The sequence below is a fragment of the Aquiflexum gelatinilyticum genome, assembly GCF_024813435.1.
Taxonomy (GTDB): domain Bacteria; phylum Bacteroidota; class Bacteroidia; order Cytophagales; family Cyclobacteriaceae; genus Cognataquiflexum; species Cognataquiflexum gelatinilyticum.
The window spans coordinates 1-57,671 of the sequence record NZ_JANAEZ010000012.1 but is presented as its reverse complement, the minus strand read 5'-3'; the positions used below and the strand labels follow the sequence as shown (position 1 = coordinate 57,671).

The following is a 57,671-nucleotide window of genomic DNA, read 5'->3' as shown; positions in this document are numbered from 1 at the left end:
TTTACAGCTACTTTTTTTCTTGGCAAAAAAAGTAGCCAAAAAAGTCAAGACGGCGGAATCCTATCCGCGCACAAGGCCTTTGCCGGCCCGGTCCGCCGTCATTCCTCCCCACCTCGAACATATTAGGTTCAGTTTTAGGTAGAAAATTTGGAAATTTTTCGGGTTCGTGCAACAATGCGGATATCCATAAAAAAATAGAGTTTTAAAAATGTTATCCTGACTCCGGGTATTGTTATCCAAAAAGGTGCCTTGGTTTATGTTTTTGTTAAATCACCACATCATGCGATTTGTCAGGTCAATCCACTCAATTGCCATGCTTACTTTTGAAGATGAAAAAAATACTTTTCCTTTTCCTCTCCTCGACTTTCTTGGCATTGCATGCAGTTGGGCAGGAACTTCCCACCTACAAGCTCCACTCCCACAATGATTACCTGAGGACGGTGCCATTTTGGGATGCTTTTGGGGCCGGATGTGCATCGATCGAGGTGGATGTGATATTGAGAAATGGAAGTTTGATGGCAGCACACGAAGCAGAAAATATCCGACCTGAGCGTACTTTGAAGTCCCTTTATCTCGAGCCCATCCAAAAGGCCAAGTCACTTGGGATGATCGCGGACTTTGACTTTCATTTGCTGATTGATTGCAAAACTGAGGCTTACACTACATTAGATCAAATTGTAAAAGATGCCTCTGAATTTGAGGAATTTCTCTTTTCTCCCAAAAATCCAACAGGCCTCAAGCTCATTATATCAGGCAATCGACCCAAACCTGAAGATTACAAAAATTATCCTACCTATGTATTTTTTGACTACCAAAGTAAAGTACTCAGCCCTGACCTTCCCTGGGAAAAAATAGGAATGGTCAGCCTGAGTTTCAGGCAATTTTCAGTCTGGAATGGCAAAGGCAGGATCGTCCAATCCGAAAGGGATTCATTGGTATCCTTTATTTCCAAAGTACACTCTTTTGATAAGGCTGTCAGGTTTTGGGCCTCTCCTGACAGCAAGTCAGCATGGAAAGCTTTTGCAGATCTTGGGATAGATTACATCAACACCGACCAACCTTATGAGGCCAATCAATATCTCAAAAATCTGGAAAGCAACATCTTTGTCGGTACGCAACTCCATGAGATCTATAAGCCTGAATTTGACCATGACGGAAAAGAAAACAAAATTGAAAGGGTTATCTTGATGATTGGGGATGGAAACGGATTGGCACAGATCTCGGCAGGGATGTTTGCCAATGGCAACCAACTAAACCTCACGCAACTTAAAAATATCGGTTTTGTCAAAACCCAGGCCGCGGATGATTTTACTACCGATTCCGCTGCAGGAGCGACGGCTTATGCCACAGGACAAAAAACCAATAACCGGGCATTGGGGACGGATCCAAAAGGGAAAACATTGCAAAATATAACTGAACTGCTTGACTCTTATGATTTCAATTCAGGAATCATCACAACGGACAACCTCACCGGGGCGACTCCGGCATCCTTTTACGCCCATCATTCCGAAAGGGACGACATAGATGAAATAGCCCGATTCCTGCCACTCAGCAAACTCGATCTTTTTATTGGAGGAGGAAAAAGAGATTTCATCCAATTTGGGACTGATAGGCTGAAGGAATTGGAAGAAAACGGTTTTACCATGATGAAAAGTCTTGGAGAAATTGCAGATTCCCCTTCAGACAAAGTGGGCTATTTTGCCTCTAATAGTGGGATGCCTACCATGGCGAAAGGTCGCGAAGATTACCTGTTAAACAGTTGTCAGGAGGCTATCAGTTTTCTGAAGTCCAAAAAATCGCCCTTTTTTCTGATGGTGGAAGCAGCCATGATTGATTCGGGCGGACATGCCAATAACAGCAATACGATTGTCACCGAATTGCTGGACTTTGACAAGGCGATAGGTTGGATGATCCACTATGTGGACCAAAACCCAAATACCCTTTTGATCATCACCGCAGACCACGAAACTGCCGGCCTGAGTTTGCCTCAGGGAAAAGTGTCAGAAAATGAGGTGGAGTTGGCTTTTCACAGTGACGACCACACCGGGATCATGGTGCCGATATTTGCCTATGGGGCACACTCAGGGGAATTCAGGGGTGTGTATGAAAACACAGAAGTATTCCACAAAATCATGTCCTTGGTCAACCAATACCATCAAGCAAAATAGCTCGTAGTCAATAAGCTAGGAACGGAAATGTGATTTAAATTTTGTTTGAGAATGCTTGATGAAAACTGACTCAAGCAGAAATTGATCTATTATTTTAAAAAAACATTAGTGCCTTGCCAGCCAAGGAAAAAGATTGGGTTTTTTCGGACAGGAAATGGGTAGGGAAATCATTAAAATCGGTTCCAAAGCCAATGATACCATGATCCATGGAAATGTGGTGGTGATGAAGGATGAATTAGTGAAAAAAAATATCAAAGTCTTAATATTCTATAAAAGGCATAATGAAATTATCAACCTCATTATCTATTCACAATAATTCATTGCCACCAATCGTAGTCAGTCAAAACATTTGAATCTTTTCAAGATTAGGGTAATAATTGCAGGTTACATTTTTTCCAAAAACCTTTGAATAATCAAATCGCAGAATGGAGGTTTTCAGAGGGCAAGGGTGGTAAGGTCCCACTATCCCTTACTTTGATACGGCTTTGATACTACTCTGGCACTACTTTGATCCGGTTTTGCTAGTACTTTGGTTAGGTTAATTTGGGATTCTCCCACTGAAATTTCCCCTAGTGAAGGTCAGGGTATATAAACAGTCTTTGTGGATAATTTTGTGGAATCCTTAGAAACTCCATCAATTTTAAAAAACCAAGTAAAAATAATAGGAATTGAAATCTGTATGGGAGTTACAGCTTGCAATTCCTTTGAAGATGAGTCTTAATACTATTAGGAATAGAATAAAAGTAGCGTGTTTTCTAGTTTTTCTTTTCCTTTGCTTCCATAAACCTATTGACGAGATCAGGCATTTTTTCGATAATTGCCGAAAAACCTTTTGGATTGTTGGCAGCAATAAATTGAATTTCAGATACTTTGCTTGCCAAAAATCCAACCGGAGCGATTCCCATTCCGGCACCACCACCCGAGCCATGACCTTCTCCTTCACCTTGTTTAGGAGCAGTTCCTTTTCCTTCGCCTCCGCCTACTCCAAATCCCATTCCTATAGACATGACCGGGACACATGTAAACTCTCCTAATTGAAACTGTTGGCCGATTACGGTTTCAGTTTTCGCTTCATTTCTTAGGAATTCTGTGATTTTTGAAATTAAATTTTCTGTGCTTGGTTCCATAGTTTTTTTGGTTTTAGTTTTAACTTTTCTTTATCATCGCCCAAAGAATTTTGTATCCTTGGTTTTCAATTTCTAATGTCAACTGGTTATCCTGTGTAAAATTGATTTGGATGGTTTTTCCTGTCCATTGTTCCAACCAGTAAAAGAAGGGAAATAGCATTCCGTTCAGCAAAGGATCATTGGTATCTAATTTGAATACACATTCCTTTATTTTGAAGCTTTGGATAAGGTTTTTAATTTGAACAGTATTTAATGGAAAGGATTTTCTTTTTGAATCTTTCTTGACCTCATTCTTATTTTTCTCGGTCTTGGAAATTATTTCTATTAAATCCCATCTCCATTTAAGTCCAATAGCTTTAATCTCTAGCCAGGGGTAATATTCTTGCAGAATGATCCCACCTTCTCCAATCAAGAATAATTTTATCTTGATAGAATTTGTTTTGCTATCTATCCTGAAAGAAAAGGGACCGAAAAGCAAAAAAAGCATAATTCCTATGACAGTATAAAGGAGTATCCACCACATCATTTTTTGATTCAAATCTAAGTGATAGGTATGTAATCCGCACTGATAGAGTTCATTAGGCTAAATGATTAAGATCATTGAATTGATTTCATTTTGGGTTCATTGAATAAATATGGATTTAGTGTCCCTTCATTCTTCTAAACCTCTGCTTCAAAATGGATTTTTTCTTCTTTACAGATCAGTTGGATACAGTTCCTTCCTGTGAATGCAGCAGGGGGCATGCCTCCACCCGGCATAACCCAATGTCCTGCCATATAGAAGTATTTTAGACTTTGGAAATGCGTCGGTAATTTAATTTTTAATGCTTCAGGAGTAGGAAGCCAGCCTTCATAGCTTCCTTTATGGTTCCCGGTCCAGTTCTCATAGGTTATTGGTGTTGCGGTATCAATGAAATCTATTTGATTTGAAATGTCTGGGAATTCTAGCTCTAAGGACGCTAGCAATTCGTGGCAAATCTTGGCTCTTTCATTTCTGTAAGCATCTTCTCCTTGGGAGTACAGATTTTTCCAGAACTCATAATCTGTATCCAATATGCTTGTAATCAATGTTTTTCCTTGAGGTGCAAGGGTCGGGTCAAAATTATAAATCTGAAAACTAGCCCGGGTATGGGTGATATTCCCCACTTTCATGGGATTTTTCAATGGAATATTCATTCCGATTATCGAGGATTGGAGATCTTCGAAATTCCGTCTGACACCTGCGGAAAAATATACTATCGGTGGATATAATTGTAGTGAATTGTATGAGTCAAAGGTTTTTTCATCTACAAATTTTGGACCTAGCATCTTGTGGAGAACTGTGTGACCATCACAGGCTGAAATTATATAATCTGAATTGATCTGTTGACCGTTTTCCAATTGGATTCCTTTGGCAGTTTTGCCCTCAATTATAATCTTGGCTACTTTACTATTATATTCGATTTTTCCTCCCAAGTCAATAAACCTTTTCACCAATCTTTCGGCGAATTTACCCGAACCTCCAAGGGGGAATCCAGCTGTGCCATTAGCTGCAAAACTCAAATGCATTAAAAACCAAACCATGGACATCTCTGCGGACCAAAAATTTTCAAATGCAGTTTGGAGCACCTTTGATCTAAATTTTTTAGCAAAATCCCTAATTGATAATTGATTATATTTTCCCAAAGCCACAACCATAGGAATATTACCCATAAAAACTTTAACCCAATCCCAAGCATTTAACAGTTCAAAAGCCCTGTCCATAGGAAATTTGGCAGCAGCAAAGGTTTTAATGCCGTCAATAAAAATATCTATTGTTTCATGATCTTCAGGTGAAATTTCCTTGAGGTGCTTCCTTAGCTTTTCGGGTTCAACATAAAAATGAACATCAACCCCGTCTATATTTCTGTATTCTATGAAACTACTATGGTTATGGATAGTATTGTCCTGTAAAACCCCCAAATGATGCCACATTTGATAAAAATCTATGCCGGGAGCTGAACCAACCAACCAATTTATTGATCCATTCACGAAGTAGCCTTCTCTTTCCCAGGATGAACAAACTCCTCCCGCTTTGGGACCCATTTCGAAAATTGTCACCTCAAACCCGTTGAGCCTTGCATATATCCCTGCAGATAATCCAGCTATGCCAGCACCTATGATGTTAATTTTAATGGAATCCACCATTTGGACAAGATTTAAAATTCGGAGGTATATTTTGTACCAATCTTTTAATTTACCTATATGCTTTGATTTTATAAAAAATTGAATATTAATGTTTTATGAATTTTTAGTGGTTATTTTTTATACTCTTAGTATCATTTAATTATAGATGTAATTGGTGAAGGGGTGTCTGCTGTGCTTTTTCAAATTGGGAAAGATGTAATTGTTGTAGTGGTTCTAGTTGTCAAAATCAAAGGAAGGATTCGACTTCCTCGAAGGGGATGCCGGAGAATGCACAGAACTCCAGGACAGTGATGAAATGGTGGGGATGATAAGAAAATTTGTGTCTCACCCTCCATTGTTTCGGAATGATAAAGTTTTGATAATAAAAAAATAGGCACCGTCCTGACGGTGCCTGTTACCTATTCAGACAAAAAAGTATCCATGCATTGGATACCCAAAAGTACTGGGTGTTTCAATCAATTCTTCTTTTGAAAGATTATCAAATTATAGTCATTTAAGGGTCTGACAAACTTTTATTTTAACAATAAAATGATCCTAATGACCTGGACTTCTCAGCAGTTTGTTTTAGCAGGGCAAAAAAAAGACACTGCTTTTAGCAGTGTCTTTCAATCGTTAATTCTAAAAAATTTGTTTATGATGAGATTTCAAGCTACTGCCTATTTCTATTATGATTCCATTTCATTGATTACCAAATCACCTTCTTTTGGTAAATGATCCTATTATAATTAACAATAAAACAACCTCATCTATGTTCCAATCCCTAAAAACGATGTTGTCCAGGTTTTACAATCTTCTTGGAAATTTACTTTACTGTTGGCTAATGTCCCATTGAGTTTCTTCTTAATTGGCCAATAGCTAAAGCAGTGGAAATAAAACGGAGGACTCAAAATAGGTAACCAAGTTTAATTATTTTTAAATTCCTTCTTAATCGTACTTTCATCGTCCATTTCGGGACCTTGCATGATGGATTTCCAGTCAACCCATTTATTGTATTTTTGCATGGCCTTGTCGGCATTGAAAACTCTTGGGTCATGGGGCTCAACGGTATAAGGTGTAAAATCAGGAATTGGTGTAAAAAAGTCCTGGAGCAGGGAAGCAGTCACATCGTATTGGTTGACATAAGGTACACCAAGAATGTTGTAGATTATCTTGAGAATAGACCCAAAATTGGCATGGGTATGGCTAATATGACCTCTTTTCACATATGGTCCAGCCATCATCAAGATACTGCGGTGCGCATCAATATGATCTACTCCACCTTGAGGATCGTCTTCTGTGATGATTACCAACATCTCGTTCCAATATTTGGTGCGTGACAAGAAATGTAAAATTCTGCCAACAGCAAGGTCGTTGTCAGCCACAAAAGAAGCACTTGAGAAATAGCCGTCTTCAGGTCTTGGTGATGCTGAGTGGTCATTTGGAATTTGAACAGCAATTAAGGCCGGCATTTCCTCTTTCCCATTGATCCACATTTTGGTAAATTCTTCTTCAAATTGATTCATCCTAAATTGATCAGGAATGTTCATGTTATACCCAGCATAATTGGTGCTTGTCCTTGAATACAAGGCCTTTTGCATAGGCACCATGACACCATGGGCTGCACCGGTAAGCGTGTCTGACCAAGTCTCCCTTACATGGGCGGTTTCATTGGCTTCTCCAAAATTATAAAACTCCAATCCTTTCCGTTCGATTGCTTCCCATAGTCCGCCGATTTCTGAATAATCTTCAGGGTCCATGCTTCCGGTTGAACCGGGAAATCTTCTACCGGGTGCTGTTGAAAAAAGCTTTGCGGTCTTATCAACACTGGAATTGGCTTCTACCCATTCGTTTGGAATTACCCCTACCATCCAATGATGACCATGAATAGAGGCATCACTGTCACAATAAAAGTTGTCACTGAAGGCAAATTGGCTGGCTGCCTTTTTGTGATTGGGGGTCACTTTCATGTTTTCTATGCCTGATCTTAGGCTATCAGGAAGGGTGTACTCACAATCGACACCAAATCTGGCAAGACTTTTATCCCCATTTGCGCCTTCCATTTGTCCGAATACCTCATCAAATGTCCTGTTTTCTTTGGTGATGTAGACGATGTGTTTGATGGGACTTTCTTTTGCTCCGGGAAAGATGGGCAATGGATTTGGGTCCATCGGATCAGCCATCACTTCCCTAAAAGTATTTTCAATAGTTTGCTTGGTGTATGTTTCCAATTGGGCCATATTGGGCATAGCGATTTTTTGAAAACTTCCCAATTGGATATCTCCAACGTAAGTTCCTTGGGGCGGGGCTACGAAACCTTCCCCTCCATTTGGTCCAGCACCTAGGCCTCTGCAAGAAATGACATACATCTCTTTTCCGTCTTCAGATAATTTTACCCGGGTGGGGCCCCATCCTGTAGGAATCAAGCCCATAGTTTTTTCACTTGTAATGTCAATCACTGCCACCGCATTCATCCCCAATAGTGCTACGTACAATGTCTTCTCATCCTTACTTAAGGTGATGCCAAAAGGTAGGGAGCCTCGATAGCGATCGATTCTTGGGTCTATTTCAACAAGGATGTGTTTCACTATCTTGCCATTTTTATGGTCAATCACAGCAATATTGTCGTTGGTGGCATTGGTGACGTATATGTATTGTTTGCCGACTGCAATTGAGTTAGGACTTGCTCCACCTACGACTTCGGCGTCTTCCACCATTTCACCAATTTGATAGCCTGTTTTGAATTTGTCTATGACTGTATTGGTCGTCAGATCTATCGTAAATACACTCATGGCCTCTGGCGATAAAGGATCTCCAACACCAGGGATGGTTTTACCTTCCACGGTGGTGCCTTCTATAGACTCTTTGGAATTATCAGCGTATGGATGTCTAGAAATGAGCATCTCATCATAGTTTTCTTCTGTCAATCCTTCTATCAAAGGATAGGAGTACATACCCACATTTGCTACAAAAGCTTTTTTATGGTCGGGGCTGACAGCCAAGCCAAATGGCTGTCTTCCCACTGGAATCGATGCTGTTATTTTCTTTTGGGATAGATCATACCTTACCATCCTGAAATTGCCTCGGTCCAAAACCAGCAATTCGTTGTTTTGGTACAATAAATCTGAGGTAAAGCTGTCCTCAAAATTTTTACCATTAACCATCCCATTGAGAGAAATGGAATCAATGCGTCTCATTTGCTCGATATCGTAAACTATCACAGCTCCATTATCCCCTCCGCTGAGGTATATGGTCTTATTGTCCGGGCCAAAAGCTACTCCAAGGAAGGAACCATTTGAGAGGGGAGATACGATTGTATTGTCATAGCTCGGAACCCTGGAAGCATTCAAGTCAGCGGTATGGATCACTGTGAAAACACCGTTGTGCAGGCTTATCGCTTTTTTACCATCCGGAGAAATGGCCAAACCAAAAGGATCATGGGTAATTCTTATCAAATCACCTGCGGGAGTCAAGGTACGGCCACTTGGCAGTACAGAGGTTCCGTTTTCATCGATGATACAAATTTCAGACTTTCCAGGCACCTCCAATATGGGCTTTAACTGCTTTTGGGCAAAGCTTGCCACACATGAAAAAACAAAAATCAGTGAAAAGGATATCAATCTCATGGTGACGCAATTGGTTGTTGAAGAATAGATAAAACTATGGTTTTTATGTTTCCCATAATATTGAGGGAGGTTAGCTTAATGTTATTTTTTGAGTACAGGATGGCTTAAAAGGAAATTTTTATTCCCAAAATAGCGCTTCTCCCTACCCCATTTATACCTGAACCATGAAGCCTATAATCTGCATTTCCTAAATTTTGTAAGGCCAGATTCAGGGAAATTGATTTCCATGTATATGAACTGAAGACATTAAGGATTTGCCAAGCCGGCGTTCCATTTGGATCTATTCTATTGTCGGAAATATCTCCAGCCGCCAATCGTTTTTGAGCCCCGGCAAATTGGAGTTCAGGTCTTAAAAAAAAGTTCGATTTTGAAAACTCCATCCCAATTCTTCCAAAAGTAGGGGGTGTTCTTCTTAAGGGTTCGTTCTTGCTGAGGTTTTGTCCATAAGTGTAAGCGAGGTTCGCAAAGTATTTTAATGCGTTATTGATTTTTCCATCTATCTCAAATTCGAAGCCTTTTATGCTCGCTGATTCTACATTTTCTTTGATAAAAACGGGATAACCATCAATTTCTTCACCTTCTACTTTGACTCTTGTGATAAGGTTGGTCAGGTTACTGTGAAAAATTGAAGAGGTAAATGAGATGCGTTCTGACTGGTATTTGTATCCCAACTCAAAGTTGTCGGCATGTTCAGGTTTTAAATTATAGGCAGGTATCTCATATCGAAAATCCACAATTCCGAGGGTTCCCATGTCATCTATGTTGGGAGCTCTAAAACCTCGGTTATATCGGGTATAAACTTGCGAATTTGGATTTGGAAAATAGGAAACAGCCAAACTTGGAACCGCTGATTTAAACAGTAACTCGCTGGTACCAAGTGTTGGGTCTTTTATGTTTAAGTCAACCATATTTAATCTATATCCAGCTGAAAAGCGCCATTTATTTACCATATAAGTATGTAAGCTGTAAATAGCATAATTTGTCGCTGTAGAGCCATCCGGGTATAAGCCTCTACTTTCAATGGGAGAATCTGAGGAGTATATTATTTTATCACTGTGAACCAAATCATGGTAAATCTCAAACCCACTACTTGCATTCCATTGATTTGAAAAGTTTGATTTGATGTTCACATTGAGACCTTTGGTATCAATTAGATCATTTTCTTCAGTCAAGTTTTGTGAGTTGTTTTTTTGGGATTCCCTTTTCTCCTTCGATTTTTGCCAAGAAACCGTGGAAGTTATTTGGTCAAAGAAAGGATTGTCTGTTTTAATGGAATATTTCGCATAGCTCAAATTCCTTTTCTGAATGGCGAATTGGTTGATACGGAAATCTTCCAAAAGTATTTTATGGTAAACGGGGACATTGTTTGCTTCAAAGTACTGATGAGCAAGTGTTAATTCCCCATTTTTAAGTTTAAAAACCGATTTCAAATTCCCCATTTGTTCTCCATATCCTGAATTTTTCTGGATTCCTGTATTTTTTCCTCCGGGCAAATCCCCGAAATTTCTTTTGGTAAAATCTGCCAGGATTGCTACATTTTTTGTGCTGTAAGACAATTCGCCCCTTCCCGTTTGCTCTATATTTTGTGTGGCTATCCGGCCGGTAAAATTCCCATGAAATCCCGAATCGAATACAGGATTTTGTGTAAACACCTGAATGGTACCTCCTAGCGCGTCAGAACCATAAGCAACAGAACCTTCGTTTTTCAACACTTCAATCCGTGAAATAGAAAAAGGGTCAATGGTATTGAAATATTGATTGGGTCCATATCTGTATGTGCTGTTGTTTAATCTTATTCCGTCAATAAGCAGCAGAATTTGGTTTCCGGTAAGGCCACGGATGAAAGGGGAGCCACCCCCATGATTGGTTTTTTGGACAAAAACCCCCATTGTTCCCATCAATATTTCCGGTGTGGTGCGGGCAAGTCGAGAGTTTATGTAATCTCGATTGACAGCACTTATCGTGTAGGGAACGTTGATAATTCTACTTTCTGCACGTAGTGCCGTAATTACTACTTCATCTAGTAGGTTGGTATTTTGCTTAGAAGAGTCTGGTTCTGAGCTAAATAAACTTGCTGCTAATTGAACAATAAATAATAATTTCATACAAACTTTATGATTTTCCGGTTTTCCGCAATCCGGTAATTATTTTTTTAAGATTAAGGATCTGCACTTACTCATTGTCATCTTCGTCCTCCTCCTTTTCGCTAAATCTTAAGAATGCACTTCTTTTTGGGGCAGGCATTTCACTATCAAGTCCCCTTACTGATTGCCAAACTATCCTGTTCAATTCCAGGTCGTCGATCAAATCAGGTTTTGAGAAATCCATATTTGCAGAAATGACAGCGTTTTTGTTATACTCCACATTCATTTCATTGAGGTCAACCTGGTTAATTCTCTTTGTAAAGCCCTGACTATTATAATTTGGACTGAAACAGCGGAACATGGGGGTAGCGGCGGCATCATATTGACTCATCGGAGGTATTCCTAAAATAAGCTCAATGGTGCGTAGCATCCCTGTGGTTGTATATGCGGTATGGTCCACATAATTTCTTTTAACAAAACCTCCTGCCACATAAGCAGTGGAACGGTGTGCATCCACATGGTCTGAGCCATTTTGGGCATCATCTTCCAAAATAAAAACAACTGAGGATTTCCAGATGGGGGACTTTGAAAGGTGTTCCACAAACAACCCCACTGCCAAATCATTGTCTGCCACCATGGCTGAGGTGGTGGGCATTCCTAAGCGTGCCCCGGCAGTGTGGTCATTTCCCATCCGTACCAAATTTAATCTTGGGACTTTTTGAATTGCCAAGAGTGAATCAAAATCTGCTTTCCAAATTTCAAATCGAAGACTGTCTTTAATACTTAAATCATAATCAGGATATTTCTTACAAATATTATTTTGGAGATTGGGTAACATTTCGGGAGTACCTGTAAATATCCCATAAGACCGAACACTCAGGCCTGCCTTGATTGCGAAGTCCCATATGTATCCATTTTTGGGGTGGGCAATTTTTCTGCTACCTTCATAATCATAGGTTCCGCCTCTGCCTCCATAGCTTGATACCCAGCTTTTTTCCACATAGTCATTGGCGTAAGCGGCTGTACTCCAATTGTGACCATCGGCACTCACTTCGGCATCTACATAGAAATTATCCAGCAAAACAAATTCATTGGCAAGAGCATGGAGATTGGGGGTTACTTTTTCGGGAAATAGACAAAGGGAAGGATCCCCGTTTCCATTTTCCATATCACCCAATATTTGGTCATAGGTTCGGTTTTCCTTTATAATATAAAAAACATACTTAATGGGTGAATCCTCTCCCACTTTCATAGGGATGGGATTGCCTTGTTCCCCTTCAGGATTCAGTTCTTTTTCCTTGGTATAAGGGGTATTTTCATATACTAAATTGGTGTACTCAGCCAATAGGCGTTCATTGGGGGCATCAAACATGCTGAGGGTTCCTTTGAAAAGCCCTCCTATATATTGAGATCCGCGCACTATTTGTGGGTTTGGACCTTTATATTGAGGATCGGTAGAGCTTACCGGGTTTGGGCCATCAGGATTTGGAAAAGAGGAAAAACCTTTGCCATTGGTAAGGTATACTTTGTTTCCAATCGTTTTTACGGCTGTAGGATACCAACCTGTAGGGATAAATCCAAGCGGCCGACTTTTACCCTTCGTCTCCACATCAAATACTGCGAGGCAGTTGTTGTCAGCGTTGGCTATGTAAAGTGTTTTTTCATCTTCACTTAAAGCTACACCATTTGGCGTAGAGCCTAAAGGTGCATCCGGGAAAAGGGAGCAAGACAAAATTTCGATTCGAGTCATTGATTCCGTATTTATTAGGTATACGGTATTGTCATTTCCATGCGAGGCAAAAAGATGCTTTCCATCTTTGCTGAGCACCATGTCATTGGGATTTTTATCTGTTGCGATGGAGGACTTAAAGCTTAAATCGTCACTATTCATCACCCAAATTCGAGCACCACCCCAAATGGAAACATAGAGGGTTTTGTTATCGGGAGAAAGCAAACAGGTGTAAGGTTCGGCGGGCAAATCGATCCGCTTTTCAATGCTTTTTGATGCGATGTTTAGTTTATAAAGAGAATTATTTTCTTTGGCCACTACATATATGTATTGATCCGTCACAGTTAGTCCCGCAGGGGAGACTTTTACCGGCCATGGCTCCGCCAAAACAATTTCACCCTCAAGGATGAGTTTTTTGTCTACGATCTTATAGATGAGTATTTTATTATCATTTCCCCCTGAGGCATATAAATATTTTTCATCGGGGCTAAACGCCAATCCTAAAAATGCTTTGGCAATGGTAACCTCGTCCAGTATTTTCTCTGATTGGGCATCAATCAGGGTGATACTCTGCGTACTTTGGCCATTATTGGTTACTGCCAACAGTGATTTGCTTGGTGACACCACTAGATTCAAGGGGAGGTCTTGAAGGTTAAGGCTGTTTCCTACAGGTGTCAGTGACCAGCCATTAGGCAATTGGACACGGTTTTTTCTTAAGGCTTGGGTTTCTTTACTTTCCTGATCTTGAAGAACATTTCGCGGGTTCTGACAAGCGAAGGAAAGTAGCAAAAGGGAGATAAAGAATAAGGGTCTCATTATCTTAAAGGTTTTATTGTGGCAGTTAGATATATAAACCTACAGCCTAATTTCCCAAGATTTGCCTAATCCGTATTATCTCCCTGTTACCTTTTATTTACGGGCCGGTTAAGTGATGGAGGAGTGCTTGGGGCATATGGATTTAAAATCCCAACTCGATTCCATGCTTTGTTTGACTATTTCATCCATTTCCTGGTATTTCCCCTCCTTATTTGGAGCTACCTAAATCAGGTTTATTCAATGGATGAAATGAAAAAAAGCGAATTTGTGGTCTCTGTTTGTAAAAAATGAACTTGTTTTACTGGCAGGCCCACTTTAGGCAAATAATCTGTAAGACGGGATCAAAAGTTAATTTAAGTAAACTATTCATTCACAAAGGACGGAATTTAGAGAATGTTTTTTTATGGCAAATTCCATAAAGGCAAATCAATCATGAAATTTCTAAAACGATGCGAATCTTTCAGTTCAGAATTAAGACTTAAGATTTGTCCAAATTCGGACGTGAGTGTTTCATTATGGGCGTAGAATATTGTTAAAAGTTTGAAATTTACTCAATTTAACATGGATTGTTTGGCATATCCTTTGAAAACATAGGAATTAACCTTACTGTCATTCCCATGTTCAGCAATTACCTCATCATATCCTTTCGGAATTTTTATAAGTTTCGATTTTATACACTCATCAATGTTTTGGGTTTGACGATAGGAATTACAGCCTGTCTTGTTATTTTCCTTTATGTGAGGTTTGAACTCAGTTATGACAAATACCACAAAAATGCAGATAGTATCATGCGGGTGGATTGGGATCTTCAGATGGGTGAGGAGCAAAATTACCAGGCTTCCGTCACACCTCCTGTGGCCCAAACGCTTGTGGCTGAATATCCGGAAGTAGAAGCCGCAGCAAGGTTTCGGTATTTGGGTTCCTTTCAGTTTAAAAGGGAAATAGAGAATTTTATTGAGCGGCGTGTTATCTATGCTGACAATGATATTTTCCGCATTTTTTCCATCCCATTTGTGTCGGGTAATCCTGAAACGGCATTGATAGAGCCTTTTTCTATGGTGATTTCTGAATCTTTTGCGGAACAGCTATTTCCAAATGAGGATGCTTTGGGGAAAACCCTCATCAAAGACAACAAAACATTATACCAGATTACCGGAATTTTCAAGGACTTGCCTGATAACAGCCATTTTCACTACAAGGTATTCCTTTCTATGGAAGGTCTGGATGAATCCAAAAATGGAAATTGGATAGGGGGTCCATTTAATACTTATGTATTGCTTCACCCAGATGCTGATCCAATTGCTTTGGAGAAAAAACTTCCTGACTTGGTGGAAAATTACATTTTGCCATATGCACAGGTGGTTTTGGGAAATGCCTTTATGGATGATTTCCAGTCTTCGGCTGCCAACCACCTCACATTGAGGCTAATGCCCTTGACAAAAATCCATTTGCATTCCAACCTCCGAAATGAGCTTGAAGGAAATGGGGATATCAATTATGTATATGCTTTCAGTATTATTGCTGTTATCATTTTATTGATTGCCTGTATCAACTTTATAAACCTTGCCACCGCAAGAAGTTCTGGGAGGGCACGTGAAGTAGGCATCCGAAAAGTAATGGGATCAACCAGGACCAATCTTGCACTTCAATTTATCGGGGAATCAACCATTCTATGTATTTTTTCTTTTTTCCTTGCCCTATTGCTTACCCAATTGGTTCTTCCTTACTTCAATTCAATGACAGGAATGAATCTTCAAATCCCAATGCAGGATTATTCCTTGTTGATTTTTGTAGCAATTTCAGCACTGATTGTCGGGATTGTCTCAGGGATTTATCCAGGAATTGTCCTTTCTTCCTTCCAGCCTGTCCAGGTTTTGAAAGGGAAGGTGACAGGAAACAAACAGTCATTTACCCGAAGCAGCCTAGTCATTTTCCAATTTGCGATTTCAATTTTTCTAATTATCACTACGGTGGCTGTCCATCAACAGGTTCAATACATGAAATCCCGTAAGATGGGTTTCAATCCTGAACAGGTGCTGATGCTCAAGTGGGCAGGTAACCTGGGTGACAATTTGACTGTGCTCAAAAATAAAATGATGGAAAAGGATCTCATTACAGCAGCAACAGTTTCATCCTATTTTCCGGGCCCGGGTTATGCCAGGAGCACTCCATTGATTTGGAAATATGGATCTACCCCAAATCCTGAAACTTCTGCCACTACAGAAAAATGGATGGTGGATCATGATTATGTGACTACCATGGGAATCGAACTTGTCAGCGGCAGGAATTTCTCGCTGGACTTCCCATCAGATTCTTCAGCGGTCATATTAAATGAATCAGCAATCAGCAAACTAGCTTTGGAAGGTGATCCGATAGGCCAAAAAATCTCTTTGTTTCAACAGGATCCTGACGGGACACAGCAAGCGGATAAACTTGAAACTTGGGAAATCATTGGGATTGCTAAAGACTTCAACTTTGAATCTCTTCGCCAAACCGTCAGCCCTCTTGGCCTGTTTTTTGGGAAAAGCCAAAACGTCCTGGCGCTCAGGTACAATGCTGAAGAAACCCAAAGGGTCATCGAGGAACTGGAAAAAAACTGGAAAGAATTGGCTCCGGGAGAACCATTTGTTTATTCATTTCTGGATCAGGATTTTCAGAATATGTTTAATACAGAAACCCGGGTAGGAAAATTATTGACAGTGTTTTCGGCCTTGGCCATTATCATAGCCAGTTTGGGATTATTTGCATTGACTGCTTATACAGTAGAACAGCGGGTCAAAGAAATCGGAATCAGAAAAGTCATGGGTGCATCTATCCAAAACATCATCCTTTTGCTGACCAAAGACTTTGGGAAACTTGTGCTATGGGCATTTTTGTTCGCCGCACCTTTAGCTGCTATTGGGATCCGATGGTTTCTCCAATCCTATGCCTATAAGACTACCATAAGTTTATGGATTTATATTGGTGCAGGTTTAGCCACTTTTGCTCTTGCCCTGATAATTATGGGATATCAATCCATTACAGCTGCTTCTGCCAATCCTGTAAAATCTTTGAGGAGTGAATGACCAATTTCCTTAAAAGGGTAAAGTTAGCATTGTTTGCCAAATAATAGCAAACTGCTAAGAATTAAAAATTAATTCATAATCAACAGGAATGATAACAAGCTATTGATTTTGGAATCATATTCAGGTAGCGTTCCGAGTGTATTTTTCGGAATGATTCGAAACAATGGATTTAAACGCTATGTTCTAACTATATTCGGCAGTGCAACGATTGTTTTTTTTATTATAGGCACTTTAATTGGCCAGATTAATTTTATAAAATGGTTAAACAGCGTCCATACCCCTTTTTTTGATATTGTTTTCTCCATCTTGACCCTGCTTGGAACTGGTTATATTTTTATCCCATTTGTACTTACTGCTTTATTTCATCGTATTTCCATTGCAATTGGACTAATTGCGAATCTCTTATTACAAACCATTGTTGTACTTTTATTTAAAAGGATACTTTTTCCGAAGGCACCAAGACCAATTAACTTTCTTGACCCTGAAACCATTCTCCCAATCCAAGGTGTTGATATACATCGCTGGATGTCTTTTCCTTCTGGTCATACAGTTACCATTTTTAGCTTTTGCGTCTTTGTTTCTTTATGGACCAAAAAATATTGGTTAACATATCTGCTGCTGACTACAGCATTTTTGGTAGGTACATCCCGTATGTATTTGCTACAACATTTCCCCAATGACGTTGCCTTTGGTGCATTGTTTGGCACCATCATAGGTGTTTATTCTTATCAATTGGCAGAGAACTGGAATCAGTCTAACCGGAATAACCAAAAAATCAAGCTGCCCAATTTTAGCAGAAACTAGTTTTTAACGGATATCAAAATAGTTCTACTCGATTCAAATAAATCTTGGTGCTCCAAAATTACCGCGGATTGTTCCAATTGGAGTAATTCATCTTTATAGACCGACCTGGAAATTATCAGCACTTTTGAATCTTTCTCTTTCAGTCCATTTTTTAAAGACGCCAAATCATGAAACACCGGAATGGCTTTTTGCCTTGACCACACAAAAGCCGGATTAAACTGTTTGTAGGCTACCACTGTATCATAATCTTTCCAGATTTGTTGGCTTTTGTTTACAGGGTTTTCGGAAAATATTGTTGGTAAGACTACCGAAAATACCAAAATAACAGTTATGCCCCATCCTCCTGCAATACTGTATAAGGAGGCATTTTTTCTCTTTTTTTTCCAAAACAAAATTGCCACTAATGATCCCATTGGTATCGGAAGAAAACAGAATGCCAGGTTTGAATATTTTTGAAGGCTAACTTGGTCTTCCAAAGCAAAAAATGACGCCACAGGTATGGCAATGGAAATCAACAAAAGAAAAATTAAAATTAGATTATTTCCAATACCAGTTCCTTGTGTTTTTATTTTCTCAATTTGGTAAGCCAAAATTATAGCGAGGAATGGGATGGCGGGGCCAATGTATGATAGCAACATGGTTTTGCTAAAGGAAAAAAACAATCCGACTACCAAGACCACCACAAAAGCAAATTTAGTAAATGGAACTGCTTCCTTGTTTAACACCTTTTTTGTTGCAGGGAAAGAGAATACGGAAAAAGGTAGCAAAGCAACAAATAGCAGCAAGAAGGGTAAAAGAAAAAAACCGTTATGTCCTTCCATGGTTTCTGTATACCTTGAAAGGTTATGTTTTAGGAAAAAACCTGTAAGCCATTCACCTTGGGTTTGGATCCCCACGGCTATATACCATGGCAAACCGATAAGTAGAAAAATCAAGATGCCTTCAGGAATCCGAAGGGTCTTCAATACCGGAATCGTAAATTTTTTGGTCCATAAAAGGTAAATCAGCACTACCATCCCCGGGAAAACAACCGCTATCAATCCCTTGGTCAAAAATCCCAATGCCGCGAAAACATAGGCAAATCTCGCCCCTTTTTGCTCCTCTATGGCTAAATACAAAAAAACAAAGGTCAGGTATAGCCATACTATAAGGTAAGGATCGGGGACGGCAAGTCTGAATTGAATGTTGAATTGCAGTGAAGCGAGCAATAAAATCGATTGATACCAGGCCGTTGTTTTCCCCAAAATTCTTGCAGTAAAATAAAATGACAGTAGGACCAAGGCCAGACCAAAACAAGCTGAAAAAAATCTTGCTCCAAATGCATTCGCTCCAAAAAATAAATAGCCCAGTTGCATGAAATAGTAATGTAGGACAGGCTTATCGGTTCGCAGTTCATTGTTAAAAGTCGGGACAATCCATTCGCCTTTGTCCTTCATTTCCAAGGCGCAAGTCGCATTTTTGACTTCATCAAGGATATACAAAGGTGTTTTGTCTAGATGGAAAAAAAGTAAAACAATTCCTATGATGGACAGAATAAAATATGGTCGATACGAATTCCAATTCATGTCGAAAATTACGGTTGCAATGTCTATTGAATATTACCCCAACATGAAATATTTAATATTAATACAATTCTATATTAATAATTGGACAATACTTGATTCTGATATTTAGGAATGGATTTTTCTTTGGTGATCACAGTTTTTAATGAGGAGGATAATATACATCCCTTGCTCCAACAGATAGATTCTGCCCTTTCTGGATATATTTATGAGATCATCTTAGTGGATGACGGATCAACAGACTCCACTATCAAAAGGATTGAGGAGCTGAAAAATCCTCGGGTCAAGTTGATTGTTTTTACCAGGAACTTTGGACAGACTGCAGCCATGGCAGCAGGTATGCAAGCGGCGGTCAGTGATTATATAGTTACGATGGATGGTGATTTGCAAAATGATCCCTCCGACATCCCCCATATGCTTAGAAAATTGGAGGAAGAAGAGTGGGATATGGTGGCAGGAGTCAGAAAAAACAGGCAAGACGGAGCATTGCTCAGAAAATTCCCAAGCAAAATTGCCAACAAACTAATCAGAAATCTTACCGGAATAAATTTACAGGACTATGGATGCACCCTAAAGGTGTTTAGGGCATCTATCGCCAAAAACCTTGGGCTTTATGGTGAGCTGCACCGTTTTATCCCAATATTGGCTGTATTGGAAGGTGGCATGATTACCGAGGTGGATGTCAAGCATCATCCAAGGTTGTATGGACAATCCAAATACGGACTTGGCCGCACCATAAAAGTTATGAGCGATTTGATTTTGATGGCTTTTTTTAAAAAATACTTTAAAAGACCAATTCACTTTTTTGGACCGTTGGGTTTATTATGTTTTGCAGGAGGGTTTTTGATCAGCTTTTACCTATTGATAGTAAAATTATTGGGTCAGGATATCTGGGGCCGTCCTTTACTATTATTGGGTATTACCCTCATTTTGGCAGGTATTCAGTTTCTGACATTTGGCATAATTGCGGAATTGATGATGCGGGTGTATTACGAATCTCAGCAAAAAAAGCCTTACTCTATAAAAAAGGTAGTTACCTTCCTTCAGCCTGTTTTGGATCCATCTTTAGCTGATGGTAAACACCCCTTGCATACACCAAAAGCCCCAATGCTTGAGCTAAAATAATAACTGGATCCATCCCATATTTTGGATGCCAAAACCCATACACCAATAGCAGCAAAGAACCCAATATACTCACATACCAAAAATATATTGGGAAGACCGAATTACGGATTCTTTCTGCATAGATCCATTGGAGGATGAAACGGGCATTCATGAAAAATTGCCCTAAAAAGCCGATGATAATGATCGGATCGTTAAGATTTTTCATTACGATTTTTTCTGTGTTCACATAAAAATAGAACAACAGTAAAATAGGTATTGCCATAAAAAATACTTTCCATCCCATCGGAATTTTTGACCACTTACCATGCAAATGTACATTCCGGATATAGATGTAGTAGGTGATCAGTTGCCCTATAATTATTACAAGGTCTTGCCTTAGGATCCCATAAAGCAGAAATAATAAAGCTGCCCAAATACTGACATACCAATATAGTATTGGAGCTTCATTGGATTTTTGGTTTTCTGAATGCCAGAGTTGTATTAACATTCGAAAACCAAACAGACCTTGTGATAAAAAACCTAAAATCAAAATCATGTACTAAAGTAAAAATTGTAGACTGGCAGGAATGGATTTTGTGGAAAATTTACAATTTATTAATATGAACAGGATTTGAGGGATAATTATCCTGAACAGTGTCAGTATACCTCTGAGTCGATTTGTAGGTGTCTTTTAAAAACATTCCAAATAAAAAAAGCCCTGCTTTGGACAGGGCTTTTTGGTAATGATTGCTTTTGGTTTCTATAAATTAAGCAGGCATTATTACCTTGTTGATGACGTGAATTACGCCATTATCGGTCTTAATATCAGCACTTACAACCTCTGCATCATTTACAAATACTTTTCCGTCTGAAATATGGATCGCAACTTCTGCGCCATTTACCGTGGTAGCAACCATACCGTCAGACAAATCCCCTGACATCACTTCTCCCGCAATCACATGATAGGTAAGAATTCCTTTTAACTGAGCTTTGTTTTCAGGTAAAATCAAAGATTCTACTGTTCCTTCAGGAAGCTTCTCAAAAGCTGTGTCAAGTGGAGCGAAAACAGTGAAAGGACCTTCGCCATTTAATGTTTCTACTAATTCGGCAGCAGTCACAGCCGCTACCAGAGTTTTAAATGAGCCGTTTTCAACGGCAGTTTCTACAATGTTCATAAAAATTTGTTTAAAATGTACAAAGAGAAGACTTTGATTAACGCTTTTGTTCATGATTTTTGGAATGGTAATGATTTGTTCATGGGAGGCTGCCATCACTCTTTTGGCAGATAAGGAAAAGCTCCTTTACCGTTTTAGATAAGTTTTCCTATTACTCATTTTAACAAAAAAAGGTCAGCCCTGAGGGCTGACCTTTTCATTAAAAAATCAAACGAAATTTACTTAACCAGCAATCTCTCCACGGAAGTGGAACCGAAACTATCGACGATGTAGATCAGGTATGTACCCTTAGCAAGATTAGACACATCAAATTGAACCATGCCCCCTTCAGTGAGAATGGATTGGACTAATACTCCATTGGAAGTCCTCAATTCAATGTTTTGTAGGCCCTCTACTTTTTTGAGTTCAACAAAAACAAGTTCCGAAGCTGGGTTAGGGAATACACGTACTTTATTTGAGTTTCCTTTAGTCGGGAATGAAAACTCCTCTGAAAGAGCTACACAGCCATCTGCATCGGTGATCTGCACTTTGTAAATTCCGGCGCCCTGAATCCTTGTTTCATTAATAGAAGTGGTTGCTATCAGTGTTCCATTCTTGAACCACTCATAAGTATATGGCCCTTCGACAGTAAATAATCTGCTGCTTTGGAAGCCAATGACCGGTATAGGAAGTGTTTTGATAGCAATCTCTACTGCTTCAGTAGCAATTGGATCACAAATATCAGAATCGATTACCGCTCTTACCAAAGTTGGTCTATCAAGGTTATTAAGAATAATTTTGTCTAAACCAGAACATTGCTCTAGCAGTGTCCAGGTTGTGCCATTGTCAGTGGAAGTTTCCCATCCGATTATGCTGTCAAATCTTCCACCGATCAACTGGAATTCTACCCTGTTTGATCCTGCGCATACTTCAGTCTCAGAAGCGATGACTGTTGCCGGTTCCAGATCGCATCTTAAAATAAATCTTGTCTTGACCGCCAAGTGATCTGAGGTGGTGTTGTCATAATTTGGAATCAAATCATATGGAGCGACAATTCTCTCAGAATTTACAATCCAATTATCCCTTAAGTCATTTGAAATTATCTGGTGGTCAATGACATCTTCAAAGCTTGGGAATGTTCTCAAACCGGCGTTGCTTAAGCTGATGGTGATCGGAGTATAATTTTCAGGATCATTGATATAATTGATGAAGGAGGTCTCCGAAGTATTTACAGTTGGTGCAGTCTGGTCTGCCACTGTTTCATCCAAATCATCGTTATAGTCTCCCAATACAATCAATTGTGCTTCCCTGTAATAGACATCCAAAGAGTCTTTGAGGACATTTACATCATACCTTCTCATCGCATATCTTGGGTTTTCGGCACTTTCTCCTCCCCCATTGGATCTGGTATGCACATTGACCAAGGTAATTGGCTGTTGAACTCCATTGATTTTTGTCTTGATATCCATCAAGAAAGGTAATCTTCCGGATGCCCAGAACCTGTCAGGAGTTGATGGGTAGTTGACCAACATGCCTGGTTCAACACCTGCAAGGAGTACCTTGGTTTGGATGGTGTCAACTGTGCTTAACTTGAAAAGGTAAGTCAGTTTTTGAGCTTCTTCCGCAAATTCACCACCTGCCGATACAGCCGGAGATACTGCCATTCCGTAAGCTGGCAATCCTTCCACCAATTCTTTGAATTTAGAGAGTGAGGTTATTTCCTGGAAAGCATAAACATCAGCATCCAATGCCTCAATGAGCGTCTTTACATTTTGCAATTGCAAATCCACATCAGTTGGACCCTGTCCGGGGTCAGTCGATCCAAACCACTCTATATTCCAGTTTACCACATCGAATGTCAGGTCTTTATTGATGGTAGCACCTGTTAGGTAACCTCTGTTGACAGTGATGTTCCCACTTTCAAACCTGATCGGTGATGCAAATGCACCTTCCGAAGGTGGAGAAAATCTGACTTGAACCGATTTTTGTTCTGTCAATTCAGCCACAGAATATGTCAAGCTTGCACTGAATGCTACACCATCTTTGGAAAACTCAAATCCATCTCCGCCGGTAATACTTAGGTCAGCAACTGGATTGGAAAGGTTGAAGTTGAATGTTCTGACAATGCTTGAGGTACCTCCTACCGGGACTATTCCAAAATGCCAGTAATCTACATTTCCAATGGAATTGGTAAAGAATGGTTCGGCAGGCACATCTGAGTTGAATAAGGAGAAATCATCCAAAGTCCATCTGGCTGCACCCGTTTCTGGGGAAGAATTGTAAACAAAAGCAATCCTTACAGTTTGACCCAAGTACTGACTCAGATCAACTTGACCTGAGAAAGACCAAACATCTCCTGAAGCGAATCGGTCGCTCAGTTCAGTCCATGAGGCATTATTAGGATCGCCGCTTGTATAATCTGTTGAAATCAACAGTTTCAATCTAGGGCCTTGGAATGCTACCCTACTCCAGAATGTCATCAATGGAATATTGAATCCGGTAAGGTCATAAGGTGCGCTGATCAGCCAATCCTGGTTGGGAACGGCACCACCTGAGAAGCCATTGATTTGAAGACCAAATGGGGCGGAAGCGGTCGGGGTGGTTCCTGCTCTTCCAAATGTGGTACAGGCCCAAGTCTGAACTCCGTCTACACTGACGGCTTGCCATCCCGCCGGTAAGGCAGGGCAGGTGGTATTGAAGTTTTCAGAAATATTGAAAGGATCGAACACAGAACCCGAAACACTGACAGAAACAGGAAGTGTTCCTGCAGTCCGGTTACTGATAGCCGCTGTAAAATTTCCAACAATACTATTGTCAAATTTCACAAAAACTGTCTTCAAGGTGTTCAAATCTTCTATAGAGAACTCAATTATATTGGAGAAAACAAGCCCGTCTTTGGAAACAGTAAATGGACCAGTCGCGCTGACAGTGACATTTCCTTCTAAATTCTCCGCAGAGATTTCGTAAGAAAGAAGAGGTGAATCGGAAGTCAGACTTATCGTGCCAAAGTCCAGTGAGGCTGGTGTGACCTCAATTCGAGGTAAAATCACACCCTCGGCTTCTTTGACAATCCCGGTGAAAGTAACAGGAAGAGGTCCAGGGAAATAATTGGTCACTCTCATGGTTCCACCTGAACCAATGGCTGCCCCATTGACAGCAATGTCAGAAGTGCTTATGATTCTGAATTCAACATTTCCCGAAAGGTTTTGAAGGGAGGAGAGATCAATTATCTGGTTTACAAAACTACCTGTATGTTGCCATTCCGCCAGTCTTGATGTGAATCCATCACCGCTGTACACCAAAGCCAAATCCCTTGGCCCTGTATTGGAGGACGTTGAGCCAATCTGTAGGGAGGCCAAATCAACCAATTTATCCGGAGCCACATTGAATCCAAAAGTGAAAAATCTATTTTCCCCAGAATTCCAAGCATTGGAACTGATAGAGTTACCTGCGGCTGCCGGGTTGATTCCTTCTCCTCTCGCAAAGTTCCTTGCTTCAACGCCTGCCACGAGTGTGTTTCCGGTAGTAAATACCTGGTTGCCCGGCTGCCCGGTAAAGTCCCAATTGACAAATGGAACTGGTACTAAAATAACCGGTACAGTCACCGAAACATTGGTTAACCCTATCTGTCTGCTACTTCCAGAGGCGTTTAAACCCCTATCCGAAGTCCATGAAATGGTGATTAATTCACCTGGGAGAATGTTTAATCCAGTAAGAACCGAAGAAACTTCTGAATCAACTCCACCTGAAGTGCTGTAAGCGAGTTCGGGATAGGTTGTCCCATTGACAGTTACGGTCCATGCGGGATGTCTAGTTTCAGTTGGTCTGGCTACTTTGCCTAGGTATGAAATCTCCAAATCCGATATCGGAAAACCTGTGGTATTTTCAAGTGTGAGGGTTGCTGTAAATACTCCTGTAGATCCTGTGTGTTGGTATCCCAAAACATTTTCTCCCCTGAACCCACCTGCAGTACCGGTTCCAAAGACCCCACTGTAGTTGAGATTAGCTCCCGAAAAAGTCCATTCCCCTTCTGACCCAAAACTATTTACGGGACTGCTCAGGGTGACGAACTGGCTAAAATCCTGCATATAAGGAATGCCTGAAGCAGGAGTGACAGGGAGGTTGATGGTAAAGGAAGCAGTTACCACCTCACTGATTTCGAAGCCTTCCGCAAAAGCTATTGCTGATAAAACCGCACTTTCGCCAATCAAAATAGGAGCTGTATATAGGGTACTTCCCAAGTTAGGAGCAGTTCCATCCAATGTAAAATAAATCGCTGCTCCTACTGTGGCAGAGCTTAAAGAAATCAATTGTGCTTCTTCAAAAATACCTCCATTTGGGCTGATGACCGGAGCAGCTGCAGGCTCAAGAGGTTCTCCGAGTGCTGTACCATTGATAAATATTTCATCAATCCTGTTGGTACCGGTTCCTGCTGTTTCGGCATTATTGACAGAAATACCTGAAGTATTCAACCACCTAATAAATAGCTGCGCTTTATTGCTTGCTTCTAAAGGAAGAACAACATTATTCAACACCCCTGCCGTCAAATTATTGGCTACAGTGATCTCTGTCCCCGGGATATCTGTCCATGTGGATCCATCCAAACTGTATTGAGCTTTAAAATCTCTGGGACCTGTGCCTGAACTTTGCTGCTTGGAGGAAAGCGTCAGGTTATCAAACCCTAGTGTATTGACCTGTATAGACCAATACCTTTCAACGGCCAAGTTGGTCCAACCGTTGGATGTAATTGCTCTGCCCGGTAATCCCGACACAAACCCAGTAATAGTGGCATTGGTGAGGGTGATTTGATGGATTCCGACATTGTTTGCATTTCCCTGGTCGGCAATAGGAGACTCCGATCCTGTTACAGTCCCGAAAGTCCAACCTGCGATTACAGAGGTCTGAGCCTGCACGTTAAGTAAGGTCAGGACAAAGTAAAAAGCAGATAGGATTGCTATGCGTAATGGTTGTTTCATAATTTTGGCTTTAATGAATGAGGTACTTTCTCAAAAAGTAATTTGGTAACCATAAAAGTAAAGCCTTACCATGTAACATGAGGAAGCTTATTGTTATCAAAAGATTAAAAAATAGGTATTTAATCCTGTTTAAAAATTAATCCAACCCATACAACAACAAGGTGTTTTAGAATTTTGCGAATTCTCATTTATTTTAACTTCATTTTGATATTTGACAACTAAAAGTACCTAATGATCAGATTTTACCAATTCTTTCAAGATATGACATAAATATTGATATAGGGTTAAAAAAAAAACACCGCCAAAAGCAGTGTCTTGTTTTAAACTGTTGAAAAAATACCTATAAAGAATTTTAACAAATGTAGGCAACGTTTGAATAAACCTTTGATTTACGTGATTATCAAATTGCAGTCCTTTTGGTATTGATCCTATGTATTTTTTAACAATGAAATAATCCAAAAAATCCTTTCATCCTCTATTTTATGTCGATAAAATGAAAATATCACTTAACATTGGACTTTGGCTTATTGATTTTGGGTAAATTTGTCCAAAAGACACGTGAATTATGAAAATGAAGAATTATACCCCTTTGAAAGCAATAACAGAATCAAGGTTAAATTATGCGAAACTTTATCTAGAAGAACTAAAAAACCCTACAATTTACGGTTCTGAGATTGAGAAAGCACACCAATATTCATTTCTGTTCCATTTAAAGGGTGTCGTGGATGCTTTTTTGGTTGAAATCAACGAAATCTATGGACTGGGCCTTAAGAAAAAACATCTTACCATCGATAGCCTTAGAGTTTCTAAATCTGATTCCAAAAAACCCATCAAAGAAAGCAAAAAACTCAGTAAGCTGATGGAAAAGGACAATTGGCTTTCTGAACTGAAGACTTTTGATCCTCTCAAGGTAAATCCGGAGAAAAAATCCAAGAAATCCAAAGACAAGGATGAATCATCTACCTTGGAGGAAGAGAAAAGTGCTACCAAGGCAACATCTGCTTTGGAAAAGTTTGAGGATTGGCACGCCAAAATGGAAAAATTGATAACTGAACTTAGGGAATCAGCACTTGAAGCAAGCGGGAATTCGCCGAAAAAATAACAGCCTTAATTTGTAAGCCCCTAATTTGACTCTCAGGTTTTAAAACCTGAGAGTTTTTTTTATCCAATAATTCAGAATTTTATAAAAGAAGATTTTTTAATTTACCTCAGAGTACTGAGAGAGCACATAAGGGGAAGTTTGTCGTCTGCTGCGGATAGTCTGGTTTACAAGTTGTAATGATTGTGGTGGTCGTAATCAGTGTTGGGTTTTCAAGTTATAATGGTTATCCGGAAATCAAGTCTTGAGAGTCTTTCGCCTTTTTTGGTTATCTGCTTCGCCTTTTCGGTATGAAAAAAACCCTAAGGGGTGACATGTTTATAGAAAATGATGTCACATATGGTCGGGTTTGGTTTTGGCAAATTTAAAGTGCAAGGGGAGATTGGCTTTCCGCCAAATCAGGGATGGGGAATTTAACTACAGATGAACAGGATTTTCACAGATGGGAAAATGTGAATTTTTTACCGCATATGGTAAAAGAAAGCATAGGTTTGGATTGGTTATAATTGTGGTGGTGGTTCTAATTGTTGTTGATATCTTTTGTTGTTAAGAGTCCAAGTTTTTGATAAGCAATTACCCAGAAAAGATGATATGCTTATAGCATGAAGTTAGAATTAAACCCAACTAGGTTTTGGCTAATGTGATCTACAACTAAGAGATTGGCTTTCCGCCAAAACATCGAATACCCTTTGAATTAAAATTCCAGATCCATTACTCCCCCTTTATAATCAATCCCTTTTATGCTTTTCAAATTGGATGGCAAGGAGATAATGCCTCCGGAATTGGATAGAAATCCTGATCTATTGAAAATCTCAATTTTGTGGGTTTTGCCATTGTCCAATTCCAAAATTACGGTATGGAATCCGGTGGGGACTTTGAAGGCCTTGCCTGTATTGGCATTCACAGCAGCATGGATTTTCAAGGCGTTTCTGTTTTGAGTGGACAGGTAGGTCTTTTTACCGTCAGCCAAGGTTAGTACTGCCATGGCTTTGGCATCCCCCGGTACGACAAATCCGCTTTCCAAGCTCCTTACAGGCTCAAAACCGCCTTTTCCATCTCCTAACAAAACCAATCCGGTCATGGCATCATACCTGCCTGAGAAAACTTCATTTCCGTAATCATTGCCAACCAAAAGGACATCAAGGTTTCCATCAGCATTGACATCATCAATCGCCATACCGTTGACCGGGGCAATTTGCGCCAACAGTGGTAACTCATGGATTTTAAACTTCCCGTTGCCAAGATTTTCTAGATAGCTGCTTCTGTCATAATTGCCCTGCAGGATGGTCACACCTTCCAATTCTTCTGCTGTAAACAAATCAGCTTCTGTAATCTTGGCGTATTGTTTATACCTTTCAAATTTCCTTCTGAAAAGGGTGCTCTGACCATACAAGTCATCCCAATAATGTGCAGGAACCGGAATGTATTTATTTTCCTGGTCTTTGAAATAAGTGATAGTGATGGGATCTATACTTCTATTGCTGTCAAAGTCCTTGGCATATATTTTTACCGGACGCTCAGCAGTAGGGTGGTAGTAATTGTTGGCCCCCATATTTCCTGCCACATAATCCATATCTCCGTCTCCGTCAAAGTCAGCAGATGCTAGGCTATTCCACCAGCCAAGGTGGTTTTCCAAACCGGAATCTGATACTTTTTCAAGTTTCCCATTTTTGTTAATGAAAAGGGTAATGGCCATAAGTTCACCGGCTACCATCAAGTCCAAGTCTCCGTCACCATCCACGTCTGTCCAAAGTGCATCAGTAACCATTCCTATCCTGCGCAGTCCCGGGGCGACGATATCAGTGACATCCTCCAGCTTCCCTTGGGTGTTTTTTAGGATGAGGGATTGGTCAGGCAGTGGGTACTGGGCGATGGGAGTCCTGCCCCCAACAAATAAATCCATAAAGCCATCTCCATCAAAATCAGCTGCCCTTACTGTTGTACCACTGGTTTTTATTAAAGGGAGGATTTCTTTTTGCTCGGAAAAATTTCCTTTTCCATCATTGATGTATATTCTATCTTGATATTCGGCAGCTTCAGGCATAAATTCTGAACTGCCTGAAACGAGATAAAGGTCTAGGTCTCCATCATTATCAAGGTCAAAAAGCAACATTCCCATTTCTTCAAAGGATTTCTCCATTTCCGAAATAAACATTTCTTTGGATGAGAAAATACCGTTTTGATTTTGAAGATTGATAACCGGAGAATAACCCGAGGCGCTGCCGATAATGAAGTCTTCCAAGCCATCTCCGTTGAGGTCGCCTACAGCCAAGCTTGGGCCATATTGGGTGAGTTTATGGGGAAGGGTTCTTTGGACATTGTAATCGATTTTATCCATTTCTTGGTGAGTATACTCAATCCCTAAGTTAGCTGATACCTCTTCTAAGATCGGGGAAACAGACTTTGGTCCAAAAGGAAAATCCAACACGGCCGGTTTGGCCGAAGCATTTGCATGTTTCAGTTCAATCACCTGATTGGAGAGGAGTCCATCTGTTTTTTCGAATCGGCCATCCGGCCAAAGGATCTCCAAGGAATTGACTTCATTTATTGTATCCAAGCCAAAATGAATAATCTCTTCCACAGCTGATAAATACCCTCTTGAAAGTTGCTGTTCTTGGTATTGGAATTCATTTTCACCAAATCTGATTACAATTTTCGCCCCGATTCCAAAAGGATTAAAACTAGGTCCAGCCAATTTTATTCTGAGGTAATTGGGCTTGGTTTCTTTGGAGTTCAATGTGTTTTCAAATACAAATGCAGGATCGTTGATATTATTGACCACATAATCCAAGTCACCGTCGAGGTCAAGGTCTGCAAAAACAGCTCCGTTTGAAAAAGAAGGCTTGCTCAAACCCCAATTGTCACCGACATTTTCAAAGCTCCAATCTCCTTTGTTTTTATAAGCGTAATTCGGAATTTTGATTACCGGAATAGAATCCAATAATTGCCTGACCGAGGCCACACCTCCGACATCTGCACGGTAGTTTGCAAAGTCTTTGTCGGTGATATCCCTTGGAAAGCCATTCGTAATCAACAGGTCTTTATTTCCATCATTGTCCATGTCCACAAACAAAGGAGACCAGGACCAATCCGTCTGGTACATTCCTGCCATAAACCCAATCTCACTAAAAGGAATTTCAGGCCCATTGCCTATATGGAGCATATTACGAACATGTTGGTACTCATAGCCCCATTGCTCGTTGCTGATGTAGGTCTGATAGGAATTTTTAGAAATGGTGGTCTTCTTCCTGTAATTATTTTCCCCTAGCATGTCTAAGGTGACTATATCCGGGAATCCATCATTGTTATAATCCGAGATGTCCGAACCCATTGAGAACATGCTTTGGTGGCGTAGCTTTTCTTTGGATCTGTTAGAAAAAGTGCCATCTTGGTTATTGATATATAGGATGTCATTAGTGGTGTAATCATTGCTGATGTAGAGGTCTGACCAACCATCCCCATTGAGATCAGCTACAGCCAAGCCAAGACCAAATCCCTCAGTAGTAATGCCCGCTTCCAAAGTAACATCGGTGAAGGTTTCATTGCCATTGTTCCGGTATAGCCGGTCATTGTTAATGGCCGAACCGTCAGTTATTTTTTCTCTGTAATTGGATGGAATTGACTTACTCTGCTCGTTATTGAGTACATACAGATCTAGCAAACCATCATTGTTGTAGTCAAAAAAGGTTGCCATCATGCTGTTATCAGCTCCCGCAATCCCATATTGTGCTGCAGATTCGATAAAAGTGGGTATGCCTTCCTCGTTCAATCCCTGATTTACAAAAAGCATATTCGCCCTTTTATCAGGTGACTTGAACATCGCTCCGCAAACATAAACGTCCAAAAACCCGTCAGCATTGATATCTACCACAGTCACTCCTGTACTCCATCTTTCCTTGGCTTCGATTCCGGATATCAAACTGACATCTTTGAATTTGAATTTACCTTCATTCAAATAAAGCTTATTGGCGACCTGATTCCCTGTAAAAAACAAATCTGGCAAGCCATCATTGTTGAAGTCACCTGTGGCTACTCCTCCCCCATTAAAAATATACTCGTCTGTGAGGATATTGAATGAGTCTGTTTCCACTATGAGGTTATTGAATGCTATGCCGGTCTCATTTTGGGTGCGGAGCTGAAATAACGTATTCTCTTTTTGGGAGCAGGAATAGACAATAAGCAATAAAAATATACCTATATAATAGAAAGATTTCATGGCTTTGATTGGGTTAAATAGTGCTTTGGGTTAGGCTTTGAATTTACGGGTAATTATGTGATCCAAAAAAAGAAAAGTCAAAAATCCATCGACCAAAAAAAAAGAGGTGACCAAATGGTCACCTCTTTCTTATATGGTAATTGACTTATGGATTAAAATCCAGGATTCTGAATCAACTTATCAGGACCTACTAGGTCAATCTGGTTTTGAGGGATAGGCAACAAACGGTGTTTGATGTCATAAGAGGTGCTTCCCATTGCAGCAGGCAACAATACGCCTTCCAATGCAAAATACGCATCCAATTCAGCCTTGTCAGTTTTCCATCTTACCAAGTCATAGAATCTGTGACCTTCCATACCCAATTCAAGCTTACGCTCAAATCTTACTGCTGCACGTGCAGTGTTGGCATCTGTCCAAGCAGCATCATAAGTATTTACAACGTAGTTTGCAGCAGGAGTACCGTTAGCTCTCAACAATGGTGAATTTTTTGCTCTTGTTCTCACCTGGTTTACAAGTGCTCTTGCAGCTTCAAGGTTACCCAATTCTACTTCCACTTCAGCAGACATCAATAATACATCTGCGAATCGGATGATCATGAAATTGATACCGGTATAGCCTGGAGTCCAAGACGAGTTGTCCTGGAAAGAACCTTGCTCAGATCTTGTATACACATATTTTTTAGGAGCATAAGGGCCTGCATTTGGCTGGTTACGGATCCAAGCAGCGCCTGGATGATCTTGCCAATCCAAATAAGGAATACCTCTTCTACCTGCAGTATGGTCTACTCTAGGATCAAGTGGACCTGCATCCGGAGTGAATGGATCAGCAGAACCGATACCCATATCATTTGCTACTCTGTTTGCAGGTGCATTGAATGATCCGTCCAACAAAGGAAGACCTGCACTTGTTCTGAAGGAGTTTACAAATGTAAAGCTAGGCTGGAAGAATCCGCAACAGTTACCCGGTCCGTTAGGTCCAGTGTTGTAAGGGAAGTTCAAGTCAAACTCAGGGTTTGCATTGTTCACAGAACCAGTATTTACAGCTGATTGGTATGCCCAAATAGACTCTTGGTGGTTGTCATTGGCTCCTCTGAACATATTATCATAGTAAGGAACCAAGCCATATTTTAACCCATTGCTAGTCACACCATTTGCAATCACATCGTCAAACAATGTTTTTGCAGCTTGGTAATCAGCAGCAGCGCCGGTTTGGTTTGCTTTGTAAAGCAGGATTTTACCTAAGTACGATTTAGCCGCCCAAGAGTTCACTCTACCTACTTGAGGTTGAGTTCCAGGAAGATTATCTGCTGCAAACCTCATTTCAGCCTCAATATAAGGTAACATTTCTTGGTCATTGACTACATCTTCTAGACCAGCTTTATAATCAACATCTTTCGGTAGGATTGGCACTCTGTTGAAGTTTCTCCAAAGTTGGAAATAGAAGTGGGCCTTCAAAAATCTTGCCTGGGCCTCTACATTTGTAGCATACGTATCAGATACATCAGGACCTTTTTTGTCCAATAACCTTAACACTTGGTTTGCTCTAGAGATACCTTCAAAATTTCCAAACCAGTTTTCTTCCAGAATGGCCACAGTGGCATCTGTTTCAAATCTCTGAACAGGGTTGATTGTAGAGAAATCACCGGGGTCAGTTCCTTTGTTGGCATCACCGCCCCTGATACTTCCCCAAACCCAGTTTGATGGAGAAGCAAGTCTTTGGTTTCTTCCATTTACTTGGGAATAGACAGAAAGTAAAACTGCATCTATCCCTGCCAAACCGGATAGTACGTTTTCATCCAATTGTCCAACAGCGGGGACTTCTAGGAAGGAATCACTACAACTTGTAGAAAACAGCATCATTCCTGCTGTCATCATAGCCGCGAATTGATATTTTATGTTTTTCATAATTTAACTTGATTTATGAATTTTTTTTACAACAACAGTTTGTATAACAGATTGTTTGATTAGAAACTAAGATTCAAACCCCAGGTATAACCTCTTGTTACAGGATAATTACCCACATCTATACCAAAGGCAGTATCAACGTTACCACCCACCATTGGATCCAATCCATCATAACCTGTCAAAGTGAATAGGTTGTTTGCAGAACCGAATATTCTCAATCTTTCAATCTTCCATCTTTGCAGGATTTCATTTGGAAGTGTATAACCTATAGTAAGGTTTTGCAATCTCAAATAAGAACCATCAGCTACATAGTAAGAATTGGCAACGTTAGAAGTACTGAAGTTTGCAGTTTTTTCCACAACAGGGATTGTTGCACCTAGATTGTTTGGAGTCCAAGCATCATTCAACCTTGTAGAGATTGCAGCACCTTCAAATGTCTGGAAGAAATCTGTAAACCATCTCCACTGTGCCCAGATCTTGTTGCCTGCTGTTCCGTAGAAATATGCTGCCAAATCAAAGTTTTTGTACCCAATAGTGAAGTTAAAACCTCCTGAGAACTTTGGAACTGGACTTCCCAAGAAAGTTCTGTCTTCCGGCGTAATTTCACCGTCGTTATTGATGTCTTGGAATTTAAATCTACCCGGAGCAGCACCAGTTTGTGTTGCGTGGTTATTTACATCTTCTTGGCTGCTGAATAAACCTTCTACCTGATATCCAAAGAAAGAGGAGAGTGGTTGACCAACGGCATTTCTGATAGGCTCGATACCCCTGAAGCTTGGGTTACCTTGTGTAATAAATTCCAAACCTGGGGACAACGCCACAATTTCATTCTTTAGCAATCCACCATTGACTTGGAATTCATATCTCCAGTCCTTATTAAAATTACCTCTGGTAGCTACCATGATGTCCACACCTCTGTTCATCATTTCACCGATGTTTACAAGCGGTGCAGTGGCATTAAACCCAACAGTTGCTGGCAAAGGAACTCTGAACAACAAGTCCTTAGTATCTTTTTGCCAGAAATCAACAATCACGTCCAACTTACCACCAAAAGCAGTACCGTCGAAACCGATGTTCTTGGTTACCGAAGTTTCCCACTTTCCATCAGGGTTTCCTATGTTTGATCTTCTGAAACCAATGATCGCAGAACTGTTTGTACCACCGATATCGTAAGAAGATGCACCAACGTTTCCTCCAAATAAGTTATATTGATTTTCTGGTGGAACGTTGTTAGAGTTACCCATTTGACCCCAACCACCTCGGATTTTCAAATCATCCAACCAAGTAGCAGAAGCCATGAAGCTTTCAGCAGAAATTCTCCATGCTGCAGAGAATGCAGGGAAAACACCGAATCTGTTATTTGCACCAAATCTTGAAGAACCATCCCTTCTCACAACCGCATCCACTATGTACTTGTCATTGAAAGTATACCTTGCTGTGGCAAACAATGAATAGAAGTTAACTCCCAAAAACTGACCGCTATTCACCTGTCTTGAAGAAACCGGTAAGTTGGAAATGTTCACAAAATTAGGGTCTTCAGAGAAAGGGCTTTGACCAGAAGCATTGATACTTCTTCCAGCACCTGTGTTCAATGCCTCTTGACCAAGTAAGGCTCTTACTGCATGTTGACCCCATTTTTTAGTATAAGTCAAGGTATTGGTGAATGTCCAACGGAAAACATATCCTGAAAACTCATTGTATCCGAAAGCTGAGTTGTTTTCAGAGTTTTCATATTGTAATCTGCTGAATCCTACACCATAGAAGTTGTCATACTGACCACCAATTGAAGTTCTGAAAGTCAAGTTTTCGATAGGATCCACTTCCAAATACACGTTACCAAAAGCATTGGCGTTAAAGTTTCTGTTATTTTCAAGCCCTTCTCTGTTTGCAACAGGGTTTCTTGGGTTGTTGAATCCTCTTGCGGCGGTACCTGCATAACCACCGAATTCGTCCCTAACAGGGATGATGGATGGCATTCTGAATGCCTGAAGGATATCATTTTCATCACCGGAAACACCTTGACCTCCATTACCACCTGTCTGTCCAAGTACAGAACGGTAAGTAGCTTGGAAGTTTTGTCCGATTCTCACTTTGGAACCAAGATCGTGCTCAGAGTTTGCCCTCAAAGAGATCCTTCTAAAATCATTACCGATAAGGATACCTGCTTGGTCCTGAATACCTAATCCCAAGAAGAATCTGCTGGTACCGTTACCACCATAGAAACCCAATGAATGTCTTGTAATCGGTGCCCTTCTTGTAACAGCTTCGTACCAATCAGTTCCCTCGCCTGTTGCAGCCCTTACCAATTGGTGAACTGGACCTTTTCTAGGGTCATTGTTATATAAAGCCCTTTGCTCGTCCAATTGTGCCTGGCTAAATGGACCTGCAACACCTGCTGCACCGCCAACATTGATATAGTAAGGCAATACAGGAGAAGAACCTGTTCCGAACTGAGGGTGTCCATAATTTGGAGCCCTGTTGTCAATTCTAGCTTGGTTTGTTTCTGCCAACCAAGTCAAATCCGCGAAATTTTGAGGGTTTGCCATGCTCAAACCTGCTCCCGGATCAGTGAAACCGTACATACCATTGTAGTCAAATCTCAATTTCTGAGCTTTTTTGCTACCACCTTTTGTGGTGTAGATGATCACACCGTTGGCTGCCCTTGCTCCATAGATGGAAGCTGCTGCTGCATCTTTCAATACAGTAGTAGACTCAATATCGTCAGGGTTGATAAAGTCCGTGTTTTCTACAGGAACTCCATCCACGACATAAAGAGGTTGGTTACCACCAAATGCACCAAATCCACGAACCCTAACTTGAGAGGTGGTACCTGGCTGACCGTTTGTTACGACAGTAACACCGGCAATCCTACCTTGAAGAACCTGCTCCACATTACCTGTCGGTATGATGGTCAAGTCTCGAGGGTTAACTGTGGATATCGCACCGGTGGTCTCTCTTCGGCTATCAATGGTGTAACCTGTGATAACCAATTCTGTCAATTGTCTTTCATCCGGAGCCATAGCAAAATCGATCACGGAGCGGTTGCCCACAACCTGCTCGACAGTTGTATAACCGATGAAAGAGAAAACAAGCACACTTTCGTTGCTTGGTACATTGAGGGAGAATTTTCCGTCAATATCTGTGGCAGTACCTGTAGTGGTTCCTTTTACCAAAACAGTAACGCCCGGCAATCCGTCACCGAACTCATCCAAGATGGTTCCTGTGACCGTTTTTTGTGCCAACGCCGTGGCGCTGGAAAGTACTAAGAGTAGTAGGAATACGCTTAGGCTTTTGTAGAGTTTTTCCATAAACATAGATTGATTGGGTAATAATTATTAATTGATAAGATTTTAAAGTTTTTCATCAATTCAACCGATAGTGCAATCGTTTGCAAGTATCTTTAAAATAATTGCAACAGTTTTGGGGAAGATAAAATTGATTTCCTGAACTATTGCCTATTATACCTTGACAGAAGAACTGTCGCTACTTCGTTTTGAATAAGTGATTCAAAACGCCAATTTAAGGGGTGCTAAAACGATTTATTTTACTTTTTAAAAAAAAAGAATGGAATCATAGGCATGGAGATTTTGGGTTAATGTTAATAGTTGTTAATTTCTAACGCTGCCAATATATAGAAAATATATTAGTCTGCAATATTTTACAGAATTGTAGTTTTCTATTGTATTTACACAAGTCAGGACCTAATATAAATGATAAAAGACAAATTCAAAAGTTTTTGAATAAAAATGAAATTTGCTTTTTGAACGAAGAATATTCTCTTTTTTACATACTATTTGAACAGGTTAATGAATTCTTGTTCATCTCGGTAATTTTTGAAGTTAATGTCTGTAAGGGCTTTTTGTTTTAGGTATTCGCTCCGTTCTACAGCCTTTCCAAGATTTTCCATCAAAGCCATTCTATCACGATTTACAGCAGCGACCAAAGCAAGTCCATAAAATCCAAAACCCGCTTCCCTATCCGCTTGGACAGATGACTCAAAGTTTTCTGATGCCTTCAAATAATCTTCAGATAAAAAGTAGGCTAATCCTTTATTAAAGTAATTGCTTTCATTTTCTATCGTCTTGTTAAACCTGATAGTAGCGAGTTTATAATCTCCGTTTATAATGTCTAAGGCCCCGCGAAGTCCTTCATTGTAATTTAAAAAATCATTGGTTTCCTCTTTTTCCATTGCAGAGGCTTCTGAGATGGCGATATAAGCTTCAAAATAATCACCCCTTAATAAATAAGCTCTCCCAATATTATGGAGTGGAATAGATCCAGGTTTGATTTTATTTGCATGCTTCAAATTTGTAAGGGCATCTGAAATTAGAATGTTTTTCTTCCTTACATCCAATTCCCTTTGAGCCAAATTTAAATACACCACACCAAGGTTGTTGTAAGACAATTCTGAAGGAAAAAGCTCATTCAATTTTTTGTATATGGCCTCCTTTTCATCAAGCTTAAGCGCATTTTGACCTGCATATATAAGGTGGTCGCTTTCAAATCCCTCCAAGGGGTCATCTCCGTTTAGTAAGGCGAAAACACTTGCTGAAATTTCAATGTCATTGAATTTTGTATTTTCAAGTTCAAAGGAAACCTTGGCTGATCGTAGCTTTGGAAATAAATCTCTCGATATATTTTTATAAGAAGGCAGCTTTTGGAGTGAAGACAATTGAGAAGCAAAGCTATTTCCATTTAAAAGAACAGCGTATACAGACTCTTTTTGATCTTGGGAGATGCCCTCATATTCTGACAAAAGCTGTCTCAGGTCAAACCAATCGCCGGACCTGTACATCGATTCGACGGGTATGTCAGACAAAAAACGGTTTGACTTCAGTCTTTCTGCAATAAAATCACCCCTTTCTTTTGCCAATCCATTTATGTTGTCTTTTGCCTCAGGGGAGGATAATCCTGTGACCACGACTTTTTTGATCTTCATTCCCATTTCTCCTTTAATTAGATAATCCGAAAAAGGGATCGTAAACACAGGATTAGGTTTTTGTCCTTTTCCAAGTTCAAAAGGAACATAGAAGTCCCTGATTTCAATCTGATTCATATCCTTAAATTCCCTAAGGATATAAATACCAATTTCCGGAATAGGCTGATCGGGAAGCACCTGCCCATATCTCGTCAAAAGAGGTGTGGTTTCAAGACCTTCTGCTATGACTTTAATTGGCGCTTGGAAAGTTCCTTTCTTCCTCTCCACCATCCCTTTGAGCACCAATTGCCCCTTTTCCATTCCAGGCAAATACGGAAATACGATACTCTCGTCTACCTTGGCATCAATTAGGTTTTTGGTGTAAGATGCATCAAAAGGAATAAATTCGCCCAATCTCAATGAACCTTCTCCATATATATATTCTGGATAGAGGTATATTTTTGCATCCTTTGTTAAATATTTCAAAGGCACAGCCCCCTGTAATGTAACCCGAACCGAATCTCTATGCAATTTCAAAATTTCAGGTTTGGCGACAATGCCATCCAACAGGTTGTCATACAAACCGGTTTTTGGACTGCAAGATCCCAAACAATAAATGAACAAAAAAAAGAGGGTTGATTTTATCAGATTATTAAACATTTGGCATTCAATTAGATTAATGAATTTAAATTAGTAATTTTGTCCCGCTAACCAAGACCAACTATATATGAACGAAATTAAGCTTTTTTTTCAAGATAGGGCTTTTGGCGTATGCTACAAACTAGCTGAACGTCTTCATTTCCCGATTGACAGCATCAGGTTATTCTTCATTTACAGTTCTTTTATTACATTAGGTTCACCTATCATTATCTATGTAAGTCTAGCGATGATGATGAAAATCAGGAAATATTTCCGCAAGATGAACAATCCTGTACTTTTTGATTAAAGGTCTTGATAAGTCCTTTTCCCTCTTATATAATAATCCCATAATATTGAGCTTCGGGAATTGGCATTTCCAATGATCCCTATATTTTCAATTTCCTTAGACTTCAGGGATTTGGATTTCATTTTGTGAAATGCAAAGTGAGCTTGTAGGACTGCTTTGCCATCTTGAAAATTTCCCCTGACAACAAAAACAAAAGCTGCCAACAAATCAAGCAGTATTCTCTTCAGATAAACAGAGGCAAAGCAGGAAGTTTTCAGATTTTGGTGGAGCATAAGGAGGTTGTTTCGGAAGTTCAGAAAAGTTTTCCAAGGATTGGTCCTGTGAAGGGTTCCTCCACCGACATGCATGACTTTGGAAATTCCCAAATAATGGATAGAATAGCCCATCTTTCTGATTTTCCAACAAATATCAATTTCTTCCATATGGGCAAAAAACCTTTCATCAAATCCTCCTGCTTGATGAAACAAGCTTGCCCTTATTGCCATGCACGCCCCTGAAGCCCAATCCACAGGAATAGTATCATCATACTGATGCTCATCCTTCTCAACAGTATCAAAAATTCTCCCTCTGCAATATGGATAACCCAATCCATCTAAAAAACCACCACCTGCACCGGCATAATCAAAATAACCCCGATTTGGAAAAGAAAGTATTTTCGGTTGAACAGCCGCTGCTTTAGGATTTTCCTCCAAAAATCGGATCAGTTTTACATCCCATGCTTTTTCTACTTCCACATCAGAATTGAGAAGGATATAATAGCCGAAATCCCCCCTAATTATTTCCAAAGCCCGGTTGTACCCTCCCGTAAAGCCAAAATTAGATTCTAACCGAATCAATCTTATTTGAGGGAAATTATTCAAAAGTAGATCGACGGAACAGTCTGTGCTTCCGTTGTCTGCCACGATAACCTGAAAAGTGGAAAATTGAGTTACAGAGGGAAGAAATTTTCGCAACATTTCCACTCCGTTGTAATTCAGTATGACTATTGCGGCATTTTGCATCAAAACATACTTCCAAGATCCATCCCGGGAATGTTTGGCATCATCCCATCAGTTGCGGATTTGAGCTCCTCTTTGATTTTTATTTCTATGGCCTCCAAGGCTTTATTGGTAGCTGCTACTACGAGGTCGCTGAGCATTTCTTTATCGGAAATATTTACCAAAGAATCATCCATATCTATGGACATGACTAGTCGGTTTCCATTTACTTTCACTTTCACCAATCCTGCACCGGATTCTCCTTCAGCGGTAAGGTGGACCAATTTGGCCTGGGCATCCTTGATTTTTGCCTGGGCTTCCTTCACCTTATTCATAATACTCATAAAATCAAACATAGCTTATCGTTTTTTGCAATCTGCAAATATAATGGAAATCGAGGCACTTGAAAACATTACTCAAAACGGGGTCACCTGACAAAATTAAATTTTGGTAATTCTTACCATTAAAAAATTAAATGGTTTTTGTGAAACAAAAACAAAAAATTAAACGATTGATTTTCTGTATATTCAATATTCTAAATTCTACTCCCATGAAAACAATTGAGAAAATAGAAAAAGAAAAAATAATCGGACTGAAATTTTCAAATAAAGAGGTCTTGATGGATGATATGGCGAAAAGAAGGCGAAATTTTGACCTGATGCGGGCGCAGGCAATCGGCAACCTACTCAGGAGCAAATCTACCATTACATTTGAAGATGCAGATGGAAATATTTATCAGGTAAGCACTACAGTTTGGGCAGTCGGGGATAGATTTGTTTCGTTAAAATGCAACACCCACATCCCGATCAATGCCATATTGGAAGTGAATTAGAGGTTTGGGTTTTTGGTTATTGGTTATTGGTTATTGGTCATTGGTTATTGGGTTAACTGTTGATGAGGATTTCGGTGGCTTTTTCTATGCTGACTGTCTCTTGGGTGCCGGAATTTAGGTTTTTAAGGCTGACTTTACCCTCCTGAATTTCATTTTCGCCGAGGATAATTACGAATGGGATTTGCTTCTTGTCCGCATAGGTCAGTTGCTTTTTGATCTTCCCCGTTTCAGGAAAAAGTTCTGAAGGAATACCTGCTGATCTCAATTTATGAAGGATTTGAAGACCATATTCAAATCCTTTTTCATCGAAATGGGTAATCAGCGCTTTGGTTTTTTCCAAATTGCTTTCAGGAAAAATCCCCAATTCATCCATGACATCATAAAGCCTGTCCACTCCAAAAGAGAATCCCACTCCTGACACACCGTCCAATCCAAATACTCCTGTGAGGTTGTCATACCTTCCTCCTCCACTTACTGATCCAATTGTTACATTGTTGACTTTGACTTCGAATATGGCGCCTGTGTAATACGTGAGCCCACGGGCCAAAACAACATCGAAATCTACATGGGCTTCGGATTCTCCATATTTATGCAACAAATCAAATACTTCTTCCAATTCAGCAATTCCTTTTAATCCTGTTTCGGATTCTTTTAAAAAATCCTTTAAGAAATTGAGTTTGTCAGCATTATTTTGGCTAAGGCTGATGATGGGTTCAAGTTTCAGTACAGAATCCGGTGAAAAATTCCTCTGTGTCAACTCCTCCTGTACTTTTTCCCAACCGATTTTATCCAGTTTGTCAATAGCGACGCACAATTCCCCTTCCCTGCCTTTTTCGCCGATCACTTCGGAAATCCCAGTCAGAATTTTTCTGTTATTGATTTTGATATCATAATCCGTGATTCCAAGTTTTCCAAAAACCCGCTTTATCATGAGCAAGATTTCAAGTTCGCATACCAAACTGTCCGTCCCCACCACATCTGCATCGCATTGGTAAAATTCCCGGTATCTTCCTCTCTGAGGACGGTCCGCCCGCCAAACCGGCTGGATCTGGAAACGCTTGAAAGGAAAAGAGATATCGTTTCTGTTCATGACCACATACCTAGCAAAAGGAACCGTCAAGTCATAGCGAAGGCCTTTTTCTGCTACTTTGGGCAATACTTTGCTACTACCCCCTTGTATGTCCTCTTCCTTGACATCTTTGATAAAATCGCCACTATTCAGTATTTTAAACAACAACTGATCTCCTTCATCGCCATATTTTCCGGTAAGGGTACTGAGGTTTTCCATGGCAGGAGTCTCAATCTGCTGAAAACCAAAAAGTCTGAATGTATCTTTGATCGTATCTAAAATGAAATTTCTCCTTGCCATTTGGAGCGGACCGAAATCACGGGTTCCTTTTGGCAAACTTGGTTTTTGGACAGCCATCTTTTATATTAATTTTATCCAAAGTTAAGCAAAATCAAATTTTTATCTTAATTTTGCGGTTCATTTGAGTTCACATAAAGAATAAGACGATGGGAGTTACTGCACTAAAAAGAAAATTGAGAAGAAAGAGGTTAAAGCAAAATACAAGAGTCATTAAGATCAAACAGTTGAGTGCCAAGCCGGTAATCAAAAATGTAGACATCGAAGACCTAAAAAAGAACTTCGCTTAATACTGTTTAACTTTTCTTTCCAAAGAAATAAAAAAGGCAACGATAGACGCGTTGTCTTTTTTTATTGGATGGTTTTTGGTTTTTGGACTAATGGTTATTGGTTATTTGTAATTCGTTTAAAGGATTAATTGTTTAAATCTGATAAATGGAATGTACTCTTAAAATGAATGTTTTTTTATTTGAACCTTTCTCCATGAAATAAGACAAGTTTTTTGCAGTACAGTTAAACAAATAACCAATAAACCTTTAACCCCGTCCTCTTTTCCCCAATTCCACCACCTTGAGATTTTGGATTTTAGCATTTTCAATTTCAAAAAGCAACATTGTCCGGATGACATGAAAGCCTGATTGACCAATAGCGCCGGGATTCATGTAGAGGCAATTCAGGTTTTTGTCAAATTCCACTTTGCAGATATGTGAATGCCCGCACACAAATAGCCGGACACCGTGTTGCCTGATGAGATTTTTTACTCCTTTGGCATATTGGGGCGGTTTGCCACCGATGTGGATCATCCCAACTTTGAGCCCCTCGACATCAAACCATAATTCTTCCGGTAAAAAATTACTTGCATCTAGCCCATCAATATTACCGGTGATGATCCTCAATACCTTATCGGAGGGTAATTGATCCAATACAGACAATTCACCTATGTCACCGGCATGCCATATCTCATCTACCTCCTTTAGGTGTGCAACAATCATTTCGTCAATGTACCCATGCGAGTCAGAAATAAGGCCGATTTTCTTCATTTTGGGCTTTTTAAATTTTTTAATCAGTAAATTTGTTGCTAAAGAAATAAAGAAATCCCCAATATTCTAACATCTTATTTGTCATGAAAAATAAAACTACTTGGTCAAAATCAGTATGGACACTGATGATTCTGACCCTTTTCTTCTCTATCCCAAAAGAATCACTAGCGCAAGAAGGAGCGACAAAGCTTAGCCCGGCTGAATTTGACATCAAAGCCCACAAAGGAAGAAAGGCAGTAATTCTCGATATCCGAACTCCCGAAGAGACTGCCGAGGGATTTATTGAAGGGGCGACATTTGTCAATTGGACAGGAGGTAACTTCGAGGAAGAAGTCAGCAAACTGAACAAAAAGAAAACCTATTATGTCTATTGTAGATCTGCAAAAAGAACCATTCCTGCCACAGAAAAAATGAAAGAACTCGGGTTCACCAAAATATACATGCTCGAAGGCGGACTGAATAATTGGGTCGAATCCGGCAAACCTGTTGTCAAGCCCGAAAAACAATAATCCAAGAGCGGATTCCTTACCAAAAAACCATTCCTAAAATATAGTACTGCAAACCAAAGGATGTTTTGGAATTGAGGGATTACTTCCTATTTTTACGTGCGAAAATACTGTTTATAATGAGAGTTATTCAATTTAGAGAAGCATTAAGAGAAGCCATGTCCGAAGAAATGAGACGCGATAAAAACGTGTTTCTGATGGGCGAAGAAGTGGCAGAATACAACGGTGCATACAAGGTATCCCAGGGTATGTTGGATGAATTTGGCCCGGAAAGAGTCTATGATACACCAATTGCAGAACTTGGTTTTGCAGGCCTGGGAGTGGGTGCCGCCATGAACGGGTTGAAGCCCATCATCGAATTCATGACATTCAACTTTTCATTGGTTGCCATAGATCAGATAGTCAATTCTGCGGCCAAAATGCTTTCTATGTCGGGAGGAGCCTACAGTGTTCCTATCGTATTCAGAGGACCAACAGGAAATGCCGGTCAGCTTGGTGCTACCCACTCTTCCAACTTTGAGAATTGGTTTGCAAATACTCCCGGACTTAAAGTCATCGTCCCTTCCAACCCCTACGATGCTAAAGGCTTGATGAAAGCAGCCATCAGGGATCCGGATCCTGTGATCTTTATGGAGTCTGAATTGATGTACAGTGACAAGGGTGAAGTTCCTGAAGGAGAGTATCTATTACCTATCGGTGTTGCCGATGTCAAAAGAAAAGGAAAAGATGTCACTATCATTTCATTTGGAAAAATGATGAAAGTGGTATTCGAAGCTGCTGATGAATTGGCAAAAGAAGGAATTGAAGCTGAAATTATTGATTTGAGAACTGTCAGACCTATAGATTATGCTACTTGCCTGGAATCTGTAAAGAAAACCAACAGGTGTGTGGTCGTAGAAGAAGCCAATCCTATCGCCGGACTTTCCTCTGAGTTGGCTTACCATATACAAAGAAACGCATTTGATTACCTTGACGCTCCTGTGATCAGGGTTAACTCAATGGATGTTCCCTTAAGTTATGCCCCTACCTACATTGAGGCAACATTGCCAAATGTAAAAAGGACTATCGATGCTGTTAAAAAAGTAATGTATAAATAAGAAATTTGATTTGAGTAAAATCATGAAATAAAAAAACCACTTAGGCTATCCTGAGTGGTTTTTTTGTGTCTGTAATTTTTATTGAAAATCTTTGGATGAAGGCTCATCCTCTATAACCCTAAAATTGAAAAAAACCGCCTGACAAAACCAAGCGGCTTAATTAATAACTATTACCCAATCATTTAACTATTTATTAATTATTTCCTCCGGTAGCGGCACCGTTGTTGCCATCTCCGCCCTCTTTAAGATCGTCATTGGTAACCCCTCTTTTCTTTCTTCTAGAGCCGGGACCGTCGACTGACAATTTTCCTATCCTATAGTTGAAATTGATTTTAAAGTTCATGTTTTTCATCCCAACTGTACTTTGTTGGAGGATTGTTGGAGTGACCAATTCATTATTGATGGTAAATACTTTAGTAAAGAAGTTTTCAGCACCGAATCCGATTGAACCTCTTTTTTCATTGAAGGATTTATTGAAGTTTAAACCGTAAACTCCAAATCCTCCCGAAGTACCTTGCAATTCAACCCTCCTTCCTCTTTGGAAAGTGAAGGCTTGAACCTGCCAATCTTTTGGTAAGGTGTAGTTTGCAAAAATCCTTCCGCTGAAAACAAATCCTTCATTGGATGCTGCATACAAAGGATCTGACAAACCATTGTCCAATTGAGCAAAGTAACTTTCAACGCTACCGTTCACTGAGAATTTGCCCGAAAGGTTGACATTGGCAAATATGGAAAGACCGTAGGCTTTTTCTTGACCTATGTTTTCAAAAGTAGTAAAGATGATGTCATCTTCCAGTACTGTCCTCACTGGTTGGATAGAACCGGTGGTGTTTCTGAAATAAGTGGTAAAATTCAAATTGGAACCTTTCAAAAAGGTGCTGTATGACATTTCATAGTTGTCTGTCAATTCGGGCTCCAACAAAGGATTTCCTTGTGTGATCTGTTGTGGATTGGCAGCATTGATGTTTGGATTCAGGAAATTGAGGGAAGGTCTCTGCACCCTTCTGTTGTAGGCCGCTTTGATCATATTTCCTTTTTGCAATTTTCTGCTCAAGTTTACACTTGGTACCCATACTCCAAAAGAAGGTATCTCACCGCCAAGTTCTGAATTGGCAAAATCTGCTGTAATGCTTGTGTATTCATATCTCATTCCTCCTTTGAAGGAATATTTCTTTAAGAAGTTGGTCGTATATGATGCGTAAGCAGCTGTTACGTTCTGGTCATAGCTGAATTCATTGGAGAAAGTAACATCCTCGACTTCGACAAATTCACCTTCAGGGCCTTCAGCTGTGAAATATGCAAAGTCACTGACTGCTTTTCTAAGGATGTTTTTGGCACCATATTCCAAAATTTGATTTTCTGCCAATGGGGTAACATAATCCAACTGAAGGGTAAACTCACGGTTTGTTCCGGCATTTAAGTTCTTTATCCTTCTGGAAATGCTTTCAAAAGAATCATCGTATTGGCTGTTAATGAAGTCGTTTGTGAGGTTATTTTGGCTATATAATCCTGATATGCTGAACTCTTTTCCTTTTTTCTCATAGGATTTGGTGTAGTTGAAGTTTACATCAACATTGTTTGAAAGGTTGTCGGTATTCACATCTCTCAAAATGGAACTCTGAAGCACATCATCCAAGGAAGTATTGGTAAGCAATCCATCCTGATTGTTTCTCATATTCCTGACTCCAAGGCTGACCGAAGCCGTCAGGAAATTGTATTTGTTGATTTCATAATCCCAACCCAAGTTGTACCTGCCAAAAAGCATGTTGCTTCTTGTATCGGCATATTGGGAAATATTACGGGTAGTACCATCTGCATTGGTGATATACTGTTGGTTTTCAAAAAATCCAAGGATGTTGTATCCCGATCTTCCAAATCCACCCAATGTCCAGGACATTTTCTTTTGCTTTAAACTGGCGTTAACTCCAAGATTAGATCCTCTATAGCCCACGCTGCTGTTGATGTTCAATGAAGCGCCCTGGATATTGTTTTTCTTGGTGATGATATTGATGACACCACCTGTACCTTCGGCATCATATTTGGCAGAAGGAGAAGTGATGACTTCCACGGACTTGATCTCTTCTGCAGGAATCTGCTTCAAAGCTTCAGCCACATTGGTAGCCACAATAGCGGATTGTTTGCCATTCAACAATACCAAAATGCTTGAACTTCCTCTCATGGAGACGTTTCCGTCCATATCGACTGAAAGCATCGGAACCCTTCTCAATACATCAGAAGCATCACCTCCTACGAGGGTTTTGTCATTTTCTGCATTGTAGATTGTCCTGTCTACTTTTTCTTCGATCAAGTCACGTTGGCCCATGACAGTGACTTCCTGAAGCGCTACCGCCTCCTGTTCCAATGTGATGGTTCCTAAATCGAAAGTGGTTTTCTGATCAGTGATTTCAATCAAATCAGTAGTCATAGCCTGAAAACCCATAAAAGATACCTGGACAAGGTAGTTTCCGTTTTTGAATCCCGAGATAATAAAAACCCCATCAAAATCTGCTACAGCACCTGCCACATTTTGGCGGGATTCGGCATCCACCAAAGAAACTGCCGCATAAGCTATAGGTTGGTTGTTGGATTTGTCAAGAACCTTACCTGATATCTTATAATCGGGTTTTGTTCCCTGCGCATGTCCTTCAGAGACATTTACTCCTAACAAAAGAAGCATTGAAAGAAATAGTTGGATTGTAGTTTTCATCAAATTAAAATTTTGTGGTTGTCTTTTGGACAGTTTACCCAACAAAGGAATATCTGATTCAAAACAAAAAAAAATCAAATAGATAAGTAGTCGAAATGCATCGACCAAAGGGAAGGAAAGCCTGATGAAGCCTTATTTTTGTCGTTTTTAAGGAGTTATCCCTATGATTTCCCATTTTGCCGATTAAATCACCTGATTGGTAGATTGTTGTGGATTAACCACAAAACTTTATATTAGTTTTCGGAGGATTTAAATAAAATCATAAATATGCCTGAGATCACTATCAAAAAAAGAATGCCGTTGCTCATCCATGTTTTGGGCTGGAGTCTATTTGGATCGGTTATCTTTTTACTTACCCCTCTTTCTTCGGAAGTGGAGCGCCCTGATGAGTTTTGGATCAAACAGGCCTTACAGTTTATTTTTCTTGTGGCTACTTTCTATTTCAATTTCTTCTATCTGATTCCTAAAGTCCTATTCAAAAACAAAAATTATCTGTTTCTGTTTTTGAATTTTCTAGGGGGTCTTGCTTATGTCGGTATTCTCATTCTTTATGATGAGTGGTTCAATATGCAGGAGCTGATGCATCTGGCATTCAGGCCAGAAGTTCCCTATACGCCAAGGCCAAGAAACTTATATTGGGATATTTCCAGCCTTTTGATTTTTTATATGTCCGTCGGTATCAGCACGAGTATCGGCGCAGTACAAAAATGGCAATCAGACGAAAAAATAAGGCTTGAACTTCAGCAGCAGCAGATCAATTCTGAACTTTCCTACCTCAAAGCACAGATTAACCCACATTTCTTTTTCAATACACTCAACAATATTTATGCTTTGACCAATATTGATGTCGAAAAGGCAAAAACAGCATTATTGAAACTGAGTAGGATGATGCGATATGTGCTATATGAAACCGAAAAAAACCAAACCCTTCTTTCTAAGGAAAATGAGTTTATCAAAGATTTTATAGAATTGATGAAATTGAGGCTGACAAACAAAGTGACCTTGGATCTCCATATTCCGGAAAAAATAGAAGATGCTGAAATCGCACCCATGCTCCTTTTACCCTTCATAGAAAATTGCTTCAAACACGGTATCAGCTCACAAAAAGAAAGTTCTATTCTTATTTCACTTTCAAAAGAGAAAAACTACCTTGTATTGCATACCAAAAATACGATTTTCAAATCAACCGAAAATACACCTGAAGGAAGTGCAAGTGGTATCGGAATGACCAACACAATTAGAAGACTTGAACTTCTCTATCCTGGCAAATACAAACTGGATATCGACAAAGAAAACGCCGAAAACCAATTTAGGATTACCTTGAAAATTGACCTCTCATGACAATCAAATGCATTGCTGTGGATGATGAACCTTTGGCTTTGGATATGGTATCCAAATTCATCGAGCAGACTTCGTTTCTCAGCCTGCAATCCAAATTTGACAATGCCATCCAAGCTTTGGGATATGTCAACCAAAATGAAGTTGACCTCATTTTTTTGGATATACAGATGCCTGACCTTTCAGGAATGGAATTGGCCAGAATCCTTGATGGCAAAACCAATTCCAAAAAACCCAAAATCATTTTTACCACAGCATACAATCAATTTGCCGTCGAAGGATATAAAGTGGATGCTCTGGATTATCTGCTCAAACCATTCAGCTACGAGGAGTTTCTCAAAGCCGCCACCAAAGCATATCAGTTTTTTGAAAATCAGAAAAAAAATACTGTAACCAAAGTCGAAGTTGAAAAACAAGCCGATTACATTTTTCTAAAAGTAGAATACCAGCTTGTAAAAGTAATGCTGAAAGACATTACCTACATCGAAGCTTATAAGGACTATGTTAAAGTCCATCTGAAAGACAAACCCAACCCAGTCCTTTCCCTGACGAGTATGAAAAGCATGGAAGATTTGTTGCCTGCTGATACTTTTATGCGGGTGCATCGTTCTTTTATTATTAACCTCGACCATATCGACTCCGTATCCAGAAATGTCATCCACATAGGCAATGCACAGATTGTTGTCAGCGAAAATTACAAAGATTCCTTTATGGAGTTTTTGAATAAGTGGGTTGGTTAGTGGTTAATTGGTTGGAATTGTTGTAGTGGTTGTAATAGTTGTCAAGTCCGGATTGTTAAGATATCGGAAAATTGGAGTAGTGGTTAATGGTTATTTGGTTAATGGTTAATGGGTTATTTGGTTAACAGATACCAAGTCGGAAATGAAGTCCAGATCTTATACATTACTTACTTGATACTTAGTACTTGATACTTAATTAAAAATGGAAGATCCCCACAAGAAATATATGAAAATGGCCATTGACCTATCCCGATCCGGGATGATGCAGGAAAAGGGTGGCCCATTTGGCTGTGTCATTGTAAAAAATGGAAAAGTAATCGGAAAAGGAAGCAACTCGGTAATGGAAACCAATGACCCCACGGCACATGCTGAGGTTGTCGCCATCAGAGATGCATGCAAAAACCTTGATAATTTCCAGTTGGAAGGTTGCGATATGTACACTTCCTGTGAACCCTGTCCCATGTGCTTGGGAGCGATTTATTGGGCCAGACCTGCAAGGGTATTTTATGCGAATACCAAACAAGACGCTGCGGCAATAGGCTTCGATGATCAATTTATCTATGAAGAGCTCGATTTACCGATGAAGGATAGAAAAATCCCTTTTTCTCAAATTGACCAAGAAGAAGCCAATCAGGTTTTCAAAGAATGGGCAAAGCTGGACAACAAAACATTGTATTAATAATTATAAATCCGCATCAGATTTTCTTTCTGGCATTTGGTATCTAAATGACCCATAGATTTTTGACCAATGCTTATTTTTCCAATAATGATTAAATGTGATTTTAATCACTGTTTTCATTTTTGAAGCTCACTATTTTTATTGTACACAAAACCAAAATATCCATGAGCCACTTTCAGATATTGATCATAGGGGGAGGAACTGCAGGAATAACCGTAGCTGCACAGCTCCTAAGAAAAGACAAAAGCCTTCAGGTAGCCATTCTTGAACCCTCCGAAAAACATTATTACCAACCCGCATGGACATTGGTAGGAGCGGGAACATACAAATTTGAAGACACCGAAAGGTCAGAAGCAAGGTATATCCCAAAAGGCGTCACTTGGGTTAAAGACAAAGCCACAGAATTGATCCCCGAAAAAAATCTGGTAAAGACAGCCAGATCAGGTGAGATTACCTATGATTATTTGGTCTTGGCACCGGGTCTGATCATGGCTCCGGAACTACTTCCAGGATTATCCGAGGTGATGGACAAGGGAGTTGTTTGCAGCAATTATACCAATCCAAACCATACATGGGAAGTGCTGCAGAATTTTAAAGGAGGTAATGCGGTATTCACCCAACCCACTACTCCGATCAAATGTGGCGGAGCTCCACAAAAAATCATGTACCTCGCAGAGGAATATTTCAGAAGGTCCGGGGTAAGAGACAAAACCAAGGTGATCTTTGCGACGCCGGGAACTGTTATTTTTGGGGTTGAGGATTTTGCTAAAACACTTACCAAAATCATCGCAGACAGAGATATTATTCTCAAGACATTCTATGCCCCTGTCAAAATTGATGGAGCCAAACAAGAAATCACTTTCAAGTATATCAAAGGCGACTTTGATGAATATTCCAAAAAACTGGACGCCAGAATCATGGAAAAAATGAGTGGAGAAACAGAGATCACCATCCATTATGACATGCTTCACTTGGCGCCACCACAGCAGGCACCTGATTTCGTAAGAAATTCTTCCGTCTCCATGAAAGATGGACCAGGCAAAGGTTGGGTGGATGTGGACATTAATACGTTACAACATTTGAGGTTTCCAAATGTCTTTTCCTTGGGTGATGTGGCCGCTTTGCCTACAGCAAAAACCGGTGCTGCGGTAAGGAAACAAGCACCTGTGGTAGTTGGGAATTTGCTTCATCTGATGAAAACGAGCATCGTGGGCGGAATGAAATATGAGGGTTATTCCTCCTGTCCGTTAGTAACTGGATACAGCAAGATGGTGTTGGCAGAATTTAAGTATGACAATGTCAGAGACAGTGACCCGCTCATCTCCACTTTTGTAGATACCAGCAAAGAGCAATATAGCATGTGGCTGCTCAAGAAATATGTACTCCCAAGAATGTATTGGGACATGATGCTCAGAGGTAGAGCCTGATAGGAATGGCCCGGAGAGACACCGGGCCATTTTGTTGTTTAAATTGCCTTCCACTGCCTTTTTCATTCACATAAATTCTTCTTTTTATTTTTCAAAAGTTGGCTAACTTCCCACGCTGATTTTTAAAAAGAATGCTAAGATTAGGATTATTGCTATTGATTATATTCCAATTTGGAACTGCGAAAGGACAGATTATTTCCATTCGGGAGTCCGGTTCAGAGATACCTTTGGAGTTTGTAAACATTGCAGTACCCAAATCAAAACTACTGATCCATACCAACTCAAAGGGTGAGGCCGATATAAGCTCCTTCAAGGGCCAGGAAAAAATAGAAATCCGGCTTTTTGGTTATATACAGGTCACCAAAAGTTACAGCCAACTTCAATCGGAAGGCTTTCTGGTTTACATCGAGGCTTCGGAAATCAACCTTCAGCAAGCTGTCGTCTCAGCCACCAAATGGAGCCAATCCCGTCAGGAGGTCCCTTCCAGGATTACCACCATCACATCTGAAGAAAGAAATCTCCTAAATCCCCAGACTGCAGCTGACTTATTGGGCATTTCCGGGGAGGTTTTTGTACAAAAGAGCCAACAGGGAGGCGGAAGTCCGATGATCAGGGGTTTTTCGACCAACCGGCTATTGTATACCGTGGATGGTGTAAGGATGAATACCGCCATTTTCAGAAGCGGTAACCTCCACAACGTCATCTCCTTGGATCCATTTGCTACGGAAAGTACGGAAGTATTTTTTGGTCCGGGATCCATCATCTACGGCTCTGATGCCATCGGGGCAGTGATGAGTTTCCAAACACTGCAGGCTCAAATCGCTGAAAGAAAATACCTTTCAGGCAATGTTACCCTCCGGACCAGCACAGCCAACAGCGAAAAAACGGGACATGTCCACCTGAAATATGGAAGTAAAAAATGGGCAGGTGTCACCAGTATAAGTAGCCATAATTTTGACGACCTCAAGATGGGAAGCCATGGTCCAGAGGAATTTTTGCGGCCAACTTATGTGGTCACCGAAAACAACCAGGACATTTTGGTAGAAAATCCCAATCCCAAAATCCAAGTTCCATCGGGTTATAACCAACTCAACCTGATGCAAAAAATCAGATTCGCTCCCAATCAAAAATGGGATTTTCAATATGGATTCCATTATTCGGAAACTTCCACGTTTTCTAGGTATGACAGGTTGATCCGGTTTAGACCAAACGGCCAACCCCGCAGTGCAGAATGGAAATATGGGCCCCAATCTTGGATGATGAACCACCTGAAGATTTCCCATACTTCCGATACCAAGGCCTTTGATCAGGTTACCTTGAATCTTGCCCTCCAAAAATTCGGAGAAAGCAGGATTGACCGAAACTTCAACGATCCTATCCGGCGGACAAGAACCGAAGAGGTCATGGCTTATTCTGCCAACCTTGATTTTCTGAAGACCTTCCCAAAAAACGCCAAACTTTTTTACGGCTTGGAGCTGATTCAAAATGATGTTCAATCGACCGGGCAGGATGAAAATATCAATTTCGGGGAAATTTCTGTAGGGCCTGCGAGATATCCCGATGCGACATGGAAATCTTATGCGGCCTATGGTTCTTACCAAAAGAAACTCACTTCAAAATCACTCATTCAGGCAGGCCTGCGGTATAATTACTTTGGACTGAAAGCCGACTTTAGCAATAACATGGATTTTTATCCCTTTCCTTTTGAACAAAGCAACAACAGGGAAAGTGCACTCACGGCAAACACAGGTTGGGTGTATACACCTGCACCTGATTGGACAGTACATGTCAATGCCTCCACAGGATTCCGGGCGCCGAATGTAGACGATATTGGAAAAGTTTTTGACTCCGAGCCAGGAACTGTCATGGTGCCGAATCCTGACTTGGAAGCCGAGTACGCCTATAATTTGGAGTTAAACATGGGGAAAGTTTTTGGGGATTGGATGATGATCGACCTTACCGGATATTTTACCCATTTGGACAATGCCTTGGTAAGAAGGGCGTACAACCTCAACGGCATGGACAGTATCCTTTACGACGGTGAAATGAGCAAAGTATTGGCTTTGCAAAATGCGGCTTTCGTCCGAATCCTTGGATTACAGGCAGCTTTGGAAATCAAATTGCCGATGAATCTGACCTTTTCCTCAAGATTAAATCTCCAAAAAGGAACAGAAGAAACCGATGATGGAAGCCAAAGTCCCACCCGACATGCCCCGCCGACTTTTGGCGTAAGCCGGTTGGAATACCGAAAAGAGAAACTGACTGTTCAGCTATTTTCTGAATATTCCGGTGGGTTTTCTTTCGAACAGCTTCCCCTTGAAGAAAGGGGGAAACCCGAATTATATGCCATTGACGCCAATGGAACCCCATATAGTCCTTCTTGGGCAACGCTGAACCTTAAAGGAATGTACCAAACCCATAAGCACCTGACCATCAGTGCCGGATTTGAAAACATCACCGATATCAGGTTTAGGACTTACAGCTCGGGAATTGCTGCTCCGGGCAGGAATTTTATCCTGAGTCTGATGGCCAATTTCTGAGGATAACTCCCAAATCCGTGACTCAAATCACGAAATAATCACAAGATAAACCGTAGCTTAACAGAAAAAAATCATGCGAACTTCCCTCACATTGCTCCTTTTGATGGTATTTACTGCCATTGCCTCCGCGCAGGTTGTCTCCACGGCTGAACATAAAATCTTATTTCAACTGACAGACGGTGAACAGGAAGTTCACAAGAAATTTATAAGACAGCTCAACAACGTCCTCACTGCAGCTCCAAATGCAAAAATCGAAGTGGTCACCCATGGAATGGGTATAGATTTGCTCAGCAAAACGGATAATCCGTTTGAAAGTGATCTGCAAAAATTGGTGGACAAGGGAGTGGTCTTTGTTATCTGCGAAAACACTTTGAAGCAAAGGGAAATGAAAAAAGAGCAGTTTCTGCCCTTGGCGGGATTTGTCCCTGCTGCCATCATCGAACTTGTCATGAAGCAGGAAGCAGGTTGGATTTATATCAAAGCAGGAGGGTAAATTAAAATCTGAAAGTTTCCAGCCGGGAAAAATGTCCATTTGGAGTGAGTCCCTTACTTACTAGAATTTTCTTTTTTTCTTACTATTCAAAAAACTTGGATAATTTTGTGGAAACAATTTCCAATGCTTGAATACATTGAAATTTATGCAACTGAGATTGGACCGGTCAAAGCCGCCTTGCTTGCGACTTTGTTTACCTGGTTTTTGACTGCCTTAGGCGCATCTTTAGTCTTTTTTTTCAAAACCATCAACAGGGCAGTTTTTGACACCATGCTCGGTTTTACGGGAGGGGTGATGATTGCGGCGAGTTTTTGGTCACTTTTGGCTCCGAGCATCAAGCATTCTGAAAAAATGTTTCCGACAATGCCTTGGTTGCCGGCTGCGATCGGTTTCCTTTCAGGCGGTTTTTTCATCTTTGGTTTGGACAAGCTCATGCCCCACCTCCACATCAATTTCAACAAAGAGGAGACCGAAGGTGTAGCCACCAAATGGCGCGGGTCTACTTTGTTGCTTTTGGCGATTACGCTGCACAATATCCCCGAAGGACTTGCTGTAGGAATTCTTTTTGGCGCAGCAGCCAACGGCATGGAAGGGGCGAGCATTTCTGCCGCAGTGGCTTTGGCTATCGGAATAGGCATCCAAAATTTTCCTGAGGGCTTGGCTGTCGCTGCACCCTTGAGAAGACAGGGAGTGAGCCGGAGAAAAAGCTTTTGGTACGGACAGTTATCCGCTGTCGTAGAACCTGTTGCCGGTGTCTTGGGTGCATTTGCGGTCATCCACATGCAGAATGTATTGCCTTATGCGCTTTCCTTTGCTGCCGGCGCGATGATCTATGTCGTAGTCGAAGAAGTAATTCCCGAAACACAGCGCGACAAATACACCGATTTGGCAGTGCTTGGATTCATGTTGGGATTTACCGTCATGATGATTTTGGATGTGGCTTTGGGGTAAGGATTGATCAGAATTTTGGGAAATCAGATTCGGATTTTGACAATGTGTACTTTTTAATCTTGGGACACTTCGAAGCTTTCAACTTGGAAATTTAGAAATTCTCATATTGGGTAATCCCCAATTGTCAATTGTTAAATAGCCTTAAATCAGGGTTTTGGAATAGCATCTGACTTTTTGACTTCCTATTTTTAGTCTTTCACATTTTTAACAAACAAATTTTCCCCTGCCATGAAATCCTCTTCAACAGAAAAAAAAACTATCCTGACTGAATGGCGAAATGCCATAGTCTTTGCAGTTGTATTCGCCACTTTGTTCCGTTGGTCCTTGGCGGAAGCATTTGTAATCCCGACCAGCTCAATGGAAAATTCCCTCTTGGTCGGTGATTATATCCTCGTGAGCAAAGTCCATTACGGTCCAAGAACACCCACCACTCCTTTGCAGGTACCCTTAACCCATCAGAAAATTTGGGGAACAGAAATACCCTCTTACCTGGATTGGATCCAACTCCCTACTTTTCGCTTTCCTGGAATGAGAGGGGTCCGAAGAGGCGAAACAGTAGTCTTCAACGCTCCCAAAGACCTGCTTGACCCCACAGAAAGGCCGATGGACCTCATGACTTACTTGGTCAAGCGCTGCGTGGCCATCTCCGGTGATGTGCTTGAAATCCGGGACAAACAGATTTTTGTCAATGGAAAAGCGATGCCCAATCCTCCCGGTATGAAATTCCGCTATGAAATGTTGACCGAATATCCGCTTCAATCCCACCACGTAGAGGCATTCGGTTTGGACAGCGAAGATTATTGGTTCCTCGGATATACTAAAGAAAATACACCCGTCTACAGCCTGTTGCTGACCGCGGAACAGTTGAAAAAAATGGAATCAGCTCCCTTCAATATTTCCATTCACCCACCTTCTGAGACCCAATCAGGTTTGGAATTATTCCCCTCCTCCATGGCCAATCTATGGACAAAAGACAATTACGGCCCGGTGACAGTCCCGAAAAAAGGAATGCAAATACCAATCAATGCAACGACTTTGGACCTTTATGGGGAATTGATCGAGAAGTATGAAGGTCAGGATAAAGTGGAAATATCAGACGGGAAGTTGGAAATCGAAGGAAAAACAATGGCCCAATACACCTTCAATCAGGATTATTACTTTATGATGGGAGACAGCAGGGACAATTCTATCGACTCCCGGTATTGGGGATTGGCCCCGGAGGACCATATCGTCGGCAAACCGGTCATGGTCTTGTTTTCAAAAAATGTAGAGGCGACAGGATTGGATCGGATCAGATGGGAAAGGATATTTATGGAAATTGAATGAGGATTTTCAGTCAATCAGAAAATTTCGAAACTTGCCCCTCCCCTAGGTGTAGTATAGAGATAGATGGTGGGCCTGGGTGTAATTTGAGTACCCTGCACCTGGCCCAAGGCTAATTCCGATAGCTACCTTAGATTTGAACAGTTGTATTAAACCAAGAACGGTGGTATAATTGAAAACCTGTCAGCGATCCATCGATAGCCTTAGGAGAGAAC

At 40.4% G+C, this 57,671-nt stretch carries 36 protein-coding genes; 18 read left to right on the top strand and 18 right to left on the bottom strand.

Annotation, left to right across the window (positions count from 1 at the left end; all coding sequences use genetic code 11):
- Positions 1-329 precede the first annotated feature (329 nt).
- Together NK987_RS19860 and NK987_RS21460 are read left to right on the top strand one after the other, a co-directional pair.
- Positions 330-2,168 (top strand): alkaline phosphatase, encoded by a 1,839-nt coding sequence (locus NK987_RS19860; protein WP_259265280.1) that lies wholly within the window; start codon positions 330-332, stop codon positions 2,166-2,168.
- A gap of 154 nt (positions 2,169-2,322) precedes the next feature.
- Complete coding sequence (locus NK987_RS21460) at positions 2,323-2,484, top strand: hypothetical protein (protein WP_338021208.1); 162 nt, start codon at positions 2,323-2,325, stop codon at positions 2,482-2,484.
- Positions 2,485-2,923: 439 nt separating this feature from the next.
- On the opposite strand, the gene NK987_RS19850 is transcribed toward NK987_RS21460, so the two are convergent.
- The 5 genes from NK987_RS19850 to NK987_RS19830 form a co-directional block, all read right to left on the bottom strand.
- On the bottom strand, positions 2,924-3,295 hold the full coding sequence (locus NK987_RS19850; protein ID WP_259265279.1) for a GerW family sporulation protein: 372 nt from the start codon (positions 3,293-3,295) through the stop codon (positions 2,924-2,926).
- A gap of 660 nt (positions 3,296-3,955) precedes the next feature.
- The gene (locus NK987_RS19845; protein ID WP_259265278.1) at positions 3,956-5,461 is read right to left on the bottom strand and encodes a phytoene desaturase family protein; all 1,506 of its coding nucleotides are present in this window, start codon (positions 5,459-5,461) and stop codon (positions 3,956-3,958) included.
- A gap of 902 nt (positions 5,462-6,363) precedes the next feature.
- Positions 6,364-9,063 carry a bifunctional YncE family protein/alkaline phosphatase family protein gene (locus NK987_RS19840; RefSeq protein WP_259265277.1) on the bottom strand — a complete coding sequence of 900 codons (2,700 nt, stop codon included), beginning with the start codon at positions 9,061-9,063 and terminating at the stop codon, positions 6,364-6,366.
- A gap of 104 nt (positions 9,064-9,167) precedes the next feature.
- Positions 9,168-11,168 carry a TonB-dependent receptor plug domain-containing protein gene (locus tag NK987_RS19835; protein ID WP_259265276.1) on the bottom strand — a complete coding sequence of 667 codons (2,001 nt, stop codon included), beginning with the start codon at positions 11,166-11,168 and terminating at the stop codon, positions 9,168-9,170.
- 67 nt (positions 11,169-11,235) lie between these two features.
- Positions 11,236-13,692, bottom strand: a complete 2,457-nt coding sequence (locus tag NK987_RS19830; RefSeq protein WP_259265275.1) for a bifunctional YncE family protein/alkaline phosphatase family protein — start codon at positions 13,690-13,692, stop codon at positions 11,236-11,238.
- Positions 13,693-14,258: 566 nt separating this feature from the next.
- Here NK987_RS19830 and NK987_RS19825 point away from each other — a divergent pair.
- Positions 14,259-16,757 carry an ABC transporter permease gene (locus NK987_RS19825; RefSeq protein WP_259265274.1) on the top strand — a complete coding sequence of 833 codons (2,499 nt, stop codon included), beginning with the start codon at positions 14,259-14,261 and terminating at the stop codon, positions 16,755-16,757.
- Positions 16,758-16,865: 108 nt separating this feature from the next.
- Entirely contained in the window at positions 16,866-17,561 is a 696-nt protein-coding gene (locus NK987_RS19820; protein ID WP_259265273.1) for a phosphatase PAP2 family protein, read from the top strand.
- Here NK987_RS19820 and NK987_RS19815 read toward each other — a convergent pair.
- Positions 17,558-19,126: an ArnT family glycosyltransferase gene (locus tag NK987_RS19815; RefSeq protein WP_259265272.1), complete on the bottom strand. Its 1,569-nt coding sequence runs from the start codon at positions 19,124-19,126 to the stop codon at positions 17,558-17,560. The genes NK987_RS19820 and NK987_RS19815 overlap by 4 nt on opposite strands.
- 111 nt (positions 19,127-19,237) lie before the next feature.
- On the opposite strand from NK987_RS19815, the gene NK987_RS19810 reads away from it, so the two are divergent.
- Positions 19,238-20,248, top strand: coding sequence for a glycosyltransferase family 2 protein (locus NK987_RS19810; protein ID WP_259265271.1), 1,011 nt, complete (start codon positions 19,238-19,240; stop codon positions 20,246-20,248).
- On the opposite strand, the gene NK987_RS19805 is transcribed toward NK987_RS19810, so the two are convergent.
- The 3 genes from NK987_RS19805 to NK987_RS19795 all read right to left on the bottom strand — a co-directional run bounded on the left by NK987_RS19805 (position 20,157) and on the right by NK987_RS19795 (position 26,357).
- Positions 20,157-20,783 carry a lipid-A-disaccharide synthase N-terminal domain-containing protein gene (locus NK987_RS19805; RefSeq protein WP_259265270.1) on the bottom strand — a complete coding sequence of 209 codons (627 nt, stop codon included), beginning with the start codon at positions 20,781-20,783 and terminating at the stop codon, positions 20,157-20,159. The genes NK987_RS19810 and NK987_RS19805 overlap by 92 nt on opposite strands.
- 211 nt (positions 20,784-20,994) lie before the next feature.
- Entirely contained in the window at positions 20,995-21,498 is a 504-nt protein-coding gene (locus tag NK987_RS19800; RefSeq protein ID WP_259265269.1) for a fasciclin domain-containing protein, read from the bottom strand.
- A 122-nt stretch (positions 21,499-21,620) separates the two neighbouring features.
- Positions 21,621-26,357, bottom strand: coding sequence for a chitobiase/beta-hexosaminidase C-terminal domain-containing protein (locus NK987_RS19795; RefSeq protein WP_259265268.1), 4,737 nt, complete (start codon positions 26,355-26,357; stop codon positions 21,621-21,623).
- A 565-nt stretch (positions 26,358-26,922) separates the two neighbouring features.
- Here NK987_RS19795 and NK987_RS19790 point away from each other — a divergent pair.
- The gene (locus NK987_RS19790) at positions 26,923-27,459 is read left to right on the top strand and encodes a DUF6586 family protein (RefSeq protein ID WP_259265267.1); all 537 of its coding nucleotides are present in this window, start codon (positions 26,923-26,925) and stop codon (positions 27,457-27,459) included.
- Positions 27,460-28,150: 691 nt separating this feature from the next.
- Here the strand turns inward: NK987_RS19790 and NK987_RS19785 are convergent.
- The 4 genes from NK987_RS19785 to NK987_RS19770 form a co-directional block, all read right to left on the bottom strand.
- A complete protein-coding gene (locus NK987_RS19785; RefSeq protein WP_259265266.1) occupies positions 28,151-31,672 on the bottom strand; it encodes an FG-GAP-like repeat-containing protein in 3,522 nt (1,173 codons plus the stop codon).
- 152 nt (positions 31,673-31,824) lie between these two features.
- Complete coding sequence (locus tag NK987_RS19780) at positions 31,825-33,576, bottom strand: RagB/SusD family nutrient uptake outer membrane protein (protein ID WP_259265265.1); 1,752 nt, start codon at positions 33,574-33,576, stop codon at positions 31,825-31,827.
- A gap of 59 nt (positions 33,577-33,635) precedes the next feature.
- On the bottom strand, positions 33,636-36,890 hold the full coding sequence (locus tag NK987_RS19775) for a SusC/RagA family TonB-linked outer membrane protein (protein ID WP_259265264.1): 3,255 nt from the start codon (positions 36,888-36,890) through the stop codon (positions 33,636-33,638).
- 476 nt (positions 36,891-37,366) lie between these two features.
- Complete coding sequence (locus tag NK987_RS19770; RefSeq protein WP_259265263.1) at positions 37,367-39,118, bottom strand: tetratricopeptide repeat protein; 1,752 nt, start codon at positions 39,116-39,118, stop codon at positions 37,367-37,369.
- A 103-nt stretch (positions 39,119-39,221) separates the two neighbouring features.
- Between NK987_RS19770 and NK987_RS19765 the strand changes: the two genes are divergently transcribed.
- A complete protein-coding gene (locus NK987_RS19765) occupies positions 39,222-39,440 on the top strand; it encodes a PspC family transcriptional regulator (RefSeq protein WP_258421369.1) in 219 nt (72 codons plus the stop codon).
- On the opposite strand, the gene NK987_RS19760 is transcribed toward NK987_RS19765, so the two are convergent.
- Both NK987_RS19760 and NK987_RS19755 read right to left on the bottom strand, forming a co-directional pair.
- On the bottom strand, positions 39,437-40,441 hold the full coding sequence (locus NK987_RS19760; RefSeq protein ID WP_258421368.1) for a glycosyltransferase family 2 protein: 1,005 nt from the start codon (positions 40,439-40,441) through the stop codon (positions 39,437-39,439). The genes NK987_RS19765 and NK987_RS19760 overlap by 4 nt on opposite strands.
- Positions 40,441-40,773 carry a YbaB/EbfC family nucleoid-associated protein gene (locus tag NK987_RS19755; protein ID WP_258421367.1) on the bottom strand — a complete coding sequence of 111 codons (333 nt, stop codon included), beginning with the start codon at positions 40,771-40,773 and terminating at the stop codon, positions 40,441-40,443. Before NK987_RS19755 ends, NK987_RS19760 begins: the two co-directional genes overlap by 1 nt.
- Positions 40,774-40,967: 194 nt before the next feature.
- Between NK987_RS19755 and NK987_RS19750 the strand changes: the two genes are divergently transcribed.
- Positions 40,968-41,249, top strand: a complete 282-nt coding sequence (locus NK987_RS19750) for a hypothetical protein (protein WP_258421366.1) — start codon at positions 40,968-40,970, stop codon at positions 41,247-41,249.
- Positions 41,250-41,301: 52 nt separating this feature from the next.
- On the opposite strand, the gene hisS is transcribed toward NK987_RS19750, so the two are convergent.
- Together hisS and NK987_RS19740 are read right to left on the bottom strand one after the other, a co-directional pair.
- A complete protein-coding gene (gene hisS / locus NK987_RS19745; RefSeq protein ID WP_258421365.1) occupies positions 41,302-42,675 on the bottom strand; it encodes a histidine--tRNA ligase in 1,374 nt (457 codons plus the stop codon).
- 476 nt (positions 42,676-43,151) lie between these two features.
- Positions 43,152-43,655, bottom strand: a complete 504-nt coding sequence (locus NK987_RS19740; RefSeq protein WP_258421364.1) for a metallophosphoesterase family protein — start codon at positions 43,653-43,655, stop codon at positions 43,152-43,154.
- 83 nt (positions 43,656-43,738) lie between these two features.
- On the opposite strand from NK987_RS19740, the gene NK987_RS19735 reads away from it, so the two are divergent.
- Positions 43,739-44,164, top strand: coding sequence for a rhodanese-like domain-containing protein (locus tag NK987_RS19735; RefSeq protein WP_258421363.1), 426 nt, complete (start codon positions 43,739-43,741; stop codon positions 44,162-44,164).
- 116 nt (positions 44,165-44,280) lie between these two features.
- A complete protein-coding gene (locus tag NK987_RS19730; protein WP_258421362.1) occupies positions 44,281-45,258 on the top strand; it encodes a pyruvate dehydrogenase complex E1 component subunit beta in 978 nt (325 codons plus the stop codon).
- Between the two features lie 193 nt (positions 45,259-45,451).
- Here NK987_RS19730 and NK987_RS19725 read toward each other — a convergent pair whose 3' ends face one another.
- A complete protein-coding gene (locus NK987_RS19725; protein ID WP_259265262.1) occupies positions 45,452-47,965 on the bottom strand; it encodes a TonB-dependent receptor in 2,514 nt (837 codons plus the stop codon).
- A gap of 267 nt (positions 47,966-48,232) precedes the next feature.
- Between NK987_RS19725 and NK987_RS19720 the strand changes: the two genes are divergently transcribed.
- From NK987_RS19720 to lepB, 8 genes are all read left to right on the top strand, one after another.
- A complete protein-coding gene (locus tag NK987_RS19720; RefSeq protein ID WP_259265261.1) occupies positions 48,233-49,306 on the top strand; it encodes a sensor histidine kinase in 1,074 nt (357 codons plus the stop codon).
- Positions 49,303-50,043, top strand: coding sequence for a LytR/AlgR family response regulator transcription factor (locus NK987_RS19715; RefSeq protein ID WP_259265260.1), 741 nt, complete (start codon positions 49,303-49,305; stop codon positions 50,041-50,043). The genes NK987_RS19720 and NK987_RS19715 overlap by 4 nt, the downstream gene beginning before the upstream one ends.
- Positions 50,044-50,245: 202 nt before the next feature.
- Positions 50,246-50,722, top strand: a complete 477-nt coding sequence (locus tag NK987_RS19710; RefSeq protein ID WP_259265259.1) for a nucleoside deaminase — start codon at positions 50,246-50,248, stop codon at positions 50,720-50,722.
- 164 nt (positions 50,723-50,886) lie between these two features.
- Complete coding sequence (locus NK987_RS19705) at positions 50,887-52,149, top strand: NAD(P)/FAD-dependent oxidoreductase (RefSeq protein ID WP_259265258.1); 1,263 nt, start codon at positions 50,887-50,889, stop codon at positions 52,147-52,149.
- A gap of 131 nt (positions 52,150-52,280) precedes the next feature.
- Positions 52,281-54,689, top strand: a complete 2,409-nt coding sequence (locus NK987_RS19700) for a TonB-dependent receptor plug domain-containing protein (RefSeq protein ID WP_259265257.1) — start codon at positions 52,281-52,283, stop codon at positions 54,687-54,689.
- Between the two features lie 73 nt (positions 54,690-54,762).
- A complete protein-coding gene (locus NK987_RS19695; protein ID WP_259265256.1) occupies positions 54,763-55,182 on the top strand; it encodes a DsrE family protein in 420 nt (139 codons plus the stop codon).
- Positions 55,183-55,305: 123 nt separating this feature from the next.
- Positions 55,306-56,133, top strand: coding sequence for a ZIP family metal transporter (locus tag NK987_RS19690; protein WP_259265255.1), 828 nt, complete (start codon positions 55,306-55,308; stop codon positions 56,131-56,133).
- Between the two features lie 228 nt (positions 56,134-56,361).
- Positions 56,362-57,459 carry a signal peptidase I gene (lepB, locus tag NK987_RS19685; RefSeq protein ID WP_259265254.1) on the top strand — a complete coding sequence of 366 codons (1,098 nt, stop codon included), beginning with the start codon at positions 56,362-56,364 and terminating at the stop codon, positions 57,457-57,459.
- The last annotated feature ends 212 nt before the right edge of the window (positions 57,460-57,671 follow it).

Bases quoted from the DNA above. Each gene is read 5' to 3' on its own strand.
- NK987_RS19775 (WP_259265264.1), bottom strand. From the start codon at position 36,890: ATGTTTATGGAAAAACTCTACAAAAGCCTAAGCGTATTCCTACTACTC.
- NK987_RS19690 (WP_259265255.1), top strand. From the start codon at position 55,306: ATGCTTGAATACATTGAAATTTATGCAACTGAGATTGGACCGGTCAAA.
- NK987_RS19795 (WP_259265268.1), bottom strand. From the start codon at position 26,357: ATGAAACAACCATTACGCATAGCAATCCTATCTGCTTTTTACTTTGTC.
- NK987_RS19695 (WP_259265256.1), top strand. From the start codon at position 54,763: ATGCGAACTTCCCTCACATTGCTCCTTTTGATGGTATTTACTGCCATT.
- NK987_RS19735 (WP_258421363.1), top strand. From the start codon at position 43,739: ATGAAAAATAAAACTACTTGGTCAAAATCAGTATGGACACTGATGATT.
- NK987_RS19815 (WP_259265272.1), bottom strand. From the start codon at position 19,126: ATGAATTGGAATTCGTATCGACCATATTTTATTCTGTCCATCATAGGA.
- NK987_RS19840 (WP_259265277.1), bottom strand. From the start codon at position 9,063: ATGAGATTGATATCCTTTTCACTGATTTTTGTTTTTTCATGTGTGGCA.
- NK987_RS19725 (WP_259265262.1), bottom strand. From the start codon at position 47,965: ATGAAAACTACAATCCAACTATTTCTTTCAATGCTTCTTTTGTTAGGA.
- NK987_RS19830 (WP_259265275.1), bottom strand. From the start codon at position 13,692: ATGAGACCCTTATTCTTTATCTCCCTTTTGCTACTTTCCTTCGCTTGT.
- NK987_RS19740 (WP_258421364.1), bottom strand. From the start codon at position 43,655: ATGAAGAAAATCGGCCTTATTTCTGACTCGCATGGGTACATTGACGAA.
- NK987_RS19700 (WP_259265257.1), top strand. From the start codon at position 52,281: ATGCTAAGATTAGGATTATTGCTATTGATTATATTCCAATTTGGAACT.
- NK987_RS19715 (WP_259265260.1), top strand. From the start codon at position 49,303: ATGACAATCAAATGCATTGCTGTGGATGATGAACCTTTGGCTTTGGAT.
- NK987_RS19850 (WP_259265279.1), bottom strand. From the start codon at position 3,295: ATGGAACCAAGCACAGAAAATTTAATTTCAAAAATCACAGAATTCCTA.
- NK987_RS19750 (WP_258421366.1), top strand. From the start codon at position 40,968: ATGAAAACAATTGAGAAAATAGAAAAAGAAAAAATAATCGGACTGAAA.
- NK987_RS19860 (WP_259265280.1), top strand. From the start codon at position 330: ATGAAAAAAATACTTTTCCTTTTCCTCTCCTCGACTTTCTTGGCATTG.
- lepB (WP_259265254.1), top strand. From the start codon at position 56,362: ATGAAATCCTCTTCAACAGAAAAAAAAACTATCCTGACTGAATGGCGA.
- NK987_RS19785 (WP_259265266.1), bottom strand. From the start codon at position 31,672: ATGAAATCTTTCTATTATATAGGTATATTTTTATTGCTTATTGTCTAT.
- NK987_RS19790 (WP_259265267.1), top strand. From the start codon at position 26,923: ATGAAAATGAAGAATTATACCCCTTTGAAAGCAATAACAGAATCAAGG.
- hisS (WP_258421365.1), bottom strand. From the start codon at position 42,675: ATGGCTGTCCAAAAACCAAGTTTGCCAAAAGGAACCCGTGATTTCGGT.
- NK987_RS19760 (WP_258421368.1), bottom strand. From the start codon at position 40,441: ATGCAAAATGCCGCAATAGTCATACTGAATTACAACGGAGTGGAAATG.
- NK987_RS19710 (WP_259265259.1), top strand. From the start codon at position 50,246: ATGGAAGATCCCCACAAGAAATATATGAAAATGGCCATTGACCTATCC.
- NK987_RS19705 (WP_259265258.1), top strand. From the start codon at position 50,887: ATGAGCCACTTTCAGATATTGATCATAGGGGGAGGAACTGCAGGAATA.
- NK987_RS21460 (WP_338021208.1), top strand. From the start codon at position 2,323: ATGGGTAGGGAAATCATTAAAATCGGTTCCAAAGCCAATGATACCATG.
- NK987_RS19780 (WP_259265265.1), bottom strand. From the start codon at position 33,576: ATGAAAAACATAAAATATCAATTCGCGGCTATGATGACAGCAGGAATG.
- NK987_RS19835 (WP_259265276.1), bottom strand. From the start codon at position 11,168: ATGAAATTATTATTTATTGTTCAATTAGCAGCAAGTTTATTTAGCTCA.
- NK987_RS19765 (WP_258421369.1), top strand. From the start codon at position 39,222: ATGAACGAAATTAAGCTTTTTTTTCAAGATAGGGCTTTTGGCGTATGC.
- NK987_RS19720 (WP_259265261.1), top strand. From the start codon at position 48,233: ATGCCTGAGATCACTATCAAAAAAAGAATGCCGTTGCTCATCCATGTT.
- NK987_RS19755 (WP_258421367.1), bottom strand. From the start codon at position 40,773: ATGTTTGATTTTATGAGTATTATGAATAAGGTGAAGGAAGCCCAGGCA.
- NK987_RS19810 (WP_259265271.1), top strand. From the start codon at position 19,238: ATGGATTTTTCTTTGGTGATCACAGTTTTTAATGAGGAGGATAATATA.
- NK987_RS19845 (WP_259265278.1), bottom strand. From the start codon at position 5,461: ATGGTGGATTCCATTAAAATTAACATCATAGGTGCTGGCATAGCTGGA.
- NK987_RS19805 (WP_259265270.1), bottom strand. From the start codon at position 20,783: ATGATTTTGATTTTAGGTTTTTTATCACAAGGTCTGTTTGGTTTTCGA.
- NK987_RS19730 (WP_258421362.1), top strand. From the start codon at position 44,281: ATGAGAGTTATTCAATTTAGAGAAGCATTAAGAGAAGCCATGTCCGAA.
- NK987_RS19800 (WP_259265269.1), bottom strand. From the start codon at position 21,498: ATGGCAGCCTCCCATGAACAAATCATTACCATTCCAAAAATCATGAAC.